At 69.7% G+C, this 54,820-nt stretch carries 52 protein-coding genes; 31 read left to right on the forward strand and 21 right to left on the reverse strand.

Features of this window, described 5'->3' with window-relative positions; translation table 11 throughout:
* Positions 1–140: 140 nt before the first annotated feature.
* From rpmH to CGR01S_RS02765, 7 genes are all read left to right on the forward strand, one after another.
* The gene (rpmH, locus tag CGR01S_RS02735) at positions 141–275 is read left to right on the forward strand and encodes a 50S ribosomal protein L34 (protein WP_005798102.1); all 135 of its coding nucleotides are present in this window, start codon (positions 141–143) and stop codon (positions 273–275) included.
* 58 nt (positions 276–333) lie between these two features.
* On the forward strand, positions 334–786 hold the full coding sequence (locus CGR01S_RS02740; RefSeq protein WP_042422134.1) for a ribonuclease P protein component: 453 nt from the start codon (positions 334–336) through the stop codon (positions 784–786).
* Complete coding sequence (gene yidD / locus CGR01S_RS02745) at positions 783–1,076, forward strand: membrane protein insertion efficiency factor YidD (protein WP_042422135.1); 294 nt, start codon at positions 783–785, stop codon at positions 1,074–1,076. The genes CGR01S_RS02740 and yidD overlap by 4 nt, the downstream gene beginning before the upstream one ends.
* Complete coding sequence (gene yidC, locus CGR01S_RS02750; RefSeq protein ID WP_042422137.1) at positions 1,073–2,767, forward strand: membrane protein insertase YidC; 1,695 nt, start codon at positions 1,073–1,075, stop codon at positions 2,765–2,767. The genes yidD and yidC overlap by 4 nt, the downstream gene beginning before the upstream one ends.
* 126 nt (positions 2,768–2,893) lie before the next feature.
* Positions 2,894–4,309 (forward strand): tRNA uridine-5-carboxymethylaminomethyl(34) synthesis GTPase MnmE, encoded by a 1,416-nt coding sequence (gene mnmE / locus CGR01S_RS02755; RefSeq protein WP_042422139.1) that lies wholly within the window; start codon positions 2,894–2,896, stop codon positions 4,307–4,309.
* Between the two features lie 88 nt (positions 4,310–4,397).
* Positions 4,398–4,889: a Crp/Fnr family transcriptional regulator gene (locus tag CGR01S_RS02760; protein WP_042422141.1), complete on the forward strand. Its 492-nt coding sequence runs from the start codon at positions 4,398–4,400 to the stop codon at positions 4,887–4,889.
* A gap of 143 nt (positions 4,890–5,032) precedes the next feature.
* Positions 5,033–5,806, forward strand: coding sequence for a hypothetical protein (locus tag CGR01S_RS02765; protein WP_042422338.1), 774 nt, complete (start codon positions 5,033–5,035; stop codon positions 5,804–5,806).
* A gap of 51 nt (positions 5,807–5,857) precedes the next feature.
* Here the strand turns inward: CGR01S_RS02765 and CGR01S_RS02770 are convergent, their stop codons facing one another.
* Positions 5,858–6,412 carry an adenine phosphoribosyltransferase gene (locus CGR01S_RS02770; RefSeq protein WP_042422143.1) on the reverse strand — a complete coding sequence of 185 codons (555 nt, stop codon included), beginning with the start codon at positions 6,410–6,412 and terminating at the stop codon, positions 5,858–5,860.
* Between the two features lie 103 nt (positions 6,413–6,515).
* Here CGR01S_RS02770 and CGR01S_RS02775 point away from each other — a divergent pair, with 103 nt between their 5' ends.
* Complete coding sequence (locus CGR01S_RS02775) at positions 6,516–8,564, forward strand: putative bifunctional diguanylate cyclase/phosphodiesterase (protein ID WP_052382485.1); 2,049 nt, start codon at positions 6,516–6,518, stop codon at positions 8,562–8,564.
* Positions 8,565–8,598: 34 nt separating this feature from the next.
* On the opposite strand, the gene CGR01S_RS02780 is transcribed toward CGR01S_RS02775, so the two are convergent.
* Positions 8,599–10,584 (reverse strand): monovalent cation:proton antiporter family protein, encoded by a 1,986-nt coding sequence (locus tag CGR01S_RS02780; protein WP_042422145.1) that lies wholly within the window; start codon positions 10,582–10,584, stop codon positions 8,599–8,601.
* Positions 10,585–10,644: 60 nt separating this feature from the next.
* On the opposite strand from CGR01S_RS02780, the gene CGR01S_RS02785 reads away from it, so the two are divergent.
* The 4 genes from CGR01S_RS02785 to CGR01S_RS02800 are packed head-to-tail and all read left to right on the forward strand — an operon-like array spanning position 10,645 to position 13,618.
* On the forward strand, positions 10,645–11,646 hold the full coding sequence (locus CGR01S_RS02785; RefSeq protein WP_042422147.1) for a KpsF/GutQ family sugar-phosphate isomerase: 1,002 nt from the start codon (positions 10,645–10,647) through the stop codon (positions 11,644–11,646).
* A 25-nt stretch (positions 11,647–11,671) separates the two neighbouring features.
* Positions 11,672–12,220: a KdsC family phosphatase gene (locus CGR01S_RS02790; protein WP_042422149.1), complete on the forward strand. Its 549-nt coding sequence runs from the start codon at positions 11,672–11,674 to the stop codon at positions 12,218–12,220.
* Positions 12,217–12,813, forward strand: a complete 597-nt coding sequence (gene lptC / locus CGR01S_RS02795) for an LPS export ABC transporter periplasmic protein LptC (protein ID WP_042422152.1) — start codon at positions 12,217–12,219, stop codon at positions 12,811–12,813. The genes CGR01S_RS02790 and lptC overlap by 4 nt, the downstream gene beginning before the upstream one ends.
* A 16-nt stretch (positions 12,814–12,829) precedes the next feature.
* Positions 12,830–13,618 (forward strand): SDR family oxidoreductase, encoded by a 789-nt coding sequence (locus CGR01S_RS02800; protein ID WP_042422154.1) that lies wholly within the window; start codon positions 12,830–12,832, stop codon positions 13,616–13,618.
* A gap of 43 nt (positions 13,619–13,661) precedes the next feature.
* On the opposite strand, the gene rbp (CGR01S_RS02805) is transcribed toward CGR01S_RS02800, so the two are convergent.
* On the reverse strand, positions 13,662–14,174 hold the full coding sequence (gene rbp, locus CGR01S_RS02805; RefSeq protein WP_042422156.1) for an RNA-binding regulator: 513 nt from the start codon (positions 14,172–14,174) through the stop codon (positions 13,662–13,664).
* Between the two features lie 253 nt (positions 14,175–14,427).
* Complete coding sequence (rbp, locus tag CGR01S_RS02810) at positions 14,428–14,784, reverse strand: RNA-binding regulator (RefSeq protein WP_042422158.1); 357 nt, start codon at positions 14,782–14,784, stop codon at positions 14,428–14,430.
* Between the two features lie 382 nt (positions 14,785–15,166).
* On the opposite strand from rbp (CGR01S_RS02810), the gene metX reads away from it, so the two are divergent.
* Genes metX through pyrF form a run of 3 tightly spaced genes read left to right on the forward strand, consistent with a single transcriptional unit; the run spans position 15,167 to position 17,718 of the window.
* Positions 15,167–16,294: a homoserine O-succinyltransferase MetX gene (metX, locus tag CGR01S_RS02815; protein ID WP_042422159.1), complete on the forward strand. Its 1,128-nt coding sequence runs from the start codon at positions 15,167–15,169 to the stop codon at positions 16,292–16,294.
* Entirely contained in the window at positions 16,291–16,878 is a 588-nt protein-coding gene (gene metW, locus CGR01S_RS02820; protein ID WP_042422161.1) for a methionine biosynthesis protein MetW, read from the forward strand. Before metX ends, metW begins: the two co-directional genes overlap by 4 nt.
* A gap of 9 nt (positions 16,879–16,887) precedes the next feature.
* Positions 16,888–17,718, forward strand: a complete 831-nt coding sequence (gene pyrF, locus CGR01S_RS02825; RefSeq protein WP_042422163.1) for an orotidine-5'-phosphate decarboxylase — start codon at positions 16,888–16,890, stop codon at positions 17,716–17,718.
* Positions 17,719–17,821: 103 nt separating this feature from the next.
* Here pyrF and CGR01S_RS02830 read toward each other — a convergent pair whose 3' ends face one another.
* The 5 genes from CGR01S_RS02830 to CGR01S_RS02850 form a co-directional block, all read right to left on the reverse strand.
* The gene (locus CGR01S_RS02830) at positions 17,822–18,949 is read right to left on the reverse strand and encodes an NAD(P)/FAD-dependent oxidoreductase (RefSeq protein ID WP_042422165.1); all 1,128 of its coding nucleotides are present in this window, start codon (positions 18,947–18,949) and stop codon (positions 17,822–17,824) included.
* Positions 18,950–18,967: 18 nt separating this feature from the next.
* Positions 18,968–20,302, reverse strand: coding sequence for a D-serine ammonia-lyase (dsdA, locus tag CGR01S_RS02835; protein WP_042422167.1), 1,335 nt, complete (start codon positions 20,300–20,302; stop codon positions 18,968–18,970).
* Positions 20,303–20,369: 67 nt separating this feature from the next.
* Complete coding sequence (locus CGR01S_RS02840) at positions 20,370–20,810, reverse strand: acyl-CoA thioesterase (RefSeq protein WP_042422169.1); 441 nt, start codon at positions 20,808–20,810, stop codon at positions 20,370–20,372.
* 64 nt (positions 20,811–20,874) lie between these two features.
* Entirely contained in the window at positions 20,875–22,164 is a 1,290-nt protein-coding gene (locus tag CGR01S_RS02845) for an acyl-CoA dehydrogenase family protein (protein ID WP_042422171.1), read from the reverse strand.
* Positions 22,165–22,195: 31 nt separating this feature from the next.
* Positions 22,196–23,149 (reverse strand): COX15/CtaA family protein, encoded by a 954-nt coding sequence (locus tag CGR01S_RS02850; RefSeq protein WP_245616743.1) that lies wholly within the window; start codon positions 23,147–23,149, stop codon positions 22,196–22,198.
* A gap of 252 nt (positions 23,150–23,401) precedes the next feature.
* On the opposite strand from CGR01S_RS02850, the gene CGR01S_RS16835 reads away from it, so the two are divergent.
* From CGR01S_RS16835 to CGR01S_RS02905, 12 genes are all read left to right on the forward strand, one after another.
* Positions 23,402–23,557, forward strand: coding sequence for a hypothetical protein (locus CGR01S_RS16835; RefSeq protein WP_169742445.1), 156 nt, complete (start codon positions 23,402–23,404; stop codon positions 23,555–23,557).
* Positions 23,558–23,573: 16 nt separating this feature from the next.
* The gene (locus tag CGR01S_RS02855) at positions 23,574–24,113 is read left to right on the forward strand and encodes a cupredoxin domain-containing protein (protein ID WP_042422174.1); all 540 of its coding nucleotides are present in this window, start codon (positions 23,574–23,576) and stop codon (positions 24,111–24,113) included.
* 13 nt (positions 24,114–24,126) lie between these two features.
* Positions 24,127–25,827, forward strand: a complete 1,701-nt coding sequence (locus CGR01S_RS02860) for a cbb3-type cytochrome c oxidase subunit I (protein WP_042422176.1) — start codon at positions 24,127–24,129, stop codon at positions 25,825–25,827.
* A gap of 15 nt (positions 25,828–25,842) precedes the next feature.
* On the forward strand, positions 25,843–26,742 hold the full coding sequence (gene cyoE / locus CGR01S_RS02865; RefSeq protein ID WP_084690533.1) for a heme o synthase: 900 nt from the start codon (positions 25,843–25,845) through the stop codon (positions 26,740–26,742).
* A gap of 10 nt (positions 26,743–26,752) precedes the next feature.
* Positions 26,753–27,616: an SCO family protein gene (locus CGR01S_RS02870; RefSeq protein WP_042422178.1), complete on the forward strand. Its 864-nt coding sequence runs from the start codon at positions 26,753–26,755 to the stop codon at positions 27,614–27,616.
* Between the two features lie 14 nt (positions 27,617–27,630).
* Complete coding sequence (locus tag CGR01S_RS02875) at positions 27,631–29,214, forward strand: hydrogenase iron-sulfur subunit (RefSeq protein WP_042422347.1); 1,584 nt, start codon at positions 27,631–27,633, stop codon at positions 29,212–29,214.
* Positions 29,214–29,717, forward strand: coding sequence for a hypothetical protein (locus CGR01S_RS02880; protein WP_042422181.1), 504 nt, complete (start codon positions 29,214–29,216; stop codon positions 29,715–29,717). The genes CGR01S_RS02875 and CGR01S_RS02880 overlap by 1 nt, the downstream gene beginning before the upstream one ends.
* The gene (locus CGR01S_RS02885) at positions 29,714–31,153 is read left to right on the forward strand and encodes a cbb3-type cytochrome c oxidase subunit I (RefSeq protein ID WP_042422182.1); all 1,440 of its coding nucleotides are present in this window, start codon (positions 29,714–29,716) and stop codon (positions 31,151–31,153) included. Before CGR01S_RS02880 ends, CGR01S_RS02885 begins: the two co-directional genes overlap by 4 nt.
* A 13-nt stretch (positions 31,154–31,166) precedes the next feature.
* Entirely contained in the window at positions 31,167–33,083 is a 1,917-nt protein-coding gene (locus tag CGR01S_RS17250; RefSeq protein ID WP_042422184.1) for an FAD-binding oxidoreductase, read from the forward strand.
* A 5-nt stretch (positions 33,084–33,088) separates the two neighbouring features.
* Complete coding sequence (locus tag CGR01S_RS02895) at positions 33,089–33,880, forward strand: exodeoxyribonuclease III (protein ID WP_042422348.1); 792 nt, start codon at positions 33,089–33,091, stop codon at positions 33,878–33,880.
* 95 nt (positions 33,881–33,975) lie between these two features.
* Positions 33,976–35,922 carry a GspE/PulE family protein gene (locus tag CGR01S_RS02900; RefSeq protein ID WP_042422186.1) on the forward strand — a complete coding sequence of 649 codons (1,947 nt, stop codon included), beginning with the start codon at positions 33,976–33,978 and terminating at the stop codon, positions 35,920–35,922.
* A gap of 28 nt (positions 35,923–35,950) precedes the next feature.
* Positions 35,951–36,589: an MBL fold metallo-hydrolase gene (locus tag CGR01S_RS02905; RefSeq protein WP_042422189.1), complete on the forward strand. Its 639-nt coding sequence runs from the start codon at positions 35,951–35,953 to the stop codon at positions 36,587–36,589.
* Positions 36,590–36,656: 67 nt separating this feature from the next.
* Here the strand turns inward: CGR01S_RS02905 and CGR01S_RS02910 are convergent, their stop codons facing one another.
* Positions 36,657–37,505: a M48 family metallopeptidase gene (locus tag CGR01S_RS02910; protein ID WP_042422191.1), complete on the reverse strand. Its 849-nt coding sequence runs from the start codon at positions 37,503–37,505 to the stop codon at positions 36,657–36,659.
* Between the two features lie 33 nt (positions 37,506–37,538).
* Here CGR01S_RS02910 and CGR01S_RS02915 point away from each other — a divergent pair, with 33 nt between their 5' ends.
* The 3 genes from CGR01S_RS02915 to CGR01S_RS02925 all read left to right on the forward strand — a co-directional run bounded on the left by CGR01S_RS02915 (position 37,539) and on the right by CGR01S_RS02925 (position 40,987).
* Positions 37,539–38,891 (forward strand): AmpG family muropeptide MFS transporter, encoded by a 1,353-nt coding sequence (locus tag CGR01S_RS02915; protein ID WP_042422192.1) that lies wholly within the window; start codon positions 37,539–37,541, stop codon positions 38,889–38,891.
* A gap of 140 nt (positions 38,892–39,031) precedes the next feature.
* The gene (locus CGR01S_RS02920) at positions 39,032–39,748 is read left to right on the forward strand and encodes a response regulator (RefSeq protein ID WP_042422194.1); all 717 of its coding nucleotides are present in this window, start codon (positions 39,032–39,034) and stop codon (positions 39,746–39,748) included.
* A 9-nt stretch (positions 39,749–39,757) separates the two neighbouring features.
* Positions 39,758–40,987, forward strand: a complete 1,230-nt coding sequence (locus CGR01S_RS02925; RefSeq protein ID WP_042422196.1) for an ATP-binding protein — start codon at positions 39,758–39,760, stop codon at positions 40,985–40,987.
* A 5-nt stretch (positions 40,988–40,992) separates the two neighbouring features.
* Here CGR01S_RS02925 and CGR01S_RS02930 read toward each other — a convergent pair whose 3' ends face one another.
* The 11 genes from CGR01S_RS02930 to aptA all read right to left on the reverse strand — a co-directional run bounded on the left by CGR01S_RS02930 (position 40,993) and on the right by aptA (position 53,689).
* Positions 40,993–42,291, reverse strand: a complete 1,299-nt coding sequence (locus CGR01S_RS02930; RefSeq protein WP_156967488.1) for an O-antigen ligase family protein — start codon at positions 42,289–42,291, stop codon at positions 40,993–40,995.
* 13 nt (positions 42,292–42,304) lie between these two features.
* The gene (locus CGR01S_RS16295; protein ID WP_084690534.1) at positions 42,305–44,230 is read right to left on the reverse strand and encodes an FkbM family methyltransferase; all 1,926 of its coding nucleotides are present in this window, start codon (positions 44,228–44,230) and stop codon (positions 42,305–42,307) included.
* Positions 44,227–44,433 (reverse strand): zinc-finger domain-containing protein, encoded by a 207-nt coding sequence (locus tag CGR01S_RS02940; protein ID WP_042422200.1) that lies wholly within the window; start codon positions 44,431–44,433, stop codon positions 44,227–44,229. The genes CGR01S_RS16295 and CGR01S_RS02940 overlap by 4 nt, the downstream gene beginning before the upstream one ends.
* Positions 44,434–44,435: 2 nt before the next feature.
* The gene (locus CGR01S_RS02945) at positions 44,436–45,374 is read right to left on the reverse strand and encodes a branched-chain amino acid transaminase (RefSeq protein ID WP_042422202.1); all 939 of its coding nucleotides are present in this window, start codon (positions 45,372–45,374) and stop codon (positions 44,436–44,438) included.
* A 68-nt stretch (positions 45,375–45,442) separates the two neighbouring features.
* A complete protein-coding gene (gene radA / locus CGR01S_RS02950; RefSeq protein WP_042422204.1) occupies positions 45,443–46,822 on the reverse strand; it encodes a DNA repair protein RadA in 1,380 nt (459 codons plus the stop codon).
* 84 nt (positions 46,823–46,906) lie between these two features.
* Entirely contained in the window at positions 46,907–47,035 is a 129-nt protein-coding gene (locus CGR01S_RS17170) for a hypothetical protein (RefSeq protein WP_281174250.1), read from the reverse strand.
* A 62-nt stretch (positions 47,036–47,097) separates the two neighbouring features.
* Positions 47,098–47,523, reverse strand: a complete 426-nt coding sequence (locus tag CGR01S_RS02955; protein WP_042422206.1) for a barstar family protein — start codon at positions 47,521–47,523, stop codon at positions 47,098–47,100.
* Between the two features lie 116 nt (positions 47,524–47,639).
* A complete protein-coding gene (locus CGR01S_RS02960; protein WP_042422208.1) occupies positions 47,640–48,047 on the reverse strand; it encodes a guanyl-specific ribonuclease in 408 nt (135 codons plus the stop codon).
* A gap of 155 nt (positions 48,048–48,202) precedes the next feature.
* On the reverse strand, positions 48,203–50,500 hold the full coding sequence (locus tag CGR01S_RS02965) for an NADP-dependent malic enzyme (RefSeq protein ID WP_042422211.1): 2,298 nt from the start codon (positions 50,498–50,500) through the stop codon (positions 48,203–48,205).
* Between the two features lie 238 nt (positions 50,501–50,738).
* On the reverse strand, positions 50,739–52,256 hold the full coding sequence (locus CGR01S_RS02970) for a CoA-acylating methylmalonate-semialdehyde dehydrogenase (RefSeq protein WP_042422352.1): 1,518 nt from the start codon (positions 52,254–52,256) through the stop codon (positions 50,739–50,741).
* 68 nt (positions 52,257–52,324) lie between these two features.
* On the reverse strand, positions 52,325–53,689 hold the full coding sequence (gene aptA, locus CGR01S_RS02975; protein WP_042422213.1) for an omega-aminotransferase AptA: 1,365 nt from the start codon (positions 53,687–53,689) through the stop codon (positions 52,325–52,327).
* A 92-nt stretch (positions 53,690–53,781) separates the two neighbouring features.
* Here aptA and CGR01S_RS02980 point away from each other — a divergent pair, with 92 nt between their 5' ends.
* A complete protein-coding gene (locus CGR01S_RS02980; protein WP_042422215.1) occupies positions 53,782–54,717 on the forward strand; it encodes a LysR family transcriptional regulator in 936 nt (311 codons plus the stop codon).
* Positions 54,718–54,820: the final 103 nt, after the last annotated feature.

Consider the following 54,820-nt stretch of genomic DNA (forward strand, 5'->3'; position numbering starts at 1 on the left):
CCAAGCCTGCGATAATCCGCCGTTTCCCTGAAACCATTTCAGGCGATCAACCCTGCGCGGCCCATCCTGCCGTGGCGCGGCGCCACTTTGTGCTGCTGCGCCGCCCGGGCGCGCAGACCCGAACCCCTGGAGAACTTCCCATGAAACGCACTTACCAGCCTTCCAAGACGCGCCGCGCCCGCACCCACGGTTTCCTGGTGCGCATGAAGACCCGCGGCGGCCGCGCCGTGATCAACGCCCGCCGCGCCAAGGGCCGCAAGCGCCTGGCCGTCTGAGGTCTGCCCGCCCCGCGTTGCTGCCTTGCATTCCGAGCCAGGGCAGAGGGCGTCATCGATGCAGCGGCTGAAAACCCGTCCGCAATTCCAGGCTGCACTGGCCGGGGAGACGGTGGCCCGCACCGCCCATTTTGCGCTGCACCGCCAGGTGCAGGAGGCGCAAGATGGCGCGTGCGTGGTGCCTGCGGACCGCGCGCACAAGCCCCTGTTCGCCGTCCAGGACGTCTGGCTGGGCGCCATGGTGCCCAAGCGCTGGGCGCGCCGGGCCGTCACGCGCAATGCGCTCAAGCGCCAGATCTACGGTATGGCGCAAGCCCATGCCGCCGGCCTGCCGGCCGTGGCGCATGTCGTGCGCCTGCGCGCCGCCTTTGACCGGCGGCAGTACCCGAGCGCCTGGTCCGATGCCCTGCGCTTGGCGGTGCGCGCCGAACTGGAGCAGTTGTTCGGGCGCGCCTGCCGCGCTGCGCCGCGCCAGGCCGCCACCGCCCCTGCCGAAGGCGCCCGCGCATGATGCAGCGCCTGCTCATCCTGCTGGTCAAGGCCTACCGCCTGCTGCTGAGCCCCTGGCTGGGGTCGAGCTGCCGCTTCGAGCCCACCTGCTCTGCCTACGCCCTGCAGGCGCTGGAGCAGCATGGCGCCGGGCGCGGCGCCTGGCTCACGGCCTGCCGGCTCGCGCGCTGCCACCCCTGGTGCGCGGGGGGGCTTGACCCGGTGCCGCCGCAGGCGCCGCGCTCCGCGCGGCTGTTTTCCCGCCTGCTGCCGCCCCCCACCCAACCATCCTCACCAAAGAAGACCCCATGAACGACATCCGTCGCACCATCCTGTGGGTGGTATTCGGCTTTTCCATGGTCCTGCTGTGGGACAAGTGGCAACTGCACAACGGCAAGCAGGCCACCTTCTTCCCCTCGCCGGCGCCGGTCACGGCCCAGGCCGATGCGCCTGCGCGCGCGCCCGCGGCGGCCGATGCCTCCGTTCCCGCGGCCTCGGCGGCCGCAGGCAGCGCGGCGCCGGGCGTGCCGGGGGCGGCGGCTGCGGCCCCGGCCGCACCGCGCGAGCGCTTCGAGGTGCGCACCGACGTGCTGCACCTGACCTTCGATACCGAGGGCGGCGCCCTGGTGGGTGCCGAGATGCTGCAGATGGCCGACCTGGTGGACAGCAAGAAGCATTTCGTGCTGCTGCAGGACGGCACGCCCAACGTCTACGTGGCGCAGACGGGCCTGATCGGCGGCGCCTTCCCCACCCACAAGACCGCCATGACGGCCGCGCCCGGCCCGCGGAGCCTGGCCGAGGGGCAGAATGAACTGACCGTGCGCTTCGAGTCGCCCGACCTGGGCGGCGTCAAGCTGGTCAAGACCTGGACGCTCAAGCGCGGCGCCTACGACATCGCCGTGCGGCACGAGATCGTCAACACCGGCACGGCCGCGGTCGAGCCCCGCCTGTACCTGCAGCTCGTGCGCGACGGGCACAAGCCCGCGGGCGAGTCCTCGTTCTATTCCACCTTCACCGGCCCGGCGGTCTACACGCAGGACAAGAAGTACCAGAAGATCGAGTTCAAGGCCATTGACGAGAACAAGGCCGAGTACGTCAAGGAGGCGAGCGATGGCTACGTCGCCATGGTGCAGCACTACTTCGCCAGCGCCTGGCTGCTGCCCGAGGGCGTGCGGCGCGAGTTCTTCGTGCGCAAGCTCGACGCCCAGCTCTATTCCGTGGGCATGATCGCCACGCTCGAACCCATCGCCGCAGGCGCCAGCAAGGCCGTGGACGCGCGCCTGTACGTCGGCCCGCAGGTCGAGACCACGCTGGAGAAACTCGCCCCCGGCCTGGAGCTGGTCAAGGACTACGGCTGGCTGACCATCCTGGCCAAGCCCCTGTACTGGCTGCTCGACCAGTTGCACAAGCTCATCGGCAACTGGGGCTGGTCCATCGTGGCGCTGGTGCTGCTGCTCAAGGTGGCGTTCTACTGGCTCAACGCCAAGGCCTACGCCAGCATGGCCAAGATGAAGGCCATCAACCCGCGCATCATGGAGATGCGTGAGCGCCTCAAGGACAACCCGCAGCAGATGCAGCAGGAGATGATGCGCATCTACCGCGAGGAAAAGGTCAACCCCATGGGCGGCTGCCTGCCCATCATGGTGCAGATCCCGGTGTTCATCGCGCTCTACTGGGTGCTGCTGTCCAGCGTGGAAATGCGCGGCGCCCCCTGGATCGGCTGGGTGCATGACCTCGCGGCGCCCGACCCGTTCTTCATCCTGCCCGTGCTGATGACGCTCTCCACCCTGCTGCAGACGGCGCTCAACCCCGCGCCGCCCGACCCCATGCAGGCCAAGATGATGTGGATCATGCCCCTGATGTTCAGCGTGATGTTCTTCTTCTTCCCGGCCGGCTTGGTGCTGTACTGGCTGACGAACAACCTGCTGTCCATCGCCCAGCAGTGGATCATCAACACCCGCATGGGCGTGCCGCCGCAGTTCAACCTGCCCAAGTTCAAGTGAGCACCCGCGCGGTGCTACTGAATCCATAGCTGATAGCGCTTGCATCCATTGGTTTCAAGGGTTGAAAACCCTTGAAACCGAGGAATGACAAGCGCCGGCAGCTCCTGAAACAAGAGCGCACTTTCCATGCTCCCGCGCCACCACGAACCCATTGCCGCCATTGCCACCGCGCCCGGGCGCGGTGCCGTGGGCATCGTGCGCGTGTCGGGCCGGGCGCTGGCGCCCTATGTGCAGGCCCTGCTGGGCCGCAGCCTGCAGCCGCGCCAGGCGCATTACCTGCCCTTCCCCGATGCCGCGGGCCAGCCCATCGACCAGGGGCTGGCACTGTACTTTCCCGCGCCGCACAGCTACACCGGCGAGGACGTGCTCGAGCTGCAGGCGCACGGCGGCCCCGTGGTGCTGCAACTGCTGCTGGCGCGCTGCCTGGAGGCCGCCGCCGCCACCGACCCGGCCACGGGCCGCGCCTGCCTGCCGGGTCTGCGCCTGGCCGGGCCGGGCGAGTTCTCCGAGCGCGCCTTCCTGAGCGGCAAGATCGACCTGGCCCAGGCCGAGGCCATCGCCGACCTCATCGACGCCACCACCAGCGCCGCCGCGCGCAGCGCCAGCCGCTCGCTCAGCGGCGCGTTCTCGCACGACATCCACGTGCTGCGCGACGCGCTCATCCACCTGCGCATGCTGGTCGAGGCCACGCTGGACTTCCCCGAGGAAGACATCGACTTCCTGCACCAGGCCGATGCGCGCGGCCAGCTCGCCGGGCTGCAGCAGCAGCTCGCCGCCGTGCTGCAGCGCACGCGCCAGGGCGCCCTGCTGCGCGAAGGCATCAAGGTCGTCATCGCGGGCCAGCCCAATGCGGGCAAGAGCTCCCTGCTCAACGCGCTGGCGGGTGCGGAGCTGGCCATCGTCACGCCCATTGCCGGCACCACGCGCGACAAGGTGCAGCAGACCATCCAGATCGAAGGCGTGCCGCTGCACGTGATCGACACCGCCGGCCTGCGCGAGAGCAGCGACGAGGTCGAGCGCATCGGCATCGCGCGCGCCTGGGACGAGATCGCGCAGGCCGACGCCGTGCTGTTCCTGCACGACCTCACGCGCCGCGCCGACCCCGCCTGCCGCGCGGCCGATGCGGCCATCGCCCAGACCATGGCCGCGCGCCTGCCCGCCGCCGTGCCCGTGATCGACGTCTGGAACAAGAGCGACTGCCTGGACACCCGCGCCGAGCCCCTGGAGCCGGGCGCGCTGCGCCTGTCGGCGCGCACGGGCGACGGCCTGGAGCTGCTGCGCCAGCGCCTGCTGGACATCGCCGGCTGGCAGGCCCTGCCCGAGGGCGTGTACATCGCGCGTGCGCGCCACGTCCAGGCCCTGCAGGCCGTACAGCAGCACCTGGACGCGGCGGCCGCGCAGCTCGCCACGCCCAGCCCGGCGCTGGACCTGCTGGCCGAGGAACTGCGCCTGGCGCAGAACGCCCTGGGGGCGATCACCGGCGAGTTCACCTCGGACGACCTGCTCGGGGTGATTTTTTCGCGCTTCTGCATCGGCAAGTGAGGCGCGTGCGGCTCCCCGGCTGCGCAGGTGTAAGCATGGGTAAACAATGCTTGTGCGCGGCTGCCGTTACAGGTAGCGTCAGCGGTCTATGAATCTCGCCATCACCCCCCCGACGAAGCACGACATGCAGGGGCTGATCCACGCCATCCTCCAGGCGACCGCGGAAGACAGCCTGAGCAACCCGCTCAACGCCGAGCAGTGGGAGGTCTTTTCGGCCTATCTGCAGCCCTGCCACCTGGCAGCGGGGCAGTTGCTCATCAACCAGGGGGCCAACGACCGCACGCTGTACTTTGTCGAGAGCGGCAGCCTGAGCGTGCACTACGAGGACGAGAAAGGCCGCCTGCGCCTGGCCATCGTCAACCCGGGCTCGGTCGTCGGCGAGGGGGCGTTCTTCTCCCAGCGCCCGCGCAGCGCCTCGGTGCAGGCCGCCGCGCCGAGCAAGCTGTGGAATCTGACGGCCCTGCGCTTCACGGAGCTGGGCAACCGCCAGCCCGCCATCGCCCTGGCCGTGGCCATGGCGGCCGGGGCCGTGCTCGCCAAGCGCCTGGGCAACCGCCGTCGCCGCGTCGCGGCCACCTGAGCGGCAGCGGCCTGAACCAGTGCAGCGCGCACGGCGAGCACGTGGTGTGGTGCGGATGACACGGAATGCCCCGGACGTAACGCAACATCACGTTACACTCCGTGCCCGTCTGGAATGGTTCCCTACCCCCAAGGAAAATGGCCATGTCACTGTTCAGTTGGTTCACGCGCAAGAGCGCGCCGGCCCGGCCCCGGCCCGCGGAGCCATCGGGAATGTTCAATGCCGAGGCCACCGTGCCCCTGGTGCCCGGGCGCAACGGCAAGCCCCAGCTTGACGCGCCGCCCCCCGAGCACGCCGCCAACCGCAAGAACGAGCGCATGGAGCGGCGCGAGCTGCTGTACGCCGTGGTGCGCGACGCCATGGTGCGTGCGGCCGTGCTGTCGGCCAGCTACAAGTTCAAGGTGCTGTCGCTCGACCAGCGCGGGCGGCAGTTCCTCATCATGATGGATATCGCGCGCGAGTACGGCGGCGACACGGCCCGCCTGTCCGAGATCGAGGCCCTGATCGCCCAGACGGCCAAGGCACGCCATGACATCGCCGTCAACGCCGTGTACTGGCGCCTCAACGACCATGTGGCCGTGGGCGTGCCCCAGAAGGCGCCGGCCGCACCGTCGCCGGCCGCCGCGGCCCGGGCGCCCGCCCCGGCGCCGGCACCCGCGGCCGCGCCCGTTGCCGCGCCTGTCGCTGCGCGCCCGGGCACGGCGGCGCCACAGTTCGACCCCATCGAGGCCGACGAGGTCGCAGCCTTCAAGCAGGCGCTGGCGGCCGCTGCGCGGCCCAGCGCGCAGGCCGTGCCCGGCGTGGCCGTGCGCTCCGGGCCCAGCCGCCCGGCGCCCGCGCGCCCCGATTTCGAGGACACCGAAATGCCCGACTCCCGTCCGCAGGGCCTGAGCGGCACGCAGTACGGCGATCTGTGAGCGCTGCGCGCCGCGGCCTGCAGGGCCGCGCGCGGCTGCCGGCCCGCCGGCTCAATGGCCGGCGAAATCCACCAGCGTGAACAGCTGGAGCCCGCTGGCCCGCAAACGCTCGGAGCCGCCGAGCTCGGGCAGGTCCACGATGGCCGCGCCCTCCATGACCTCGGCGCCCAGCTTTTCCAGCAGCTTCTTGCCGGCCATCATGGTGCCGCCGGTGGCGATCAAATCGTCGATGAGCAGCACCCGGTCGCCGGGGCGCACCGCGTCGGTGTGCAGTTCCACCGTGGCGCTGCCGTATTCGAGCTCGTAGGTCTCCTCCACGGTGGTGAACGGCAGCTTGCCCTTCTTGCGGATGGGCACGAAGCCGACCTGCAGCTCATAGGCGACGACGGCGCCCAGGATGAAACCGCGCGCGTCCAGCCCCGCCACCACGTCCGGGCGCATGTGCTTGTCCATGTAGCGGTGCACGAAGGCGTCGATCAGCACCCGGAACACCCGCGGGTCCTGCAGCAGCGGGGTGATGTCGCGGAACTGCACGCCGGGGGCCGGCCAGTCGGGCACGGTACGGATGCGCTGGCGCAGGTATTGCTGGACGTCGAAGGCGGACATGGGCGCGAGGAGTGAGGGGCGTTGAAGCGCTCGACAGTGTAATCAACCTGGGCGCGGCGCCCGGGCTTGACCCGCGGCCATGCGCCGGGTTACAAGGCTTGGCATGTCTGTCCGCATCCTGCTGCTCGACGACCGCAGCGCGCCTGCCCAGGCACTGCGCGAGGCCCTGGCGTGCCATGCCCCGGGCTGGCAATTGCAGGTGGCGCACCGCCTGGACGGCGCCAGCGCACGGGCTGCTGCCGGCCAGGCCGACGCCGTCCTGGCGGCGCTGGCCTTGCCGGAAGGCCTGCCTGCGGACCTGCCCGCGCGCTGGGAGCATGTGCCCGTGCTGCTGTGGGTGCCGCCCGGGCTGCCGGCGCACCAGGCCTTGCGCGCGGGCTATGCGCAGCATGTGCTGGAGGACTTCTCCGACGCCGGCCTGCGCGCCCTGGTCCAGTGTCTGCAGGCCAGCCTGCAGGGCCAGCGGGCGCAGGAGGCCTTGCGCCAGAGCGAGGCGCGCTGGCGCAGCATGACGCAGTTGTCCTCCGACTGGTTCTGGGAGCAGGACGCCGAGCTGCGCTTCGTGCGCATCGAGGGCAGCCCGCATTCCAGCCTTGCCGTGCCCTTGGAGGCGCACTACGGCCGCCGCCGCTGGGAGCTGCCCGATGCCCGGGCCAGCGCCGCCCAGTGGCAGGAACACCGGGCCGTGCTGCAGGCGCGCCAGCCCTTTCACGGCTTCGAGTTCCAGCGCCATGCGCCCGACGGCTCGGCTGTGTGGATCAGCATCAGCGGCGAACCCCTGTTCGATGCGGCGGGCCAGTTCACCGGCTACCGCGGCGTGGCGCGCAACATCACGCGCCAGAAGCAGGCCGAGGCGGAAATCCAGCGCCTGGCGCATTTCGACGAACTCACCGGCCTGCCCAACCGCCGCCTGCTGGCCCGGCACCTGCAGCAGGCGCTGGAGCGCTGCGCCTGCGGCGCCAGCCATGGGGCCGTGCTCTACCTGGACCTGAATGATTTCAAGCAGGTGAACGACGCGCTGGGGCATGGCTGGGGAGACGAACTGCTGCGCCAGGCGGCCGCGCGCCTGGGCACCTGCCTGCGCGCGGACGACACCGCCGCCCGCCTGGGAGGCGACGAGTTCGTCCTCGTGCTCCAGGGGCTGGACGCCGAGCCCGCCCAGGCCGCGGCGCAGGCCGGTGCCGTGGCGCAGAAGATCCAGGCCCGGCTCGGCGCGCCCTACGTCCTGGGCGGTGTGCAGGCGCATGCGCCGCCGAGCATCGGCATGGTGCTGTTCCAGGACGCGCGCGACGCGGTGCCCGAGCTGCTGCGCCGCGCCGACATGGCCATGTACCGCGCCAAGGCGCAGGGCGGGCATGCGCCGTGCTTTTTCGATCCCGCCATGCAGGCCCAGGCGGCGGCGCGCGCCACGCTCGAAGCCGAGCTGCGCCGCGGCCTGGAGCAGCGCGCATTCCTGCTGCACTACCAGCCCGTGGTCGATGCCGCCGGCCAGGTGCAGGGCGCCGAGGCCCTGGTGCGCTGGCAGCACCCGCAGCGCGGCTTGGTGCTGCCGGGCGAGTTCATCGGGCTGTGCGAGCACAGCGGCCTGATCTTTCCGCTCGGGCAGCAGGTGCTCCAGGCGGCGTGCGCGCAACTCGTGCGCTGGGCCGCCATGCCGGCCTGCGCGCACTGGACGCTGGCCATCAATGTGAGCGTGTGCGAGTTCCACCATCCCGATTTCGTGCACCTGGTGCTGCAGGCCTTGCAGCAGTCCGGGGCCGACCCGGGCCTGCTGCGCCTGGAGCTCACCGAGAGCATGCTGCTGTCGGATGTGGAGGACTCCATCGCCAAGATGCAGGCCCTGCGCCGCCAGGGCGTGGGCTTTTCCATCGACGACTTCGGCACCGGCTATTCCTCGCTCAGCTACCTCAAGCGCCTGCCGCTGGACCAGCTCAAGATCGACCAGGGCTTCGTGCGCGGCCTGCTCACCGACCCCAACGACGCGGCCATCGCCTGCACCGTGCTGGCCCTGGGGCGCAGCCTGGGCCTGGAAGTGGTGGCCGAGGGGGTGGAGTCGCACGCGCAGCGCAAGTTTCTGCTGCGCAACGGCTGCCAGCGCTTCCAGGGCTACCTGTTCGGGCGGCCGGCACCGGCGGCCGCGCTGCACGCCTGAAGCCCGGGGCGCCAGCGCTGCGCCGGGCTGCGCCTCAGCCGCGCAGCAGGCGGCTCTCGGCCAGGGCCAGCGCCGCGGGGTGGCCCGAGAGCACCAGCGTATCGCCCTCGGCGAGCACGCGTTCGTCCTCGGGCGGCGACATGCGGCCGTCGCTGTGGCGCAGGTTCACCACCTGCACCCCGATGGCGTGCAGCGCCAGGCTGCCCAGCGTCTGGCCCAGCGTGGCGGCGCCCGCAGGCAGGGTGAGGGTGGTCATGCGCGCCTGGTCCAGCTCGTTCACGGTGTCGTCGTCCGCGCCATGGAAGTAGCCGCGCAGCAACTGGTAGCGGGCGTCGCGCTGGTCACGCACCAGGCGCAGCACGCGGCGGATGGGCACGCCCACCAGGGCCAGGGTGTGGCTGGCCAGCATCAGCGAGCCCTCGATGGCCTCGGGCACCACCTCGGTCGCCCCGGCGTTGCGCAGGCGGTCCAGGTGCAGGTCGTCCTGCGTGCGCACCACCACCGGGATTTGCGGGGCGTGGGCGCGCGTGTTGGCCAGCACCTTGAGCGAGGACTGCACGTCCAGGTAGGTCACGGCCACGGTGCGCGCGCGCGCCAGGCCTGCGGCCATGAGGGCCTGCAGGCGCGCAGCGTCGCCATAGACCACCGAATGGCCGGCGGCGGCGGCCTGGCGCACGCGGTCGGGGTCCAGATCCAGCGCCATGTAGGGAATGCCCTCCTGCTCCAGCATGCGCGCCAGGTTCTGGCCGCAGCGGCCAAAGCCGCAGATGATCACGTGCCCGCTGGTGCCTATGGACTTGCGCGCGATCGTGGTCATCTGCAGCGACTGCTGCAGCCAGTCGCTGGACACCAGCTTCATGACGATGGCGTTGCTGTACTGGATGAGGAAAGGCGTGGCCAGCATGGACAGCACCATGGCGGCCAGGATGGGGTTCATCAGCGCCGGGCGCAGCAGGCCGTTGGCCTGCGTGAGCGACAGCAGCACGAAACCGAACTCCCCCGCCTGCGCCAGGTACAGGCCGGTGCGCAGGGCCGTGCCCGTGGTCGCGCCCATGCCGCGCGCCAGCAGCAGGATGACGCCCAGCTTGAGCAGCATGGGCAGCACCAGCATGCCCAGCACCAGCATCCACTGCTCGACCAGGATGTGCCAGTCCAGCATCATGCCCACGGTGATGAAGAACAGCCCCAGCAGCACGTCGTGGAAGGGGCGGATGTCCGTGCCCACCTGGTGGCGGTATTCCGTCTCGGACACCAGTACTCCGGCAATGAAGGCGCCCAGCGCCAGGGACAGGCCCGCCAGGTCGGTCAGCCAGGCCAGGCCCAGGGTGATGAGCAGCAGGTTGAGCATGAACAGCTCGTCGCTCTTGCGCCGCGCCACCAGCGTGAGCCACCAGCGCATGAAGCGCTGCCCGCCCGTGAGCAGCAGCCCCACGAGCACCCCGGCCTTGACCAGCGCCAGCCCCAGGGCCTTGAACAGCTCGTCGGGCGAGGAGCCCAGGGCCGGGATGAGCACCAGCAGCGGCACGACCGCCAGATCCTGGAACAGCAAAATGCCCATGATCTGCCGCCCGTGCTCGCTCTCGAGCTCGGCGCGTTCGGCCAGCAGCTTGCCCACGATGGCCGTGCTGCTCATGGCCAGCGTGCCCGCCAGGGCCAGCGCCGTCTGCCAGCCGATGTCCCACACGCCGCCCAGCACGCGGGCGAGCACCAGCGCCCCGGCAAAGGCGGTCACCATGGTCACCACCACCTGCAGCATGCCCAGGCCGAACACCTGGCGGCGCATGGCGCGCAGCTTGGGCAGGTTGAACTCCAGGCCGATGGCGAACATCAGGAACACCACGCCGAACTCGCCCAGGTGGCGTTCGCTCTCGGAGTTCTGCGCCAGGGCCAGCGCGTGCGGACCGATCAGAATGCCCGCCCCCAGGTAGCCCAGCATGGGCGGCAGCTTGAAGCTGCGGCAGGCGACCACGCCCAGCACGGCGGCCAGCAGGTACAGCAGGGTGAGCGCGAGCGAGGACATCGTGCGATGCTATCCGAGGCCGGACCGCCCTGACCGCCACCTGGTCGATAGAATCGCTGCATGTCCGTTTCCGCCGGCGTGCAGCGCCCCTTCGACCCCGCCCAGGCCCTGCGCCTGGCACGCGAGACCTTTGGCATCGAGGCTGCGGCCCTGCAGGCCCTGGGCCAGCGCGTGGACGAACACTTTGCCCAGGCCGTCCAGCGCATGCTGCGCGTGCCGGGTCGCGTGGTGGTCATGGGCATGGGCAAGAGCGGCCATGTGGGGCGCAAGATCGCCGCCACCCTGGCCTCCACCGGCACGCCGGCGTTCTTCGTGCACCCGGCCGAAGCCAGCCATGGCGACCTGGGCATGGTCACCCCCGGCGACGTGGTGCTGGCCCTGTCCAACAGCGGCGAGGTCGGCGAACTCACCGCCATCCTGCCCGTGATCAAACGCCTGGGCGTGCCCCTCATCGCCATGACGGGCGGCCTGGACTCCACGCTGGCGCGCCATGCCGACATCGTGCTCGATTGCGGCGTGGAGCGCGAAGCCTGCCCGCACAACCTCGCGCCCACCACCAGCACCACGGCGCAGATGGCCATGGGCGACGCGCTGGCCGTGGCCCTGCTCGACGCGCGCGGCTTTCGCCCCGAGGACTTCGCCCGCTCGCATCCGGGCGGCGCGCTCGGGCGCAAACTGCTCACCCTGGTGGAAGACGTGATGCGCAGCGGCGAACAGGTGCCGCGCGTGCCCCCCGAGGCCGGGTTCGGCGCACTGATGCGCGAAATGAGCGCCAAGGGCCTGGGCGCGGCCGCCATCGTCGATGCCCAGGGCCGTCCGGTGGGCATCTTCACCGACGGCGACCTGCGCCGCCGCATCGAGGCCGGGGCCGACCTGCGCAGCGCCAGCGCCGCCCAGGTCATGCACCCGGGGCCGCGCAGCATCGCGGCCGACGCCCTGGCCGCCGACGCCGCCGAGATGATGGAGACCCACGGCATCACCAGCGTGCTCGTGGTCGATGCCGCGGGCGTGCTCACGGGCATCGTGCACATTGGCGACCTGATGCGCGCCAAGGTCATATGAACACCGCCTGAGCGGCTGCGCGCCCATGGTTTTCCCCGTGCTGCAATTTCCCCCCGAGCTGCTGCTGGCCGCGCAGGACGTGCGCGTGGCGTTCTTCGACGTCGATGGCGTGCTCACCGACGGCGGCCTGTACTACAGCGAGGCGGGCGAGACGCTCAAGCGCTTCCACAGCCTGGACGGCCACGGCATCAAGTTGCTGCACGAGGCCGGCATCGTGCCGGCCGTGGTCACCGGGCGCGACTCCCCCGCCCTGCGCCTGCGCCTGCGCGCCCTGGGGGTGGAGCACGCCATTTACGGTACCGAGGACAAGCGCCCGGCGGCCGAGCAGATCCTGGCCGCGCTGGGCCTGTCCTGGGCGCAGGCCGCCGCCATCGGCGACGACTGGCCCGACCTGCCCGTGCTGCGCCGCTGCGCCCTGGCCTGCGCGCCGGCCCAGGCGCACGCCGAAGTGCGCGCGGCCGTGCACTACGTCACCGCCGCGCGCGGCGGCGACGGCGCGGCGCGCGAATTCTGCGATCTGCTGCTCGTGGCCAGCGGGCAGTACGCGCGCCTGCTGGAGCGCTACTGCACATGACCGCCGCCCTGCGCCGCGCCTGGGACCGGCTGTCGCTGTACCTGCCGGTGCTGCTCATGGGCCTGTTGGCGCTGGCCACCTGGTGGCTGGTGCGCAACGCGCCGCAGCCGCAGGAGCAGCGCGCCCCGGCGGCCCCGCGCCACGAGCCGGACTACCAGATGAACGGTTTTTCCGTGCGCAGCTTCGCGGCGGACGGCCGCCTGCAAAGCGAGGTGCAGGGCCAGACGGCGCGCCACTACCCGGACACGGACACGCTGGAGATCGACCAGGTGCGCATCCGCTCGGCCGGGCAGGCGGGCCGCGCCGTCCATGCCACGGCCGACCGCGCCCTCAGCAATGCCGACGGCTCCGAAGTGCAGCTGTTCGGCAACGCCGTCGTCGTGCGCGAGGCGGCGCCCGGGCAGCCGCGCCTGGAGTTCCGCGGCGAATTCCTCCATGCCTGGCCCAACGAGGAGCGCGTGCGCTCGCACCTGCCGGTCACCCTCACGCGCGGGAGCAGCCGCTTCACGGCCGACAGCATGGAATACGACAACCTGGCCCAGGTGCTGCAACTGCGCGGCCATGTGCGCGGCGTGCTCGCGCCCGGGCGCTGACGGAGGACGCATCCCCATGCCGGCTCCCCTGGTCTTCATCACTGGCGCCTCCAGCGGCCTGGGGCAGGCACTGGCCGCACGCTACCACCGCGCAGGCTGGCGCCTGGCGCTGGTCGCGCGCCGCGAATCCGAGATGAAAAACTGGGCTGACGCCCAGGGAATAAGCGCGGATAGCTATGAAATTTATAGTGCTGACGTGTCCGTGATCGACAGCATTGCCGCGGCTGGCCAGGCCTGCCTGCAGCGCCAGGGCGTGCCCGACGTGGTGATTGCCAACGCCGGCATCAGCGTGGGCGTGGACACCGCCGTGCGCGCGGACATTGACGTCTTCGCCCGCGTGCTCGCCACCAACACCGTGGGCATGGCAGCGACCTTTCAGCCCTTCATTGCGCCCATGGTGCAGCGCGGCAGCGGCCGCTTCGTGGGCATAGGCAGCGTGGCGGGCATCCGCGGCCTGCCGGGCCACGGCGCCTACTGCGCGAGCAAGGCCGCCGCCATCAGCTACTGCGAAAGCCTGCGCGGCGAACTGCGCGGCACCGGCGTGGGCGTGAGCACCATTTGCCCGGGCTACATCGACACGCCGCTGACGCGCCAGAACCGCTACCGCATGCCCTTCCTGATGCGCCCCGAGGATTTTGCCGAGCGTGCCTTCGCTGCCGAGCGCGCCGGGGTGAGCTATGGCGTGATTCCCTGGCAGATGGGCGTGGTGGCCAAGCTGCTGCGCCTGCTGCCCAACGGGCTCTTTGACCGCCTGCTCGCCGGGCGGCCGCGCAAGCACCGGCAGGCCGAGCCGCCGGCACCATGAAAAAAAGCTCCCGCAGGAGCTTGGTGTGGGGCGCGCGCAGCGCTCAGTAGCCGCCGCCGCCGTAACCGCCGCCGCCATTGCCGCGGCCACCACCGCCGCCGCCGCGCGGGCCCGAGCCGTAGGGGCTGCGGAAGCCGCCTTCGCTGCGGCCGCCGCCGCCATAGCCGCCTTCACGCCCGCCACCGTAGCCGCCGCCACCCGTGCGGCCGCCGCCGCCATAGCCGCCTTCACGCCCGCCACCGTAGCCGCCGCCACCCGTGCGGCCGCCGCCGCCGCCACCAAAGCCGCCCGAGCGCGGCGGGCGCGCTTCCATGGGACGTGCCTCGTTGACGACGATGGCGCGGCCGCCCAGAGGCTGGCCGTTCATGCCGTTGATGGCCGCCTGGGCCTCGGCGTCGCTGCCCATTTCGACGAAGCCAAAGCCTTTGGAACGGCCAGTGTCACGCTCCATCATCACCTTGGCGCTGGTGACGCTGCCGAAGGCGCTGAAGGCTTGCTCCAGGTCGTTGTCACGCACGCTGTAGGGCAGGTTGCCCACATACAGTTTGTTGCCCATCCAGGGACTCCTCAAATCAACACATGAAAAAAGCGATGGAGTCCCGAAAGCGCAAACAGCCTGGCTCAATGACGCGTGCTGCGTGAAACTGAAGGATCACCGCAAAACCCGAAAGCAGATTTCCCTGCAATCGCAGATTATGAGACTGCGCCTGTCAAGCAGACCCAGGGTTTTTACTGTCTGTGGTGTGCATGCCGCACCCGGACACAAAAAAGGGCCCGGATGGGCCCTTTGCACGGATGCGCAGCAATGATCAGTAGCTGCTGCGGCCGCCGTAGCCGCCACCGCCGCTGCGGCCGCCGCCGCCGCCGCCGTAGCCACCGCCACCGCCACCAAAGCCGCCGCTGCGCGGTGCGCGCGCTTCCATGGGGCGTGCCACGTTGACCACCAGGTCACGGCCGCCGAAGCTCTTGCCATTCACGCCGTTGATAGCGGCCTGCGCCTCGGCGGCGCTGCCCATCTCGACGAAGCCAAAGCCCTTGGAGCGGCCGGTGTCGCGCTCCATCATCACCTTGGCGCTGGACACGGCGCCGAAGGCGCTGAAAGTCTGTTCCAGATCGTTGTCGCGGAACGTGTAGGGCAGGTTGCCCACATAAAGTTTGTTGTCCATGATTGGGACTCCGGGGAAAAACTGAAAAACGCGATGGAGTCCTACGCAATCAACAAACCTGTGACGACTTCAAAGACGCGAAACTGACGATTCACCGCTAACTGGGATGCCTTTTTCAGGATGCAAAAAAGGCAGCGTCATTATCATCGAAAAACCATGTTCTGTGCCATGCTGCGCTGTGGTTTTTTTGCTGCATGTCCGCGACCCACCGGCCGGCGGTGGGCGCACCGGTGTCGTGGGTACTGGCGGCATGGGCCGGCGCCGGGTGCTATAGTTGCCACCTACGCGCCGATTTGCCACAGCTTGCGGGCGCTTAATAAATTCAGCTAAAGACCGTCCGACAGCCGACCCGGTACCGTTTTTAGCGTTACCGGGTTTTTTCATGTCGTTTCTTGCCACGCCCCAGTCGATGCATTTCCCGGATGCGTTGCCGCTGCAAAGCGGCGCCTGCATCCGCGACTACCACCTCGCCTACGAGACCTACGGCCAGCTCAACGCCGAGCGCTCCAACGCCGTGCTGGTGTGCCACGCGCTCAATGCCTCGCACCATGTGGCGGGGAGGTACGAGGGCCAGGACCGGAGCGAGGGCTGGTGGGACAACATGATCGGGCCGGGCAAGAGCGTGGACACCAACCGCTTCTTCGTCATCGGCATCAACAACCTGGGCTCGTGCTTCGGCTCCACCGGCCCCATGCATGTGAACCCCGATACCGGCCGGGTGTATGGCGCCGACTTCCCCGTGGTCACGGTGGAGGACTGGGTCCACGCCCAGGCGCGCCTGCTCGACCGCCTGGGCATCACGCAGTTGGCGGCCGTCATGGGCGGCAGCCTGGGCGGCATGCAGGCGCTCTCGTGGACGCTGCAGTACCCCGAGCGCGTGCGCCATGCCGTGGTGGTGGCCAGCGCGCCCAACCTCACGGCCGAGAACATCGCCTTCAACGAAGTGGCGCGCCGCGCCATCGTCACCGACCCCGACTTCCACGGCGGCCATTTCTACGAGCATGGCGTGGTCCCCAAGCGCGGCCTGCGCATCGCGCGCATGATCGGCCACATCACCTACCTGAGCGACGACGTGATGAACGAGAAGTTTGGGCGCCAGTTGCGGGGTGGCATCGACCTCAAGTACAGCACCCAGGACATCGAGTTCCAGATCGAGAGCTACCTGCGCTACCAGGGCGACAAGTTCAGCGAATACTTCGACGCCAACACCTATTTGCTGATCACGCGCGCGCTCGACTACTTCGACCCCGCGCGCGCCTTTGGCGGCAACCTCACCCAGGCCCTGGCGCGCGCCACGGCCAAGTTCCTGCTCGTGAGCTTCACCACCGACTGGCGCTTCTCGCCCCAGCGCTCGCGCGAGATCGTCAAGGCCCTGCTGGACAACCGACGCGACCTGAGCTACGCCGAGATCGACGCCCCCCACGGGCACGATGCCTTTTTGCTGGACGACGCCCGTTACATGAGCGTCGTCAGCTCTTATTTCGATAGCATTGCAAAGGAGCGGGCATGACCGAGAAAGCCACCATGCAGGCTCTGGCGCGCCTCGTGCCCGAAGGCTCGCGCGTGCTCGACCTGGGCTGCGGCGACGGCAGCATGCTGGCCTACCTGCAGCGCGAGCGCGCGTGCACCGGCTACGGCATCGAGATCGCCGACGCCAACGTGCTCGCCTGCGTGCGCCGGGGCGTGAACGTCATCCAGCTCAACCTCGACGAGGGCCTGGCCATGTTCGGCGACGCCTCGTTCGACGTGGTGCTGCAGATCGACACCCTGCAGCACCTGCGCAACGCCGAGGTCATGCTGCGCGAGACCGCGCGCGTGGGCCGCACCGGCATCGTCGCCTTCCCCAACTTCGCGCACTGGCCCAACCGGCTGTCCGTGCTGCGCGGGCGCATGCCCGTCACGCGCCGCCTGCCCTACCAGTGGTACGACACGCCCAACATCCGCGTCGGCACCTACAAGGACTTCGAGGTGCTGGCGCAGAAGAACCGGCTGCGCATCCTGGACTCCTTCGGCCTGCAGGACGGCGAGGTCGTGCGCTTTCTGCCCAATGCGCGCGCGGGGACGGCGGTGTTCCATTTCGAGCGCTCTGCATAAAATCCGCCCATGACCTTCCTCGACATGCTGCGCGACGCGGCCACGCGCAACCAGTCCATGCTCTGCGTGGGGCTGGACCCGGAACCCACGCGCTTTCCCGTGGGCATGCAGGGCGATGTGCGCCGCATCTATGACTTCTGCGCCGCCATCGTGGACGCCACGGCCGACCTGGTGTGCGCCTTCAAGCCGCAGATCGCCTACTTCGCCGCGCACGGCGCCGAGGACCAGCTCGAGCGCCTGATGCAGCACCTGCGCGCCAACGCGCCGCATGTGCCGGTGATCCTGGACGCCAAGCGCGGCGACATCGGCTCCACCGCCGAGCAGTATGCGCGCGAGGCCTTCGAGCGCTACGGCGCCGACGCGGTCACGCTCTCGCCCTTCATGGGCTTCGATTCGGTCGAGCCCTACCTGCGCTACCCCGGCAAGGGCGCTTTTCTGCTGTGCCGCACCTCCAACCCCGGCGGCGACGACTTCCAGAACCAGCGGCTGGCCAGCGAGGACGGCCAGCCGCTGCTCTACGAGCACATCGCGCGCCTGGCGCAGGGGCCGTGGAACAAGAACGGCCAGCTCGGCCTGGTGGTGGGCGCCACCTACCCGGCCGAGATCGAGCGCGTGCGCGCCATTGCGCCGCAGGTGCCGCTGCTCATTCCCGGTGTGGGCGCCCAGGGGGGCGACGCCGCCGCCACGGTGCGCGCGGGCTGGCGCCAGAACGGGCCCATCATCGTCAACTCCTCGCGCGCCATCCTCTACGCGAGCCATGGCGCGGACTTCGCCGCCGCCGCGCGCCACGAGGCGCAGCGCACGCGCAACCTGTTGCAGGCGGCGATCCCCTTGCCCTGACAAGTCATCAAAAATAGGAGCTGGTAGCGCTTGTAAATACTGGTTTTCAGCAACATTTGACGCTGAAAACCAATACTGACAAGCGCAGGATGCTCCTGATTTGCTAGCGCAAACGCTGGGGCGACAGCCCCTCGGCATCCACGCCTTCGGCCACGAGCGTCGCGTCCAGCGGCTCGCCGAGCAGCAGGTTGCGCGCCAGCAGGGCGTAGCCCGGCGCGCTCTGGATGCCATAGCCACCCTGCGCGGCCACCCAGAACAGGCCTTCGACCTGCCCGTCCCAGCCGATCACCATGTCGCCGTCGGGCACGAAGGAACGCAGCCCGGCCCAGGTGTGCGAGGGGCGGCGGATCTGCAGCGTGGTCATCTGCTCGATGTGCCAGATGCCCGTGGCCACGTCGATCTCCTCGGGCACCACGTCGTGCGGGTGCATGGGGTCGGCGTTGGCGGGCGAGCCCAGCAACTGGCGCGCGTCGGACTTGATGTAGAAGCTCTCGTCCACGGCGATGATGGCTGGCAGGCTGGGCAGGTCCAGCCCCGCGGGTGCGGGGAAGGTGAAGGCCGTGCGCCGGCAGGGCGTCAGGCCAATGGGCGCGGCGCCGGCCATCTGGCCCACCACGTCGGCCCAGGCGCCGGCGGCGTTGACCACGGTGCGCGCCTGCACGCTGCTGCCGTCCTGCAGCCGCACCGTCCACAGGCCGCCCGCGCGCGTGAGCGCCGTGACCTCGGCGTTCATGCGCACGCTGCCGCCGCGTTGGCGCAGGCCGTGCAGGTAGCCCTGGTGCAGGCCATGCACGTCGATGTCGGCCGCGCCCGATTCACTCAGGCCGCCGCCCAGCGCCTCCAGGCGCAGGCAGGGCGCGCGCTGCACCAGTTCGGCGGGGGTGAGGCGGCGCAGGCTGGGCGAATGCGGGTGCAGTTCCTGCCAGGTGGCCTCCAGCAGGTCCATCTGGTCCGGCCCGGCGACGTAGAGCACGCCGCGCGGCGAGAGGATGGGGCTGTCACAGAAGCCCGGCGGCGGCTGGTCGAGGAAGGCGCGGCTGGCGCGCGTGAGCGCGCGGATGCGCGGCGTGCCGTAGGTCTCCATATAGAGCGCGGCCGAGCGCCCTGTGGTGTGGTAGCCGGGCTGCGCCTCGCGCTCGAGCAGCAGCACGCGCGAGGTGGCGGCCAGCTGCCAGGCCACGCTGGCACCGGCGATGCCCGCGCCGACGACGACGAAATCCAAGGGTTCCATGGTGTGAGGCTCCTGAGTTCAAGCGCTGGCCGCTGGCGGCTGCGCGCGTCCGCGGTGCAAAAACCGCGCGTATTCGGATTCGGGCACGAACAGCCCGCCCGTGGTCCAGGCGATGTGCGTGGCGCGCGGCAGGTGGGCGTCGAGCCCCTGCGTGCGCAGCCAGGCGCGGCCCTGCGGCGTGCCGGTGAGCATGCCCGGGCCCGAGAAGCCGGCGGCGGCCGAGGGCTCGATGCGCAGGCCGGCCACATCGTGCGCCAGCGCCAGGTGCTGGAACAGGGTCTCGTCCTGCACCGTATAGACGCCCGCGAGCAGCGGGCGCATGAGCTCGGCGGCCAGCAGCGAGGCGCGCGGCACGGCCAGGCCGTCGGCCTCGGTCTGGTTGGTCAGGCCCCAGTCGCGCACCGAGGGGTGCGTGCCCGGCGCGGCCAGCATTTGCACGAGGAAGCAGGGCGCCTGCACCGGCTCGGCGAAAAAGCAGTGCACATAGGGGCCCAGCACCTGGCGCAGGCCCCAGGCGATGCCCGCCGGCGCGCCGCCCACGCCGCAGGGCAGGTAGACGAACAGCGGGTGCGTGGCGTCCACGGTGATGCCCGCCGCGGCCAGGCTGCGCGCCAGGGCCGGGGCTGCGGCGCTGTAGCCCTGCAGCAGCGAGAGCGAGCGCTCGTCGTCCACGAAGTGGCACATCGGGTCTTGCTGCGCCAGGGCGCGGCCTGCGGCCACGGCCTGCTCATAGTCGCCGGCATGCTCCACGACCTCGACGCCGCGCAGGCGCAGGCGCTCCTTCTTCCAGTCCTTGGCGTCGGCGGACATGTGCACCACGGCGCGAAAGCCCAGCGCCGCCGCCATGACGCCGATCGACAGGCCCAGGTTGCCCGTGGAGCCCACGGCCACCTGGTAGCGCCGCAGCACGGCGCGCGCCGCGGGCGTGGCGAGCGGGCGGTAGTCGCCGCCCGGGGCGATCAGGCCCCGCTCCAGCGCGCGTGTTTCGGCGTGTTCGAGCACCTCATGGATGCCGCCGCGCGCCTTGATCGACCCGGCCACGGGCAGCAGGTGGTCGCACTGTACCCACAGCGCGCCCTGCCCGGGGCCCAGGCCCAGCGCGGCGCCCAGGGCGTGGGCGGGCACCAGGGGGGCGGTGAGCTGGCCGCCGCTGGCCTGCAGTTCGGGGAACAGCTCGGCCAGCAGCGGGGCGAAGCGCTCAAACCGCGCGGCGGCCGCGTGCATGGCCGCCGCATCCACCACCGCCGCGGTGGCGGCCGGGGCCTCGGCCGGGTGGTGGGGGGATGTCCACAGGCAGGGCTGGGCGGCGCGCAGGGACGGGGCGACGCTGTCGCAAGAGGAGGCAGAAACCATGGTTGCTATCAAAAAAGTAGCTTTTTGCGCCCGCTGGGCGGGCGCAAAAGCCGTTTTTGGTTCAAATTCAGACGGCGCGCGCCGCCACCACATGGGCGCGTACCTGCTCGGCCAGGGCCATGTCGCCGGGGGTTTCGGGGTTCCAGGTATCGATGGGGCGCGGCTGGTTGGCGTCATCCACGGCCACGTACACGCAGGCGCATTGCAGCACCTGCTGCGGCTCGCCTGCGGGCAGGCTGGAGCGGTACACCTCCACGGCGATGCCCATGCTGGTCTGGCCGGTGTAGGCCAGGCGCGCCTGCACCTCGATCAGGTCGCCTGTGTGCACCGGATGCGCGAAGCGCGCGCCGCTGATGAGCGCCGTCACGCAATGGCCCTTGGCCCAACTGGTGGCGCAGGCCAGGCCCGCTTCGTCCACCCAGTGCAGCACGGTGCCGCCGTTGATGCGGGTGCCCACATGCAGGCCGGTGGTGTGGGAGGCCAGAAAGCGCAGGGTGAGGGAGTGCATGGTGTGTCAAGGGCACAGGCCCCGGGGTTCGTCCTGCCGGCCATTATCCCCATGCCCTGGCGCGTCAGCGTATGCGCGGCGGCGCGCGCATCTGCTCGGGCGTGGTGAACCAGGCGCTGCCCGCGCCCAGGCGCGTGCGGGCCTGCGCCAGCTCGTGGCGCGCCACGCTGCGCAGGTGCACTTCGTCCGGTCCGTCCATGAAGTGCAGCGCGCGGCCCCAGGTCCAGAACTGGGCGAGCGGCGTGTCGGGCGACAGGCCCATGGCGCCGAAGACCTGGATCGCGCGGTCGAGCACGCGGCTTTGCAGGCGCGCCGCCACCACCTTGATGGCCGCGACCTGGGCGCGCACGGCGGCTGCGGGCAGCGCCTCGCCCTGGTCCAGCATCCAGGCCGCCTGCAGCACCAGCAGGCGGGCCTGGTCGATCTCGATGCGCGATTCGGCCAGCCAGTCCTGCACATTGGCGTACTCGCTCAGGTACTTGCCGAAGCTGCGCCGCTCCAGGGCGCGCTCGGCCGCCAGTTGCAGGGCCAGCTCGCACTGGCCGATGGTGCGCATGCAGTGGTGCACGCGCCCCGGCCCCAGCCGCGCCTGCGCCATGGCAAAGCCCGCGCCCCAGGCGCCCAGCAGGTGGCTGGCGGGCACGCGCACGTCCTGCAGCAGGATTTCGCAATGCCCCTCGGGGGCGTGGTGGTGCAGCACGGCAATATTGCGCAGCACCTGCACGCCGGGCGCGTCCCGCGGCACCAGCACCATGCTGTGCTGCGCGTGGGGGCTGGCGCCGTCTTCGGCGGGGGTATTGCGGCACAGCACGATGAGCAGGCGGCAGTGCGGGTGCGCCGCGCCGGTGATGAACCATTTGCGGCCGTTGAGCACCAGCGCATCGCCCTCCCGGTGCACCGTGGTCTGCAGATTGGTGGGGTCGGAGGAGGCCACGTCGGGCTCGGACATGGCGAAGGCCGAGCGCATGCGCCCTTCGAGCAGCGGCTGCAGCCACTGCGCGCGCTGCGCCGGGCTGGCAAAGCGGTGCAGCAGCTCGATGTTGCCGGTGTCCGGCGCGCTGCAGTTGAAGACCTCGGCCGCCCAGGGCAGGCGCCCCATGGACTCGGCCAGCGGCGCGTATTCCAGGTGCGTCAGGCGCGTGCCGGGCTCGTCGGCGCGCAGGCCGGGCAGAAAGAGGTTCCACAGGCCTTCCTCGCGCGCCAGGGTCTTGAGGTCTTCCAGGAAGGGCGGCGGGTAGACGCCGTCCTGCACCGACTGGTGCCAGGCCGGGTTGTGCGGCAGCAGGTAGCGCTCGAGAAAGGCGTCCAGGCGCGCGCGCAGCGCCTGGGTGCGGGCAGAAGGGGCGAAGTCCATGGCGCATTCTGGGCGCCTGCGCCCCGCGCTGTCACAACGCAGGTGACAGCGTGCGCGCACGCGGCGGCAGCGTTAGGCCCAGCAGCAGGGCCAGCAGCAGCGCCGCCACCAGGTTGTGCGCCAGGGCCAGCGCCAGGGGCAGGCCCTGGCCCACCAGGCCCAGGCCCAGCGCTACCTGCGCCAGCGGCAGCAGCACGAGCAGCCGCGCCGCGCCGCGCTGCCCGGCGCGCCGGGCGCGCCAGGCCAGCACCAGCAGCAGCGCCACCAGCGCCAGGCCGCAGCTGCGGTGCAGCAGGTGCACCAGGGCGCCGCCCGCCTGCGTGGGCAGCAGCCCGGCGGCGGGCTCCACCCACGGGTGCAGCGCCTGCCAGGTGCCTGCGCTCAGGTCGCAGGCGCCCCAGGCCGGGCAGCTCAGGCCCGCATGGCCCGCGCTCACCAGGCCGCCCAGCGCCGCCTGGGCGAGCAGCAGCGCCGCCGCCAGCCAGGCCCAGGGCGCCAGCGGCGTGGTCCCGCCACCGGGCCGACCGGCGGCCAGGGCCAGACGCACGCTCACGGCCACCATGGCAAAGCCGCCCAGCAGGTTGCCCAGGGTGACGGCCGGCAGGCGCGACTGCGCCGTCCAGCGCCCGAGCACGGCCAGGAACAGCGCCAGCCCCAGCAGCACCAGCGCCATGCGGCCCTGCGCCCCCAGCGCCGGGCGGCTGCCCAGGGCGGTCAGCACCATCAGCAGCACCAGCACCAGCGCCGCCGAGGCGATCACGCGGTGGGCCAGGCGGGCGGCGGCCTCGGCGCCAGCGGCCTCGGCGGCCGGCGTCTGCAGGGCCTGGCCGTAGCACTGCGGCCAGGGCGTGCAGCCCAGGCCCGCCTTGGACAGGCGCAGGTAGGCACTCAGGCTGGTGATGCACAGCACCATCACGACGCACACCCAGGCCATGCGCTGCAGCAGGCGCTGGCGGCGCTCCAGGGGTGTTTCAGTCAAGGACATGGGAGGAATTCCAGGTATTTGTGGTTGAAAAGAGACAAAGTGCGCGACCCTGGCCAAGGCCATGGCACGGGGCGGGAGATTGCAGAAATATGCATTTCACGTGCATAAAATCAGATTTCCTGGCGAAGTTCCGTCTTGTCATGGGAGCGCTACAGGCGTACCCTCCGCGAAACATTGATGCAAATCATGTTTTGCCCGACAGCAAAGGTCAAGAATGCAAGGTGCTGAAAAGCTTACCTAGGAGAAGAGACCATGAACCACCATGACGACGAGAACGAAAAAGTTCCGTTCATGCAACAGTTGCTGGACAGCCCGTTCCTGCTGCTGTTTCTGGGCGTGATGTTCCCCATGATTATTTACAACCTGTGGGGCGTCATCGACATTCTGACCATCCCATTGGCCAAATAAGAAAAGGAACCCAGCCATGAGCGCAATACTCCCTCCCTCGGAGCGGCTGTGGTGGAAGCACCCGCTGGACCGTCTTGAAGCCGTGTGGATAGGCATCGCCTTCGTCTGGTGCATGGTCCTGTTCTTCATGATGGTGTTCTGGCACATCTACGGCAAACAGAACCTGGCCACGGAAACCTACAAGACCACGCCCGAGAAGTTCTCCGCCCAGGCCCAGGCCGTGGTGGACAAGTACACCGTGCGCACCGAGACCGAACAGAACGTGCCCGTGGTCGCCCCGCCCGAGGGCTCCGACGTGTACCTGATCGGCCGTCTGTGGAACTGGTGGCCCATTCTCGAACTGGAAAAGGGCAAGACCTACAAGCTGCACCTGACCTCCATGGACTACAACCATGGCTTCTCGCTGCAGCCGACCAACATCAACATCCAGGTGGTGCCAGGCTACGAGCACGTGATCAAGGTCACGCCGAACGAATCGGGCACCTTTTCCATCGTGTGCAACGAGTACTGCGGCATCGGCCACCACGAGATGGTGGGTCGCATCTACGTGAAGTAATGCGGGGAATACCATGACCGTTCAAACCACCTACCGTACCTGCCCGCGCTCGGGCCTGCAGTTCGAGGCCCAGGCCGAGAGCCTCATGAAGATCAACGCCGTCACCGCCGTGGTGGCACTGCTCGTCGGCGGCCTGCTGGCCATCGGCGTGGTGCTCACGCGCTGGCCCGCGGTGCACTGGCTCGCGGCCGACACCTTCTACATGGTGCTCACGGCCCACGGCATCGACATGCTGATCTTCTGGATCATCTTCTTCGAAGTCGCCGTCCTGTATTTCGCCTCATCCACGCTATTGCGCTGTCGCATCGCCACACCCAAGATCGCCTGGGCCGCCTACGTGCTCATGCTGGTCGGTGCCGTGATGAACAACGTGGCCGTGTTCCAGGGCGAGTCCAGCGTGATGATGACCTCCTACGTGCCCATGATGGCGCACTGGTCGTTCTACCTCGGCATCATCCTGTTCGCCGTGGGTGCGCTCATCGCCTGCGCGGTGTTCTTCGGCACCCTGGTCGTGGCCAAGCGCGAGAAGACCTATGAAGGCTCGGTACCCCTGGTGACCTTCGGCGCCACCACCGCGGCCATCATCGCCGTGTTCACGCTGCTGTCGGGCGCCATCATCCTGGTGCCCACCTTCTTCCAGTCCATCGGCCTGCTCGACCACGTCGATCCGCTGATCTACCGCACCATCTGGTGGGCCCTGGGCCACTCCTCGCAGCAGATCAACGTGGCGGCGCACATCTCCATCTGGTATGCCGTGGCGGCCATCGCCTTCGGTGCCAAGCCCATGTCCGAACGCGTGAGCCGCGGTGCCTTCCTGCTGTACATCCTGTTCCTGCAGCTTGCCAGTGCCCACCACCTGCTGGCCGACCCCGGCATCAGCACCGAGTGGAAGGTGGTGAACACCAGCTACTTCATGTACTTCGCCGTGCTGGCCTCGATGATCCACGCGCTGTCCATCCCGGGCGCCATGGAAGTCGCGCAGCGCGCCAAGGGCTACAACAAGGGCCTGTTCGAGTGGCTGCGCAAGGCGCCCTGGGGCAACCCGACGTTCTCCGGCGTGTTCATCGCGCTCGTGGGCTTCGGCTTCCTGGGTGGCATCTCCGGCGTGATGATGGGTACCGAACAGCTCAACCTGCTGATCCACAACACCATCTACGTGCCGGGCCACTTCCACGCCACCGTGGTGATCGGCACCACGCTGACCTTCATGGCGCTGACGTACTTCCTCATCCCCGTGCTCTTCAAGCGCGAGATGATCCTGCCCGGCCTGGCCAAGATCCAGCCCTACCTGTTCGGCTTCTCCATGTACTTCTTCTCGCTGGTGATGATGGGTGCCGGCACGCTGGGCGTCTCGCGCCGCCATTGGGACATGGCCTTCAGCGGCCACGCCCTGGCCTATGAGTGGCCCGGTGCCGCCTATCTGATGATGGGCCTGGTCGGCATCAGCGGCATCGTGGCCATCGTCGGGGGTGCGGCCTACGTGCTCATCACCGTGGGCTCGGTGTTCTTCGGCAAGAAGCTCGACGCCGGTGCCGTGAGCCCCAGGTTCACGCCCGTCTCGCGCGCTGCGCCCACGGCGGCCGCCCAGACCTACGGCTCCGCCGGTTTCGTGGCGCCGGGCACCTTCGTGCTGGCCATGTTCTTCCTCGTGTCCTTCGTGCTGTACTACTTCGTCAACTGGAAGTACCTCAGCCAGCTGTGGGGCCTGAGCTGATCGGAACCCTGGGCAATGCACACCACCACGCTCAAGCCCTCCGGGCGCAGCATGGCGCAGTTGGCGCGTGACGTCATCTCGCTGTTCAAGCTGCGCATCGGGGTGCTGATCATGATCACCGCGCTCGTGGGCATGGCCGTCACGCCCGGCCCGGCACTCGGCCTCGCGCAGGTGCTGGTGCTGGCGCTGTCGGTGCTGCTGGCGTCGGCCAGCGCGGGGGCGTTCAACCAGTATGTCGAATACCAGAGCGACCGCCTGATGGAGCGCACGAAAAAGCGCGCCTTCGTCACCGGCGCGCTGCCCCACCACCCCGCCTGGCTCGGCCTCATGGCCGTGCTGCTGGCGGCCGCGGTGGCGGCGGCCTGGCTGGCCCTCAACGGCGTGGCGGCGCTCCATGTGTTCCTGGGCGCCTTCTTCTACGGCGTGGTCTACACCCTGTGGCTCAAGCGCCGCACCCCGATGAACATCGTCATCGGGGGGCTGGCGGGCAGTTTTGCCGTGCTCGCGGGGGCGGCCGCCGTCGATCCGGCGCTCGGGCCGCTGCCCTGGCTGCTGGCCCTGGTGCTGTTCCTCTGGACGCCGCCGCATTTCTGGAGCCTGGCCATTGCCAACCGCGACGACTATGCGCAGGCAGGCGTGCCCATGCTGCCGGTGGTCGTCGGCCCCGAGAGTGCGGCCCGCACGGTGCTGGCCAGTACCGTGGCGCTGTTCATCGCCTCGCTGCTGCCCCTGGCCTATGGCGCAGGGCCGGTCTATGGTGTGGGCGCCCTCCTGGGCGGCCTGCACTTCGTCCGCAAATCCTGGCAACTGGCGCGCCAGCCTGCGCGCGCCACGGCCATGGGTTCGTTTTTTGCATCGCTGGTGCAACTGAGCGTCCTGCTGGTCGCTGCCTGCATCGACGCCGTGCTGCGTTGAGGGGCGGGCCGTGACGAGGTCGCTGCTCCCCCGCCTCTGCCGCACCATCGCGGCCTGCGGCCTGGCGCTGGCGCTGCTGCCCGCAGCGCTGGCCTCGGCGCCCGCGCAGCCATCCACCGATCTGGGCCTGGACCGTGAACAGGCGCTGCGCCTGAGCCAGGCGGCCATCGGGCGGCAGGTGGGCGAGCATATTCTTCTCAACCGCGAGGGCCGGCCCGTGGCCCTCTCCTCCTTCCGGGGCAAACCCCTGCTGGTGAGCTTCATCTACACCGGCTGCTTCCAGGTCTGCCCCACTACCACGCGTTCGCTGCAGGAGACCGTCGAGGGCCTGCAAAAGAGCGTGGGGCCGAACCAGTTCAATGTGGTGAGTATTGGCTTCAACCAGCCGGCCGACAGTCCCCAGGCGCTCAAGGCCTTTGCCACCCAGTACGGCATCAAGACCCCGAACTGGGATTTCCTGAGCCCGCCATCGGCCATCGTGCCTGCGCTGGCGACCGACTTCGGGTTCGTGTTCCAGGCTTCGCCCGCGGGTTTCGACCATGTGCTGCAGGTCTCCATCCTGGACGCCGAAGGGCGCATCGTGCGGCAGGTGTACGGCGAGTCCATCGCCCCCGCGGAGCTGGGTGAGCCGCTGAAGATGCTGCTGGCCGGCCAGCCCGTGCAAACCAATGAGCTGATCGACCAGCTCATGGACCGGGTGCGCATCCTGTGCACCGTGTACGACCCCAAGACCGGGGCCTACAAGGTCGACTACACCCTGCCGTTCCAGATCGCCGGCGGCGTGACCTTCTTTGTCCTGATGCTGGCCTTTTTCTTCAACGAATGGCGCTCGAGCCGGCAAAGCGCACGCAACAAAGGGGTGCGCAGCGCCTGACGCGCGCCAGATCCATGCTTTTGCCAGGTACGGCCTTCGCCCCCGAAGGCTCCCGCATTCCGGCCCCGCCGCCCCCGGTTTCCCGTTCCGCCGCTCTCTGGCGCCAGCTCGAACACGCCTTCGACGCCCCCTTCGGCGCCGCGCTCAACCCGCTCAAGCACCTGGGGGCGCTGGGCTTCATGCTGCTGTGGCTGCTGGTGGCCAGCGGCACCATCCTCTACATCGTCCTCGACACCTCGGCCGCCGGGGCCTACCGCTCCATCGCCGCGCTCGCCGACGTGCCCTGGATGCTGGGCACCGTCCTGCGCGGCGTGCACCGCTACGCCACCGACGCCTTCCTCGTGGTGATGCTGGCGCACATCGTGCGCGAATGGGCGCTGGGGCGCTACCGGCATTTCCGCAGGATCTCCTGGCTCACCGGCGTGCCGCTGGTGGCGCTGGCCTTCGTGAGCGGCGTGGGCGGCTTCTGGCTCAACTGGGACCGCCTGGGCCAGTATTCCGTGGTGGCCACGGCCGAGTGGATCGACGCCCTGCCCTTCCTGGCATCGCCGCTGGCGCGCAATTTCCTCGGCGCCGTGAGCCTCAACGACCGCCTGTTCACGCTGTTCGTCTTCATCCACATCGGGGTGCCGCTGCTGCTCATCTTCGGCCTGTGGTTCCACATCCAGCGCATCAGCCTGGCCCAGGTATTTCCGCCGCGCGCCCTCGCCGGGGGCAGCGTGCTCACGCTGGTGGCGCTGGCGCTGGCGCTGCCGGTGCACAGCCAGGGGCCGGCCGACCTGTCCACCGTGCCCACGGCGCTGGCGCTGGACTGGTTCGTGCTGTTCATCCACCCGCTCGCCGATGCCACCTCGGCCAACACGGTCTGGGGGCTGCTGGCCCTGGCCTTTGGCCTGCTCATCCTGCCGCCCCTGTGGCCGGCACCGGCGCGCCCGGCGGTGGCGGTGGTGCACCCGGAGCATTGCAGCGGCTGCGCGCGCTGCTTCGACGACTGCCCCTACTCGGCCATCACCATGGTGCCCCACCCCAACGGCAAGCGCGGCATGCGGCTGGCCGAGGTGCGCGCCGACCTGTGCGCGAGCTGCGGCATCTGCGCCGGGGCCTGTCCATCGTCCACGCCGTTTCGCAGCGCCGAGCATCTGGTGACGGGCATCGACATGCCGCAATGGCCGGTGAATGATCTGCGCCAGCAACTGGTGGCGCAACTGCGCGCCATGCCGGGGCCGCGCCGCCTGGTGGTTTTCGGCTGCGACCAGGGCGCGCGCGTGCGCACCGCGGCCGACGATGTGCTGCACTTCGGCCTGGTGTGCGCCGGCATGCTGCCGCCCTCGTTCGTCGAATACGCGCTGCGTGCCGGGGCCGACGGCGTGCTGATCAGCGGCTGCCGTGCGGGCGGCTGCGAGTTCCGCCTGGGCCAGCGCTGGACGGCCGAGCGCCTCACGGGCGCCAGAGAACCCCATTTGCGCCGCTCGGTCCCGGCCGAACGCTGGCGCACCGCCTGGTGCGATCCGGGCGACGAGCAGCAACTTGCCGCTGCCGTGGACGAATTGCGCCGCCAGTGCATGGCCGGCGCCCCCCTTGAAGAGGAGAAACAGTGATGAACCGCGCACTCAACTGGACCGGCCAGGCCCTGCTCTACGGCGGCTTTGCCGTGGCGCTCGGGGTGTTTTCGCGCTGGCCCGTGTACCACCCGCTGGCGCCGGACATGGCGCAGGTCAAGGTCAGCTTCATCCACCATGGCGCGCGCCTTGCCGACTGCCGCCCGTACACCGCCGAAGAGCAGGCCAAGATGGCCAAGAACATGCGCAAGGCGATGAAGTGCGAACGCGAGCGCTCGCCCGTGCACATCGAGGTGGACATCGACGGCAAGAACGTACTCAGCCACACCGCCCTGCCCTCGGGCCTGTCGCGCGACGGCGCATCCACGGTGTACCAGCGCATCGACATCCCCGCGGGCGAGCACCGCATCGCCGTGCGCTTCCAGGACAACAAGGCGGCCGAGGGCTTGACGGCCCAGCGCGAGGAAACCGTCACCCTGCGCAGCGCGCAGGTGCTGGTGATCGACTACAACCCGGACAAGGGAGGCATTGTTCTGCAATGAGCGCCAGTGCTTCTTCCATACCGGGGCGGGCGCCAGGGCGCGCCGCCACGCTGCCTCCCGCCGCTGCGGGTGCGGACTACCAGTTGAGCGTGCCCCAGGATGCGCGCCGTGCGCTGGCGCGCGGCTGGCTCTGGCTGGGGCTGGCCGCGCTCATCGGGTCGGGCATTTTTTCCGTGCTGCTCGTGGTCTCGCGCACGCCCTATGTGAACCAATGGCTGCCTGCGGCCAATTTCTTCCATATTTCGCTCGTGCTCCACGTGGATCTGTCGGTCCTCGTCTGGTTCGTGGCCCTGGCCGGCCTGCTCTGGAGCCTGCATGGCACGCGGCGCGCTGCCGGCATGGGCTGGCTGGCGCTGTGGGTGACGGGGGCCGGCACACTGGCCATGGCGCTGGCGCCGTTCCTCGATCCGGGCGAGCCCATCATGGCCAACTACATCCCGGTGCTGGAGTCGCCGCTGTTTCTCGCCGGGCTGGTGGTGTTCGGTGCGGGGGCCGCCTTGCTCACACTGCGCGGCATGCTGGCGGCACCGCGCATCGGCCTGGACTACGACGGCCGCGGCGCCCTGGACTTCGGTCTGAGCTCGGCGGCCGTCGCCACGGCCGTCGCACTGCTGTGCTTTGCCTGGTCCTGGGCCGTGCTGCCCACCGCCCTGGCGGGCAAGGCGTACTACGAAATCCTGTTCTGGGGCGGCGGCCATGCCCTGCAGTTCACCTGGACGCTGCTCATGCTCGTCTCCTGGCTGTGGCTGGCCAGCGCCTGCGGTGCGCGCGTGCTGGTGAGCCCGCGCGTCACGGTGCTGCTGTTCCTGCTGGCGCTGGCCGGTGTCTTCGTCACGCCCTATGCTTATCTGGCGTACGACGTCGCCTCCGTCGAGCACCGCAACCTGCTGACCTGGGCCATGCGCCTGGGCGGCGGGCCGGCCATCGTGCCCGTGGGCCTGGCCGTGGTCTTTGGCGTGCTGCTGTTGCGCGGCCTGGCGCCCGCCCTGCGCCCGCTGCGTGCGGCGCTGCTGTCCTCGGTGCTGCTGTTTGCCGCGGGCGGCATCATCGGCGTGTTCATCAATGGCAGCAATGTGCGCATTCCGGCGCATTACCACGGCTGCATCGTCGGCGTGACGCTGGCGCTCATGGGCGCGGTCTACCGCATCCTGCCCGCGCTGGGCTACCAGGCGCCGCAGGGGCGCCTGGCGACCTGGCAGCCCTGGCTCTACGGCATCGGCCAGCTCATGCACATCATCGGCCTGGTCTGGTCCGGCGGCTATGGCGTGCAGCGCAAGGTGGCGGGCGCCGACCAGGTGCTGCGCAGCACCGCCGAAGTGGCTGGCATGGGCCTCATGGGGCTGGGCGGCCTCATCGCCATCATCGGCGGCCTGTTGTTCGTGGTGGTGGTGATCCGCGCCATCCGCGCGCCGCTGGCTCCAGCGGCCCAAGCCTGAAGGGAATCCCGAAATGATCAAGAAATTCCAAGAACTGCTGCAGTGGCTGTTCCTGCGCGTCGAGGGGCTGTTCAACGCCGCCTTCGGCGACCGCATCAACCCCTTCTACCACCTCGGCGCCATCACCTTCTTCCTGTTCTGGGTGGTGGGGGCCAGCGGCCTGTACCTCTACGTGTTCTTCGAGACGGGCATTCCCGAGGCCTACACCTCGGTCGTGGCGCTGACGGACAAGCAATGGTGGCTCGGCGGCATCCTGCGCAGCGTGCACCGCTATGCCTCCGACGCCATGGTGCTCACCATGGTGCTGCACATGCTGCGCTACTTCGCCTTCGACCGCTACCACGGCTTCCGCTGGTTCTCGTGGGTCACGGGCGTGATGCTGATCTGGATGGTCTACGCCTCGGGCGTGAACGGCTACATGCTGCCCTGGGACCAATTGGCGCAGTACGTCACCGTGACCTCGTTCGAGTGGCTCGACTCGCTGCCCATCTTCAACGGCACGCTGATGCGCAACTTCCTCTATTCGGACCATGTCGGCAGCCGCTTCTTCACGCTGCTGTCGTTCATGCACCTGGGCATTCCGCTGGTGGTGCTGATGGTCATGTGGATCCACGTGCAGCGCGTGCCCAAGGCCCGTACCACGCCGCCCCGCCCCATCGTGGTCGGCCTGCTGCTGACCATGCTCGTGCTCTCGCTGGTCGCGCCGGTGCGCGTGCAAGGCGGCGTGAGCGACCTGGCCAAGGCCGTGACCAGCGTGGAGCTGGACTGGTTCTACATGGCCGTGTTCCCGCTGCTGACCGAGTGGCCGCTGGGCCGGGTGTGGGCGCTGGTGGTCGGCGCCTCGGTGCTGCTGGCCCTGCTGCCCTGGCTGCCGCCGCGCTGGGGGCGGGGGGCCAAGAACAAGTTCCAGATCGTGGTGCATGGCGAGCAGGGCGAGAGCGCGGAAATCACCGTGCGCAAGGGCGAGACCATCCTCGACGCCGGCCTGCGCGAAGGCCTGACCCTGGCCTACGACTGCCGCAACGGCGGCTGCGGCCTGTGCGTGTGCAGTGTGGCGCAGGGGGCCTATGAGCAGCGCCCCTACCAGGCGAGCGCCCTCTCCGGCGCCCAGAAGGCCCGGGGCCAGGCGCTCATGTGCTGCATGGAGCCCAGCGAGGACATGGCCATCGAGGTCGCCTACGACATCGGCGCCCAGCCCCAGGCGCCCGAGGTGCACAGCGCCACCGTGGTGCAGATGGAGCGTCTGGCCGAGGACGTGATGCTGGTGGTGCTGGAGCTGCCCGACGGCAAGAGCCTGGATTTCCTGGCGGGCCAGTACATCAACATCCTGCTCGACGACGGCCAGCGCCGCGCCTTCTCGTTTGCCAACCGGCCCCAGGCGGGGCGCCAGATCGAGCTGCATGTGCGCCTCGTGCCGGGCGGGCGCTTCACCACCTATGTGTTCGAGGGCATGAAGGTGGGCGACGTGCTGCGCTTCGAGGGGCCGCGCGGCCAGTTCACGCTGCGCGAGAGCGACCCGCCCATCCTGTTCGTCGCCGGAGCAACGGGGTTTGCGCCCATCAAGAGCATCGTGGAAGACGCCTTCGCCCGCGGCGTGCAGCGCACCATGCGCCTGTACTGGGGCGTGCGCCAGCCCCAGGACTTGTACATGCTGCAGCACTGCGAGGAATGGCAGCGCGCGCATGCCAACTTCACCGTGGTGCCGGTGGTGTCCGAGCCCGCGCCGGGCGACGGCTGGACGGGCCGCACGGGCCTGGTGCACGAGGCCATGCTCGCGGACTTTGCCGACCTGAGCGGCTATGAGGTCTACCTGTGCGGCTCGGTGCGCATGGTGGATGCCGCCGTGCCCGCGTTCATCGCCCAGGGCCTGCATGAGGATGCCTGCTTCTCGGACGCTTTTGTCCCGGCGGCGCCTGCTCCGGTAGCATAGTGCGCATGATGCGCATAGTGACCGCCAACCTCAACGGCATCCGCTCGGCAGCGGCCAAGGGTTTTTTCGACTGGATAGGCCAGCAGCAGGCCGACGCCGTCGGCGTGCAGGAGATCAAGGCCCAGCCGGGCCAGATCAGCGGCGCGTACGACCGCATCGGGGACATGCCCGGGCATTTCCACTGTGCGCAAAAGCCCGGCTATTCGGGCGTGGGCCTGTACCTGCGCGAGGAGCCCTCGGACGTGATCACCGGCCTGGGCGACGCCGGGTTCGACGCCGAGGGGCGCTGGGTCGAGGCGCGCTACGACCGGCCCGGGCGCCGGCTCAGCCTGGTCAGTTGCTACTTCCCGAGCGGCTCCTCGGGCGAGGAGCGCCAGCAGGCCAAGTTCCGCTTCCTGGACCTGATGTACCCCAAGCTCATGGCGCTGCGCGCCGAGCGCGAGTTCATCCTGGTGGGCGACGTGAACATCGCCCACCAGGCGATCGACCTGAAGAACTGGCGCAGCAACCAGAAGAACAGCGGCTTCCTGCCCGAGGAGCGGGCCTGGATGACGCAACTGCTGACCGAAGGCGGCCTGGTGGACGTCTACCGGCACCTGCACCCCGACACCACCGACACCTGCTACACATGGTGGAGCAACCGCGGCCAGGCCTACGCCAACAACGTGGGGTGGCGGCTGGACTACCAGATCGCGACCCCCGCCCTGGCCGCCCAGGCGCGCCGCGCCGCGATCTACAAGGACCAGAAGTTCAGCGACCACGCGCCCCTGTGCATCGACTACGAGCTGGCGCTGTGAGATCGCGCGGGCGCACGGACGGCGGGGCCGTGCCCACGGGCCGGCGTTGCATGTTGTAACCTCAGGGCCTTGTTCCACCCGCGCCCCCGTTCGCCATGACCGCCCCCAGCGCCTCGGATTCCACATCGACCCCGTACTTCGAGCCGCGCAGCGCCGATGCGCTGTGGTCCCTGGTGAGCTCCCCGCACCCCGTGGTCGGCAAGGCGCGGCACCTGGGCGAAGCGCTGATCCACGCCGGGCTGGTGCGCGCCCCGGACCTGCACCAGGGGCTGGCCATGCAGCAGGACGAGCGCGGGCGCGGGCGCCAGCGCCTGATCGGCCAGATCCTCGTGGACCAGGGCCACCTCTCGCAGGACCAGCTGCGCGAGGCCATCGCGGCCTGGCTGGGCTCCTACGTGGTGCACCCGGGCCAACTGCCGCCCGACCCGGCTGCCCTGGCGCTGATACCGCGCAGCGTGGCCGAGCGCGAGTCGGTGCTGCCCCTGCTGGTGCGCGAGGATGCGCTGGTGGTGCTCATGGCCGACCCCAGCGACCGCACGTTGCTCGACGAACTGCGCTTTCTGAGCCAGCGGCGCGTGCTGCCCCTGCAGGCCGCGCCGGGCTCGCTCATGCCGGCCATCGCCAAGGCCTACAGCGTGCAGGCGCAAGGCGCGCCCGCCCCGGCGGCGGGCGGCCGCGCACCGGCGGGTGGGGCGGCCCGGGGCAATGCGCGCCCCAGCGCGCAGGAGCTGCTTGGCAACCTCGACAGCCTGCCCGCGGAGTCCGATGCCGCTGCGGCCGACGTGGTCTCGGAGTCGGACAACACCCTGGTGCGCCTGATCAACTCCATCATCGACGAGGCCATTGCGCACCGCGCCTCGGACATCCACATCGAGACCGAGCCCGCGCCGCACAAGCTGCGCGTGCGCCTGCGCATCGACGGCGACCTCGTGCCCTACCTGGAGCTGCCGGCGCGCTTTCGCTACGCCATGGTCGCGCGCATCAAGATCATGGCGGGCATGGACATCTCCGAGCACCGCAAGCCGCAGGACGGCAAGATCGACTTCGCGCGCTTTGGCGGGCCCCCGGTGGAGCTGCGCGTGGTCACCATCCCCACGGCGCACGGCCTGCAGGACGTGGTGCTGCGCCTGCTCGCCGGCGCCAAGCCGCTGCCGCTGGAGCACATCGGCCTGTCGCCCGGCAACCTCGCGGCGCTGCGCCAGGCCGTGCAGAAACCCTATGGCCTGGTTCTGGTCGTCGGCCCCACGGGTTGCGGCAAGACGACCACGCTGCATTCCGTGATCCGCGACCTCAACACCCCCAACCGCAAGATCTGGACGGCCGAGGACCCGATCGAGATCACGCAGAGCGGCCTGCGCCAGGTGCAGGTGAACGCGCGCATCGGCTGGACCTTTGCCGCGGCCATGCGCAGCTTTCTGCGCGCCGACCCCGACGTCATCATGATCGGCGAGATGCGCGACGAGGAGACCGCGCGCATCGCCATCGAGGCCTCGCTCACCGGCCACCTGGTGCTCTCGACGCTGCACACCAACTCGGCGCCCGAGAGCATCGCGCGCCTGCTGGAGATCGGGCTCGACCCCTTCAACTTCTCCGATTCGCTGCTCGCCATCCTGGCGCAGCGCCTGGTGCGGCGCCTGTGCACGCAGTGCCGCGAGCCCGTCGCGGCCAGCGAGGAGCAGGTGCAGGCCCTGGCCGCGCAGTACCTGGACAGCAGCGCCGCCACGCACAGCCCCGGCGCGCGCGACGCCCTGGTGGCGCGCTGGCGCCAGGACTATGGCGGCGAGGGCGGCGCCCTCACCCTCTGGCGCGCGCGTGGCTGCAGCCAGTGCGAATCCCACGGCTACCATGGGCGGCTGGGCATCCACGAACTCATGCTCAGCGACGAAATCATCCGCCAGCACATCCGCCGCCGCGCCTCGGCCACGGACATCCGCCTCGCCGCCCTGGCTGCGGGCATGCGCACGCTGCGCCAGGACGGCATCGAGAAGGTCCTGCAGGGCCTGACGGACATGCCCCAGGTCGTCGCTGCCACCAACGTTTGAAACCCCCGCCTTTTCCCTCTCCGGCGCCATGCTCCACTACCTGACCCTGCCCGTCACCGCCTTCCAGCAGAACTGCTCGCTCCTGTGGTGCGATGCCACCGGCCAGGCGAGCGTGATCGACCCCGGCGGCGACATCGACCAGATCGTGCACGCGGCCCGCCAGCGCGGGCTGCAACTGGCCCAGATCTGGCTGACGCACGCGCACATCGACCATGCGGGCGGCGCGGGCGAACTGGCCGAGCGCCTGCAGATTCCCATCATCGGGCCGCACCCGGGCGACCAGTTCTGGATCGACGGCCTGCCGCAGCAGAGCGTGATGTTCGGCTTTCCGCCCGCGCAGCGCTTCACGCCCACGCGCTGGCTGCACGACGGCGATGCCGTGCAGCTCGGCCACGAGCAGCTTGCCGTGCGCCACTGCCCGGGCCACACGCCGGGCCATGTGGTGTTCCACGCGCCGCAGATCGAGCGCTGCTTCGTCGGCGACGTGCTGTTCGCCGGCAGCATCGGCCGCACCGACTTCCCGCAGGGCAACCACGAGCAGCTCATCGAGAGCATCACCCAGCGCCTGTGGCCCATGGGCGACCAGACGGTGTTCATCCCCGGGCACGGGCCCGAGAGCAGCTTCGGGCGCGAACGCCAGAGCAACCCCTACGTGGGTGGAACCTGATATTTCAAGGGTTTTGGGCCTCTAGCGCCCGTGGATCAAGCGCCAGCAGCTACCGATTCAATAGCATTCAGCCATTCTGCCGGGCCGCTTCGTACAGGCCCTGCACCTTGGGCACGTTCTGCTGCAGTTCGCGGATGCGCTCCGGGCCGCTGGGGTGGGTGGAGAGGAAGGCCAGCCCCTCCTTGCCGCCCGTGGCCTGGCCCATCTTGCGCCACAGGCTGACGGCGGCACGGGGGTCGTAGCCCGCGCGTGCGGCCAGTTCCAGGCCCACGAGGTCGGCGTCGCTCTCGTCGCTGCGGCTGAACTTGAGCGTGAGCAACTGCCCGCCCAGGCTGGCGGCCAGGTTGCCCAGGTCCCCCAGGCCCAGCAGTTGCGCGCCCAGGCGCAGGCCCAGGTTGGTCGCCTGCGTCTTGGCGATGCGCTCGCGCGCGTGCTCGCGCAGGGCATGCGCCATCTCGTGGCCCATGACCATGGCCACCTCGTCGTCGCTGAGCTGGAGCTGCTCCAGGATGCCGGTGAAGAAGGCGATCTTGCCGCCCGGCATGCAGAAGGCGTTGATCTGCTTGCTGGCGATGAGGTTGACCTCCCAGCGCCACTGGCGCGCGCGCTCGTTCCACGGCGTGGTGTGCGGGATGAGCCGCCGCGCAATGGCGTGCAGGCGCACGAGCTGCGGGTGGCCGGCCGGTGCCAGCGCGCGCTGCGCGCGCGCCTGCGCCAGCAACTGGCTGTACTGCTGCACGGCCGAGGTTTCCAGCGTCTCGGCCGGCACCAGGCGGCGCATGCCCGAGGCGGCGCCCACATCGACCTGGGCCAGCGCGGGCGCGGCCATGCCCGCACCAGCCGCGAGCAGAAACGCGCGGCGCGCCTGCCAGGGAGATGATGGCGCGGCGGCGGGGGCGGGGCAGAACAGGCACATGCAGGAATAATAGACAAAAACTCCCGCGCGCCCATGCCAGACCACGCCCCGACCCCCGCCGCCCCGGCACCCCGCGCCACCTGGCTGCAGACGCTGCGCGTCTACCTCGAGCCGGCCAGCCTGCGCATGCTCACACTGGGCTTCGCCGCCGGCCTGCCGCTGTTGCTGGTGCTGGGCACGCTGAGCTTTCGCCTGCGCGAGGCGGGCATCGACCGCGGCACCATCGGCTACCTGAGCTGGGTGGGCCTGGCCTACGGCTTCAAGTGGGCCTGGGCGCCGCTGGTGGACCGGCTGCCGCTGCCGCTGCTCACGCGCTGGCTGGGGCGGCGGCGCGGCTGGCTGCTGCTGGCGCAGGCGGCCATCGTCGCGGGGCTGGTGGGTATGGCGCTGGCCGATCCGCGCCAGGCGCTGGGCCCCATCGTCTGGTGCGCGCTGGCCGTGGCCTTCGGCTCGGCCACGCAGGACATCGCGCTCGACGCCTTCCGCATCGAGTCGGCCGACACCGGCCGCCAGGCCGCGCTGGCCGCCGCCTACCAGACGGGCTACCGGCTGGCCATGATCTGGGCCGGCGCGGGCGTGCTGTGGATCGCCGCGCGCGCCGAGGGCGCAGCAGCCCTGGCGCAAGGCACGGTCTACCAGAACGGCGCCTGGCAGACGGCCTACCTGGTGATGGCGGCCTCCATGGCCGTGGGCATCGTCACCGTGCTGTTCTCGCGCGAACCGCGCCCCGTGGCCCTGCCCCCGGCGAAGAACGCCGCCGCATGGCTGCGCGGCGCGGTGGTCGAGCCCTTCGCCGACTTCCTGCGCCGCTACGGCTGGCAGGCGGCGCTGATCCTGGCGCTCATCGCCGTCTACCGCATCAGCGACGTGGTCATGGGCATCATGGCCAACCCGTTCTACGTGGACATGGGCTACACCAAGGACGAGGTGGCCGCCGTGACCAAGGTGTACGGCGTGCTCATGACGCTGGCGGGCGCCTTCGTCGGCGGCGTGCTCTCCATGCGCCTGGGCGTGATGCGCATCCTCATGCTGGGCGCGCTGCTGAGCTGCGCCACCAACCTGCTGTTCGCCTGGCTGGCCGGGCACGGGCACGACGTGACGGCGCTCATCGCCGTGGTCTCGGCCGACAACCTGGCGGGCGGCATTGCCTCGGCGGCCTTCATCGCCTACCTGTCGAGCTTGACCAATGTGAGCTACTCGGCCACGCAGTACGCGCTGTTCAGCTCCATGATGCTGCTGGCGCCCAAGTTCGTGGCGGGCTTCTCGGGGGACTATGTCAATGCCTTCGGCTATGCGCATTTCTTCGTCTCCACGGCGCTGCTGGGCGTGCCGGTGCTCGCCCTGGTCTGGCTCGCGTCCAGGGTCAAATCGACCGATGGCGCTTGACTGGCAAGCGCTGGCAGCTATTGATTCAATAGCGGATTGGGATGACCGGGCCGCGCCCGTTTACCGGGGCTTTACCCCCAGGACAAGGCGCCGTGACACACTGGGCGCACCATGCCTGCCTAGGCACTGACTGTGGAGCCATGAGCATTTCCCTGTTGATGATCGAAGACGACCTGCGCCTGGCGCAGATGGTGGCCGAGTACCTGGGCCAGTCGGGCATGCAGGTCGCGCACTGCCCCGATGCCGCCAGCGGCCTGGCGCGCCTGCAGGGGGGCGAGGGCGCGGCCCTGCCCGAGCTGGTCATCCTCGACCTCATGCTGCCCGACATGGACGGCCTGGAAGTCTGCCGCCGCATCCGCGCCCTGCCCGGCGCCGCGGGCCAGATGCCGGTGCTCATGCTCACCGCCAAGGGCGACCCCATGGACCGCATCATCGGCCTGGAGATCGGTGCCGACGACTACCTGCCCAAGCCCTTCGAGCCGCGCGAGCTGCTCGCGCGCATCCGTGCCATCCTGCGCCGGCGCCACGCGGGCGCCGCCCCGGCGGCGCACACCATGCGCTTCGGTGCGCTGGAGATCGACCGCGACGCGCGCAGCGTCACCGTCGCCGGCCAGCCGGCGGAGCTGACCTCCTACCAGTTCGACCTGCTCGTGGCCCTGGCCGAGCGCGCCGGTCGCGTGCTCACGCGCGACCAGATCATGGAGGCCGTGCGCGGGCGCGAGCTCGAAGCCTTCGACCGCTCCATCGACGTGCACATGGGCCGCATTCGCGCCGCCATCGAGCAGGACGTGAAGAACCCGCGCCGCATCCTCACAGTGCGCGGCGTGGGCTACGTGTTCGCCAAGCAGCAGGACTGACGCGCCGCCATGTCCGCCACCAACCCCTTCGCGCGCCACCTGTACCTGCGCATCTGGCTGGCCGTGGTCGCCGGCGTGGCCGTGCTCACGCTGGCCGTGGGCTGGGCCTGGCGCGTCGCGGCCGAGCAGAACGCCCAGACCCTGGCGCCGCCCGCGCGCGAGATCGTGCTGCGCGACGAGCAGGGCCGCATCGTGCTGCAGGGCCTGGCGGCGCGCCAGCCCACGGCGCCGGCGCAGGGGCTGGAGTTCCTCGTCGCCACCGAGCAGGGTGGCAGCTATGTGCTGCAGATGGCGCCGCGCGCCGAGCGCGCCGAGCGTGCCGGCCGGCCCGGTGCCGGCCCGGCGCACCGCGCCATGATGTTCTGGACCCGGCCGCCGTTCGGCTTCGCATGGATGCTCGCCGTGGTCGGCATCGCCGTGGCGGTGGGGGTGTTCCCCATCATCCGGCGCCTGACGCAGCGGCTCGAGGCGCTGCAGCGCAGCGTGCAGCGCTTTGGCGAGGGCGACCTGTCGGTGCGCGTGCCCGCGCAGGGCCACGACGAGGTGGCCCACCTGGCGCGCCAGTTCAACGCCGCCGCCGAACGCGTGGAGGCCCTGGTGAAGGCGCACAAGTCGCTGCTCGCCAATGCCTCGCACGAGTTGCGCTCGCCCCTGGCGCGCATCCGCATGGGGCTGGAGCTCATGGGCGCGCAGCCGCCCTCGGCCGCACTGCGCGAGGAGCTGCAGCGCAACATCGCCGAGCTCGACCAGCTCGTGGAGGAAATCCTGCTCGCCAGCCGCCTGGATGTGCGCGAGGCCGACGTGGGTACCAGCGAGCACGTCGATCTCGTGGGCCTGGCCGCCGAGGAGTGCGCGCGCAGCGGCGCCGAGCTCGAGGTGCAGGCCGACGGCCTGGAAGTGCAGGCCGTCGCCCGGCTGCTGCGCCGCGCCCTGCGCAACCTGCTGGAGAACGCGCGCCGCTACAGCCACGGGCCGGTCAGCGTCACGCTCGTGCGGCATGCGGGCATGGCCGAGGTGCGCGTCTGCGACCAGGGCCCGGGCGTGCCCGCGGCGCTGCGCGAGCGCATCTTCGAGCCCTTCTACCGCCTGCCCGGCGCCAGCGAGCGCGCGGGCGGCGTGGGGCTGGGCCTGGCGCTGGTGCGCTCCATCGCCGGCCGCCACCAGGGCACGGTGCACTGCGAGAACAACCCGCGGGGCCCGGGCGCCTGCTTTGTGCTGCGCCTGCCGCTGGCGGCCTGAGCGGCCTACCCGGCGGTGCCCTGCGGCGCTTGTCTCGGCGCGTCCTGGGCCGCGCTCAGCAGCAGGACGAAGAACAGCGGGAAGAAATGCCGCTCCGTGAGCAATTGCAGCGGCGTGTCCACCATGGCGTACACCATCCAGACCACCCACAGGCTCGGGCCCATGGCCGCCGCCATGGTCTGCAGGCCGCGCTGGCGCCACAGCAGCCATCCCAGGGTGGCCACCCAGGCCGCATACGCGGCCAGGGCGGGCAGGCCCCCCTCGATGGCGGCGAACAGCCACTGGTTGTGCGGGTGCTTGCCCCCGCCGTAGAGGCACATGTCGGCGGGCTGTGCCGAGGCGCAGAACGCCTGCCGGTAGCTGCCGGTGCCATGGCCCAGCACCGGGCGCTGGCCTATGACCTGCAGCGCCTCGCGCCAGATCGCCAGGCGGTGGTCGGCCAGGTTCACGTCGCCGCGCTGCGCGCTGCCTGCCCCCTCGAAGGCCTGGATCTCGCGCCAGGTGCGGTCCAGGCGGTCCTGCACGCTGCCGGACATCCACAGCGCCGCCGCGCACAGCACGGCCATGCCCCCCAGCCAGTGCAGCAGCCAGCGCCGCGGGCAGCACACCAGCGCGAGCACGAACAGCCCGGCCAGCAGCGTGGCATAGCCCGTGCGCCCGGGCACCAGCCACAGGATGTCGAACACCGCCAGCGCCGCCAGCAGGCCGTGCGCGAGGCGCTGGCGCCATGCCAGCGCCCGGCCGGTGCACGCCCGGGCCAGCCAGGCCAGCGCGGCCACGGACATCAGCACGTTGTGCGTGATATGGACGTGGAAGATCGCGTCCCCGCCGCCCTTGTAGGGCAGGGGCCAGGGGCCGGCATCCAGGCGCACCCACAGCGCATGCGCCAGCGACAGCGCCAGCGTCAGGCCCATGGCCAGCAAAAAGGCCTGCAGGCAGCGCCGCGGCCAGGGCGTATGCCACAGCGCCACGGCGAACAGCGGCAGCAGCAGCAGCGCCGCGCTGCGCAGCAACTGGCCGAGCACGGCCTGCGGGGCGGCGGCGCTCCAGAGGGAGGCCAGCAGGGCGCTGCCGTACAGGGCCAGTGTCGCCAGGACGGCGGGGTGCCGGCCCACGGCATGCCAGCGCCCGCGCCAGCTCCCGGCTGCCTGGCCGGCCAGCATGGCGGCGGCGAACAGGGCCGTCAGCACGCTGGTCAGGGCGTTCGACAGCGGAATGGCAAAGGCCAGCGCCACGAGCAAGGCACCGGCGGTGTTCTGCAACCTGGCAGCCCAGGCCGATGGCGGGAGGAGCGAAGCGGCCACGGGCACAGCCTTCTCAGTAGCGGGCCGGGGCCTGCCAGAACCCGACCACGCGCCCCCAGGCGCGCGCCAGGTGGCGCGGCGAGGGCAGCAGCACGCGCACGGCCAGCACGGCCAGCGACTGCAGCCGGGCCTTGCGGCGCAGCCGCCGGGCGGCATCGGTGCCCGCGTGCTTGGCGGTGAACAGGATCTTGGAGCGCGCATGGTGCAGGCCGCGCAGGTATTCCACGCGCCAGGGGTGGCGGCCGCGCACCGAGCCGCGGTTGGCGTGGGCCACGCGCACGGCGGGCTCGAGCACCACCGCCCGGCGCATCTGCAGCAGGCGCAGGCACAGGTCTTCGTCCTCGTAGTAGAGGAAGAAGCGCGTGTCGAACCAGGTGCGTGTGGGCAGGGCGTCCAGGCGCAGCAGCATCACCGCGCCGCAGGCATAGCCCACGCACAGGGGGCCTTGCGCCGCCGGCCCGCGCGCCGTGCTGTGCAACCGCGGCCAGCCGTAGTTGAGCTGCGCGTGCCCCTGCAGATCGACGAGCTGCGGCACGACCACGGCGGCCTCGGGCCAGCGCTGCGCGGCCTGCAGCAGGGCCTGGGCGTCGGCGGTGTGCACCAGGCAGTCCGGGTTCAGCAGCAGGGCGTAGGGGGTGCGGACCTGGGCCAGGGCCAGGTTGTTGGCCGCGCCGAAACCCTGGTTGGTGTCCAGGCCGATCCACTGCGCCTGCGGCAGGAGCCGCCGTACCAGGGCCGGCGTTGCGTCGTGGCTGCCGTTGTCCACCACGATCACTTGCGGCCAGTCGGCGAGGGCGCGCGCCAGCGGCTCGAGGCAATGGGCGCTGTTGAAGGTCACCACCACGGCAGTCACGTCGGCCAAGGGGTGGCGCCTGGGCGCCGCCGCGCTGTCCGCCAGCGGCGCTGCGGCCGGGGTGGCAGGCGCCAGTACGGACGTTGCCGGCGCGTGGGGCGCGGGCCGCACGGGGAGGGGAAACAGGCTTTCCCAGTCGATGGCCAGCCGCTGCGGCACCAGCAGCACGCAGGGCAGGTGGCGGGCATTGGCCTGCGGGCCTGCCAGCCGCTGGAGGTACACGGGGTTGCCGCCATGGCGCAGAGCCGTCCACAGCCGCGCCAGCAGGCCCCGGCGCGCCGGGTTGCCGCGCACCACTTGCCAGGCCTCATAGGCCACGCCGGTCTGGCGCAGGCGCTCGAGCACGGTGGGCAGGTGGCCCTTGTCCACCTCGACCTGGATCACCGGGGCGTGTGCGCGTATGGTCTGCAAGGCCCCCTGCAGGGCCTCTATCTCGTGGCCCTCGATGTCGAACTTGATGAACGCCACGTCGGCAATGCCCAGGCGCTGCACCAGCGCGTCCAGGCTGACCGCGGGCACCACGGTGGTGCCGTCCGTGCCGTCCTGGCTCACGCGGGCGTGGCCCAGGTTGCCATGGCGCTCCATCTGCAGGCGCACCTGCCCTTCGCGGTCCGAAATGGCGGCGCAGACGACGGTGGACTTCTCCTCCAGCCCGTTCCAGGCAAGGTTGGCCCGCGCCACATGGGCGTAACTCTGCACCGCATCGACGGCGAGCACGCCGCCGAAGTCCGGCCCCAGCTCCACGCTGTAGTTGCCGATGTGGCAGCCCAGGTCGACCAGGGTGCTGCGCGCCAGGCGCTCGGCGCCCAGGCCCTGGCGGCAGACGTGGCGCGCCACGGCGATCTCCTCGGCTTCGAAGGCGCCGAACTTGGCCGTGTAGCCGCTGACATAGTCGCCCGGCATCACGAAATAGCGCCGGTGCTGCCGGCCCTGCAGGAAAAAGCGCCCGCCCCGCTGCAGCAGCGGGTGCAGGAGCTTGAACCAGTAGACCCGCGGGGAGATGCGCAGGCCGGTATCAATGGGGGCGGCACGGCCGGGCGGCTGCGCCGGTGCCTTGTCCAGGCCCACGGCCTCCGGGATGCTCAATGCGCGCCCCTGGCGACCTCTCCGGCCTTGAGCCGATAGTGCGTGCCGCAGTAGGGGCAACGTGCCTCGCCGGTGCGCGCCACGTCGAGGAACACCCGCGGGTGGTTGTTCCACAGCTTCATGTCGGCCTGGGGGCTGGGACAGAACACGCCGCCCTGGGGATTGAGATCCTTGGCCAGCAATTCAACGACGGCTTGGGACATGGTCAGACCTTGGTGAGCCAGTGGGCGTATTTCGGGTTGCGTCCGTTGACGATGTCGAAGAACGCGTTCTGGATTTTCTCGGTGATGGGGCCGCGGCTGCCCGCGCCGATCTCGATGCGGTCGAGTTCGCGGATGGGCGTGACCTCGGCGGCCGTGCCGGTGAAGAAGGCTTCGTCGGCGATGTACACCTCGTCGCGCGTGATGCGCTTTTGCACGATCTCCAGGCCCAGGTCCTGGGCGATGTGGAACACCGTGTTGCGCGTGATGCCGTTGAGCGCACCGGCCGAGAGGTCGGGCGTGTAGATCACGCCGCTCTTGATGACAAAGATGTTCTCGCCCGCACCTTCGGAGACGAAGCCGCTGCTGTCGAGCAGCAGCGCTTCGTCGTAGCCCTCGTCCGTGGCTTCCATGTTGGCCAGGATGGAGTTGGTGTAGTTGCTCACCGCCTTGGCCTGCGTCATGGTGATGTTGACGTGGTGGCGCGTGTAGCTGCTGGTCTTGACGCGGATGCCGCGCTTCATGCCCTCTTCGCCCAGGTAGGCGCCCCAGGCCCAGGCGGCGACCATCAGGTGGATGGTGTTGCCCTTGGGCGAGACACCCAGCTTCTTGTCGCCGATCCAGGTGAGCGGGCGCAGGTAGCAGGATTCCAGATTGTTGGCGCGCACCACGGCCTTTTGCGCCTCGTTGACCTGCTCCATGGTGAAGGGGATCTTCATGCGCAGGATCTTGGCGCTGTTGAACAGGCGCTCCGTGTGCTCCTGCAGGCGGAAGATGGCCGTGCCATTGACCGTGTTGTAGGCGCGCACGCCCTCGAAAGCGCCGCAGCCGTAGTGCAGCGTGTGGGTCAGCACGTGGATCTTGGCGTCGCGCCAATCGACCATCTGGCCGTCCATCCAGATCTTGCCGTCACGGTCGGCCATGGAGGGTACAACGGGGCTCATAGGGGTCCTTTGCTCAGGGTTCGCGAATCCTGCGATTCTACGGCGCGCAGTCCAGGCGCCGGGGGGCTTCAGGCCAAGGCGCGCACGGCGTCGAGCGCCTGCTCGATGCGTTCGACGGCATGGATTTCCAGCCCCGCAATCGGCTGGCGCGGGGCGTTGGCCTTGGGCACCACGGCCACGGTGAAGCCCAGCTTGGCCGCCTCGCGCAGCCGCTCCTGTCCGCGCGGCGCCGGGCGCACCTCACCCGCCAGGCCCACCTCGCCGAAGGCGATGAAGCCCTTGGGCAGGGCGCGGCTGCGCAGGCTCGATGCGATGGCCAGCATCACCGCCAGGTCGGCGGCGGGCTCGCTGATGCGCACGCCGCCCACGGCGTTGACGAACACGTCCTGGTCGGCGCAGGCCACGCCCGCATGCCGGTGCAGCACGGCCAGCAGCATGGCCAGGCGGTCGCGCTCCAGCCCCACGGACAGGCGCCGCGGATTGGGGCCGCCGCCATCGACCAGGGCCTGGATTTCGACCAGCAGCGGGCGCGTGCCTTCGAGCGTGACGAGCACGCAACTGCCGGGCACGGGTTCGCTATGCTGCGAGAGGAAGATGGCGCTGGGGTTGGAGACACCTTTCAGGCCGCGTTCGGTCATGGCGAACACGCCGATCTCGTTGACCGCGCCGAAGCGGTTCTTGATGGCGCGCACCAGGCGGAAGTTGGAGTGCGTGTCGCCCTCGAAGTACAGCACGGTATCGACCATGTGCTCGAGCACGCGCGGGCCGGCGAGCGCGCCCTCCTTGGTCACGTGGCCCACCAGCACCATGGCGATGCCCGTGGCCTTGGCCGCCCGCGTGAGGTGGGCGGCGCATTCGCGCACCTGCGCGACCGAGCCCGGCGCCGAGGTGAGCTGGTCGGAGAACACCGTCTGGATGGAGTCGATCACCGCCACGGCGGGCTGCACGGCCTCCGTGGTGGCGAGGATTTTTTCAAGCTGCGTCTCGGCCAGCACCTGCACCTGGCTGTGGTCCAGGCCCAGGCGGCGCGAGCGCAGCGCCACCTGGGCGCCGCTTTCCTCGCCCGTGACGTAGAGCGTGGGCAGACCCTTGCGCTGCAGGGCGTCCAGGGCCTGCAGCAGCAGCGTGGACTTTCCAATGCCGGGGTCGCCCCCGATCAGCACCACGCCGCCCTCGACGATGCCGCCGCCCAGCACGCGGTCGAGTTCGGCCAGGCCGCTTTCGGTGCGCGCCACCTCCTGGGCCTCGATGGCCGAGAGCGGGGTGACGGGCTGCGCCGCATTGAGCGCCAGGGCCCCCGCTTGGCTGTAGCGGTTGCGGGCCGCGCCGGCTTCGGCCAGGGTTTCGGTGAGGGTGTTCCAGGCCTGGCAGTGCGGGCACCGGCCCAGCCACTTGGGCGTGGTGCCGCCGCATTCAGAGCAGGTGTAGAGCGTCTTGTCGCGGGACATGGGCGGCGGGGTGGGGATGGAGGGCCCGCCACTGTAGCGCAGCCGCCCCGCCTGCGGCCTCCGGGGCCGCAGCAGGCGGGGCGCTCAGGCGGCCGTGAGCCAGTAGCCCGCGTTGAAAGGGCTGCTCATGCGTAGCGCCAGCGGGGAGATGTCCACGAGCTTGTCGGTGGGCATTTTTTCCTCGCACTCCTCGCCGAGGGGGATGCCCTGCACGCGTGCAGGGGCCTGCGGGGCCGGGTTCGCCCGTTCTGCCTGGCCGGTGGTCGCAGAACGGGCTACAGAAAAGAATAGAAACAGCGGAACGGGATCTTGCGGTCGCTCCAGTACTCGGCGGCGTCGCGGAAGACGTCGAGCAGCTGCTCGCGGGCTTCCTTGTCGAATTTGGCCGTGGCCGGGATCTGCTCCAGCACCACGACGAAGCCGGGCTGCGGGCCCGACTTGTGCAGGGGGTCGGTGAGGCAGTCGCACAGCGCATCGAAGTTCTTGCCAAAATGCGCCGGGAAGGTGAACTGCTGCGCGATCAGGTCCAGCACGTCCTGCTTGGTCTGGGCGTGGGCCAGGTTGGCATAGAGGAAGTGGTGCCCCAGGCGGGCGGCGGCCTCCTGCAGGTCATGCACGCGAAAGGCACGGATGGACTGCACGATGTTGGGGCGCACACCGCGCAGTGGTACTTCCGATTCCTTACGAAGTGGTGTGTCCATCTCCGCTTCTCTTTCTCTTCCAGTCAAAAACAAGTCCCGGGACCGTTGCTGCAGGTCTCCGGGAAGCCATCGGGCGGTCATGGACCCCGGCACGGCCAGGGTGCAGAGGTTGGGGTTCATTCGATAATTTCGCGAAAACTGGCGTAATGGTCGCTGGTGTAATAGCAAGCCTCTGGCGTGCGGGGCTGGTAGCCGCCGCACACGATGCGCCGGGCGCCACGGTGGCGTACGCCAGGTGTTCTGACGGTGTATTCGCGGTAGTAGCCGCGTTTGTGCTGGGGCAGCAGCCTTTCGCGATTGCCAAAGACCGTGCCGTCCTTCTCATAAGGAAAAGGCCCGCCCTGGCGGATCAGCGCATAGGTCTCACGACCCTGGGGGGGCAGTTGCGCGACAGGGATGCTCTCCTGGCTGCCACCGGCTGGCAGGCCGCGCGCCATGCCCGGCAGGGGCGCGAGCGCGCAAGCAAAAACCAACATCCATGCGGCGAATGCCCTGCTCGCCCTCCAGGCACCAGCCTTCAGCATCAATCCACACCTTTCAGAAACTACGGGTTTACCCGAAATTTCGAACCGCTAGTGTGACGGAAACCCCCTGAAAATGCAAGCATGTGCCTATTCTTTAGGCAGTTTTTGCCCGGGCCGGGGGCTTGGGAAGTCAGTGTTCGCTTTGGCGCCGGGCCTTATCGCTGCGCGTTGGCGTCCGCCACGGTGAGCGCCGTCATGTTGACGATGCGGCGCACCGTGGTGCTGGCCGTGAGGATGTGCACCGGCAGCCCCGCGCCCAGCAGCACCGGGCCGATGGCGATGTTGCCGCCCGCGGCGGTCTTGAGCAGGTTGTAGGAGATGTTGGCGGCGTCGATGTTGGGCATGACCAGCAGGTTGGCGTCGCCCGCCAGGCTGCTGTGCGGCATGAGGGCGGCGCGCGCCTTGCCGTCCAGGGCCACGTCACCGTGCATTTCCCCGTCCACCTCCAGCCAGGGGGCCTGCACGCGCAGCAGTTCCAGGGTCTGGCGCATCTTCACGGCGCTGGGCTGGTTGCTGTTGCCGAAGTTGGAGTGCGACAGCAGGGCGGCCTTGGGCTTGAAGCCAAAGCGCAGCATTTCCTCGGCGGCCATGATGGTGATTTCGGCAAGCTGCTCGGCCGTGGGGTCGTAGTTCACGTGCGTATCAACGACGAAGACCTGGCGCTCGGGCAGCATGAGCCCGTTCATGCAGGCGTAGGTCTGCACCCCGGTGCGCTTGCCGATGACCTGGTCGATGTACTGCAGGTGGTGCGCCGTGTGGCCCCAGGTGCCGCAGATCAGGCCATCGACCTCGCCCTTGTGCAGCATCATGGAGCCGATGAGCGTGAGGCGCCGGCGCATCTCGATCTTGGCGATGGGCACCGTCACGCCCTTGCGCTCGGTCATGCGGTGGTAGGTCTGCCAGAAGTCGCGGTAGCGGTGGTCGTTCTCGACGTTCACCACGTCGTAGTCGCGGCCCTCCTGCAGGCGCAGGCCGAATTTCTCGCAGCGCTGGGCGATCACGGCCGGGCGGCCGATGAGCGTGGGGCGGGCGATGTGCTCGTCCACGACGATCTGCGCGGCGCGCAGCACGCGCTCTTCCTCGCCTTCGGAGTAGGCCACGCGCTTTTTCGCGGCTTTCTTGGCGATGGTGAAGATCGGCTTCATCGTCGTGCCCGAGGCGTAGACGAAGGTCTGCAGGTGGTCGCGGTAGGCGTCCATGTCGGCAATGGGGCGCTGCGCGACGCCGGAGTCCGCTGCGGCCTGGGCCACGGCCGGCGCGATCTTCATCATCAGGCGCGGGTCGAAGGGCTTGGGAATCAGGTATTCCGGCCCGAAGGAGAGCTGCTCGCCCACGTAGGCAGCGGCCACGACCTCACTCTGCTCGGCCTGCGCGAGCTCGGCGATGGCGTGCACGGCGGCGATTTCCATCTCCGTGGTGATGGTGGTGGCGCCGCAGTCGAGCGCACCGCGGAAGATGTAGGGAAAGCACAGGACGTTGTTCACCTGGTTGGGGTAGTCCGTGCGGCCCGTGGCGATGATGGCGTCGTCGCGCACGGCCTTCACGTCTTCCGGCGCGATCTCGGGGTTGGGGTTGGCGAGCGCGAAGATCAGCGGGCGCGGCGCCATGTGCGCCACCATGTCCTTCTTGAGCACGCCCCCGGCGGACAGGCCCAGGAACACGTCGGCCCCGGCGATGACCTGCGAGAGCGTGCGCAGATCGGTTTTCTGCGCGAAGAAGGCCTTGTCGGCGTCCATGAGCTCGGTGCGCCCCTCGTAGACCACGCCGGCGATGTCGGTGACCCAGATGTGCTCGCGCGGCAGGCCCAGCTTGACCAGCAGGCCCAGGCAGGCCAACGCCGCCGCGCCTGCGCCCGAGGCAACCAGCTTGACCGTGCGGATGTCCTTGCCCGCGACCTTCAGGCCGTTGAGGATGGCGGCGCCCACCACGATGGCCGTGCCGTGCTGGTCGTCGTGGAAGACCGGGATCTTCATGCGCTCGCGCAGCTTGCGCTCGACGTAGAAGCAGTCGGGCGCCTTGATGTCCTCGAGGTTGATGCCGCCGAAGGTGGGCTCCATGGCGGCAATGATCTCGACCAGCTTGTCCGGGTCCTTCTCGTTGATCTCGATGTCGAACACGTCGATGCCCGAGAACTTCTTGAACAGCACGCCCTTGCCCTCCATCACGGGCTTGCCGGCGAGCGGGCCGATGTCGCCCAGGCCCAGCACGGCCGTGCCGTTGGTCACCACGCCCACGAGGTTGCCCCGGCTGGTGTAGCGGAAGGCGGCCGCCGGGTCCTTGACGATTTCCTCGCAGGGCGCGGCCACGCCGGGCGAATACGCCAGCGCCAGGTCGTGCTGGTTCACCATCTGCTTGGTGGCGGCGATGGCCACTTTGCCGGGCTTGGGGAACTCGTGGTATTCGAGGGCAGCCTTGCGCAGCAGGGCGCGTTTGTCCGGGGTGGTGTCGGGCATGGTGGGTCTCCGCGATGCAATCGGCTGCCGGCGCCTGGGCGTCCCGGCACCGGCAGGGCGGCTGCCCCGGTGTTCGGCGGGCAGCCAGGGAAGGGATTATGGGTCTTCGCCCGGGGGCCTTACCAGAAGCCCCTGGGGTCCATGCCATTGTGACGCAAATTCGTGAAATGAATTTTCACATCACAAAACAAATGACTTTTCGGCCCCTAGTCGCCCGCACCCCGGGCCCACCCCGCCTTCAGCGGCTGCTCGGAAAGCTGAACACCGCCCCCTCGCGCACGCCGGCCGAGGGCCAGCGCTGCGTGACGGTCTTGCGCTTGGTGTAAAAGCGCACGGCGTCCGGCCCGTAGGCGTGCAGGTCGCCGAACAGGCTGCGCTTCCAGCCGCCGAACGAGTGGTAGGCCACGGGCACGGGCAGGGGCACGTTCACGCCCACCATGCCGACCTGGATGTGGTCGGTGAAGTAGCGCGCGGCCTCGCCGTCGCGCGTGAAGATGCAGGTGCCGTTACCGTACTCGTGGTCGTTGATGAGCTGCATGGCTTCCTGCAGCGTCTGCACGCGCACCACGCCGAGCACGGGGCCGAAGATTTCCTCCTGGTAGATCTTCATGCCGGGCTTGACGTGGTCGAACAGGCAGGCGCCCAGGAAGTAGCCGTCCTCATGGCCTGCCACCTGCACGCCACGGCCATCGACCACCAGCGTGGCGCCGTCTGCGACACCGCTGTCCACATAGGCCTTCACCTTCTCGAAGTGCTGCCGGGTCACCAGCGGGCCCATGTCGTTGCTGTTGTCGGTGCCGGGGCCAACCTTCATCTTGGCAATCTCGGCCTTGAGGCCCGCGATCACGGCGTCACCCACCGCGTCGCCCACGGCCACCAGCAGCGGGATGGCCATGCAACGCTCGCCACACGATCCATAGGCCGCGCCCATCAAGGCGCTCACGGCGTTGCCCACGTCGGCATCGGGCATCAGCACCGCGTGGTTCTTGGCGCCGCCCAGGGCCTGCACGCGCTTGCCGTGCTTGCAGCCTTCGGCGTAGATGTATTCGGCGATCGGCGTGGAGCCCACGAAGCTCACGGCCTTGACGCGCGGGTCTTGCAGCAGCGTGTCCACGGCCAGCTTGTCGCCGTTGACCACGTTGAGCACGCCGGGGGGCAGGCCCGCCTCCAGCGCGAGCTGGGCAATGAACAGCGCGCTGCTGGGGTCGCGCTCCGAGGGCTTGAGCACGAAGGTGTTGCCGCAGGCCACGGCCATGGGCCACATCCACAGCGGCACCATGGCCGGGAAGTTGAACGGCGTGATGCCCGCCGTGACGCCCAGGGCCTGGAACTCGGACCACGAGTCGATGCCCGGGCCCACGTTGCGGCTGTGCTCGCCCTTGAGCAGCTCGGGCGCGTAGCTGGCGTATTCCACGTTCTCGATGCCGCGCTGCAGCTCGCCGTGCGCATCGGCCAGCACCTTGCCGTGCTCGGCGGTGATCAGGGCGGCGATCTTGTCGGCGTTCTCTTCGAGCAGCACCTTGAGCTTGGACATCACGCGCGCGCGCTTGAGCGGCGGCGTGTTGCGCCAGGCGGGGAAGGCTGCCTCGGCGGAGGCGATGGCGGCCTCCACCGTGGCCTTGCTGGCCAGGGCTACGCTGGTGGTCGACTGGCCCGTGGCCGGGTTGAAGACGGGCTGGGTGCGCTCGGTGTCGGCAACGATCCTGCCGTCGATGAGGTGGCCGATGGTGGAGGTGACGTTCTTGTCGTGGTACATGGTGATTTCAAGCAAAAAGCGCGTCCAGCGCTTGTCCATCAAGCGCCAGCAGCTATCAAAACAGGAATTCAGGCGGTTTCGTGCAGGGCGTCGCCCAGGGCGCTGACCAGGCGGTCGATCTCGGCCTCGGTGCTGATGAAGGGGGGCGCGAGCTGGATGGTGTCGCCGCCGTAGCGCACGTAAAAGCCCTTGTCCCAGCACTTCATGGCGATCTCGTAGGGGCGCTTGGCCGGCTCGCCAGGCAGCGCTTCAATGGTGAAGCCGGCGGCCAGGCCGTAGTTGCGGATGTCGGCCACATGCTTGGCCCCCTTGAGGCCGTGCACGGCGTTCTCGAAGTAGGGCGCCAGGGTCTTCACGCGGCCGGGCATGTCCTCTTTTTGCAGGATGTCCAGCACGGCATTGCCCGCCGCGCAGGCGACGGGGTGGGCCGAGTAGGTGTAGCCGTGGGCAAATTCCAGCATGTACTCGGGGCCGCCCGCGGCCATGAAGGTGTCGTAGATCTCCTTGCTGGCCACACAGCCGCCCAGCGGCTGGGCGCCGTTGGTCACCTGCTTGGCGAAGTTCAGGATGTCGGGCGTCACGCCGAACACCTCGGCCCCCGTCCAGCCGCCGCAGCGGCCGAAGCCCGTGATCACCTCGTCGAAGATCAGCAGGATGTGGTTCTGCGTGCAGATCTCGCGCAGGCGCTGCAGGTAGCCCGCAGGCGGGATGACCACGCCGGCCGAGCCGGAGAACGGCTCCACGATCACCGCGGCGATGTTGCTGGCATCGTGCAGGGCGATCAGGTCGAGCAGCTTGTCGGCCAGCGCCCGGCCGTCGGTGTCGGGCATGCCCCGGCAGAAGGAGCCGGCGGGCGGCTGGGTGTGGGGGAGGTGGTCGGCCTCGATGGTCTGGCCGAAGGTCTTGCGGTTGCCCACCATGCCGCCGACCGAGATGCCGCCGAAGTTCACGCCGTGGTAGCCCTTCTCGCGGCCGATCAGGCGCGTCTTGCTGCCCTGGCCTTTGGCGCGCCAGTAGGCGCGCGCCATCTTCAGCGAGGTGTCGGCCGCCTCCGAGCCCGAGCCGGTGAAGAACACATAGTCCAGGCCGGCGGGCGTCAGCTCCTTGAGCTTGTTGGCAAGCTCGAACGAGGCCGGGTGGCCGAACTGGAAGGCGGGCGCGTAGTCGAGCTGGGCGGCGGCCTTGCCAATGGCCTCGGCCACCTCGCGGCGCCCATGGCCCAGGCCCGAGCACCACAGGCCCGAGAGGCCGTCGAAGATCTTGCGCCCGTCGGCGTCGGTGTAGTACGCGCCCAGGCCGCTCACGATCATGCGCGGCTGGGCCTTGAAGCTGCGGTTACCGGTGAAGGGCATCCAGTGCGCGTCCAGCCAGGCGGCGTCCGTGTTCGGGGCCGCCGCATGCGCGGAGGTATCGTCGACGAGGGCAAATGACATGGCGCTCTCCAGAAAAAAGGGGGAATGCGCGCATTGTGGGTAACGGCGATAATTCGTTGGATAGACAAATATCCACGTTCACTTGCCGATTTATGCAAGCAAGCACCGCCATCCGTCCGCGCGCCGTACTGGGCCAGGTCAGCGACATGGACCTGCGCCTGCTGCAGGTCTTCAAGGCCGTGGTCGAGTGCGGCGGCATGGCTGCGGCGGAGTTGGAGCTCAACATCGGCACGAGCACCGTGAGCCGCCACGTGAAGGATCTGGAGACCCGCCTGGGGCTCACCCTGTGCCGCCGGGGCCGCGCAGGCTTTGCGCTCACCCCTGAGGGCCAGCGCGTGTACGACGAAACCCTGCGCCTGCTGGCCGCGGTGCGTGGGTTTCGCGATGGCATTGACGACATCCACGAGCGCATGGGCGGCACGCTGTCCCTGGCCGTGTTCGACAAGACGGCGAGCAATCCCGCCGCGCGCATCCACGCTGCCCTGGCTGCGTTCGCGCAGCAGGCGCCCGATGTGCACCTGCAATTGCACGTGGGCAGCATCAATGCCATCGAGCGCGGCGTGATCGACGGCAGCTTTCAGGTCGGCATCATCCCGACGCACCGCAGTTCGCAAAGCCTGGTCTACACGCCGCTTTTTGACGAAACCATGCTGCTGTACTGCGGCCAGGGCCATCCCCTGTTCGGCGCGCAACACGCCGCGCTGGACTGGGAGGCCCTGCGCGCCCACCCCTTTGCCGGCCTGGGCTACCACTCACCCAATATGGCGCTGAGCCACCAGGCGGGTTTGCTGCGCAGTGCCACGGGGTTTGACCAGGAGTCCATTGCGACGCTGGTGCTCTCGGGCCGCTACCTGGGTTTTTTGCCCGACCATTACGCGCAGGCATTCGTGCAGCATGGGCGCATGCAGGCCGTGCGGCCCGACCGCTTCAACTACCACTGCGCGTTTGTGGCACTGGTGCGGCGCTCGCCCGCGCCCTCGCGCGCCGCGCAGTGCCTGCAACGCTGCCTGGTGCAGGCCCACGCCTGAACCTGCGCTGCGGAGCCCGGCGTTCCTCTGCGCCAGAGGGTGGCCCAGCGCAGTCCGGTGCACGGCGGAAAACGCTTTACTCTCCCGGCGCAATGCCGATACC

This window comes from Comamonas granuli NBRC 101663 (assembly GCF_000739995.1).
Taxonomy (GTDB): domain Bacteria; phylum Pseudomonadota; class Gammaproteobacteria; order Burkholderiales; family Burkholderiaceae_C; genus Simplicispira; species Simplicispira granuli.

Bases quoted from the DNA above. Each gene is read 5' to 3' on its own strand.
- CGR01S_RS02955 (WP_042422206.1), bottom strand. From the start codon at position 47,523: ATGGACACACCACTTCGTAAGGAATCGGAAGTACCACTGCGCGGTGTG.
- CGR01S_RS02925 (WP_042422196.1), top strand. From the start codon at position 39,758: ATGTCCGCCACCAACCCCTTCGCGCGCCACCTGTACCTGCGCATCTGG.
- CGR01S_RS02850 (WP_245616743.1), bottom strand. From the start codon at position 23,149: ATGTCCTTGACTGAAACACCCCTGGAGCGCCGCCAGCGCCTGCTGCAG.
- CGR01S_RS02830 (WP_042422165.1), bottom strand. From the start codon at position 18,949: ATGGAACCCTTGGATTTCGTCGTCGTCGGCGCGGGCATCGCCGGTGCC.
- CGR01S_RS02915 (WP_042422192.1), top strand. From the start codon at position 37,539: ATGCCAGACCACGCCCCGACCCCCGCCGCCCCGGCACCCCGCGCCACC.
- CGR01S_RS16835 (WP_169742445.1), top strand. From the start codon at position 23,402: ATGAACCACCATGACGACGAGAACGAAAAAGTTCCGTTCATGCAACAG.
- CGR01S_RS17250 (WP_042422184.1), top strand. From the start codon at position 31,167: ATGATCAAGAAATTCCAAGAACTGCTGCAGTGGCTGTTCCTGCGCGTC.
- CGR01S_RS02770 (WP_042422143.1), bottom strand. From the start codon at position 6,412: ATGTCCGCCTTCGACGTCCAGCAATACCTGCGCCAGCGCATCCGTACC.
- CGR01S_RS02905 (WP_042422189.1), top strand. From the start codon at position 35,951: ATGCTCCACTACCTGACCCTGCCCGTCACCGCCTTCCAGCAGAACTGC.
- CGR01S_RS02885 (WP_042422182.1), top strand. From the start codon at position 29,714: ATGAGCGCCAGTGCTTCTTCCATACCGGGGCGGGCGCCAGGGCGCGCC.
- CGR01S_RS02965 (WP_042422211.1), bottom strand. From the start codon at position 50,500: ATGCCCGACACCACCCCGGACAAACGCGCCCTGCTGCGCAAGGCTGCC.
- CGR01S_RS02855 (WP_042422174.1), top strand. From the start codon at position 23,574: ATGAGCGCAATACTCCCTCCCTCGGAGCGGCTGTGGTGGAAGCACCCG.
- CGR01S_RS02900 (WP_042422186.1), top strand. From the start codon at position 33,976: ATGACCGCCCCCAGCGCCTCGGATTCCACATCGACCCCGTACTTCGAG.
- CGR01S_RS02980 (WP_042422215.1), top strand. From the start codon at position 53,782: ATGCAAGCAAGCACCGCCATCCGTCCGCGCGCCGTACTGGGCCAGGTC.
- dsdA (WP_042422167.1), bottom strand. From the start codon at position 20,302: ATGGTTTCTGCCTCCTCTTGCGACAGCGTCGCCCCGTCCCTGCGCGCC.
- aptA (WP_042422213.1), bottom strand. From the start codon at position 53,689: ATGTCATTTGCCCTCGTCGACGATACCTCCGCGCATGCGGCGGCCCCG.
- CGR01S_RS02970 (WP_042422352.1), bottom strand. From the start codon at position 52,256: ATGTACCACGACAAGAACGTCACCTCCACCATCGGCCACCTCATCGAC.
- CGR01S_RS02780 (WP_042422145.1), bottom strand. From the start codon at position 10,584: ATGTCCTCGCTCGCGCTCACCCTGCTGTACCTGCTGGCCGCCGTGCTG.
- CGR01S_RS02760 (WP_042422141.1), top strand. From the start codon at position 4,398: ATGAATCTCGCCATCACCCCCCCGACGAAGCACGACATGCAGGGGCTG.
- rpmH (WP_005798102.1), top strand. From the start codon at position 141: ATGAAACGCACTTACCAGCCTTCCAAGACGCGCCGCGCCCGCACCCAC.
- CGR01S_RS02880 (WP_042422181.1), top strand. From the start codon at position 29,214: ATGAACCGCGCACTCAACTGGACCGGCCAGGCCCTGCTCTACGGCGGC.
- yidD (WP_042422135.1), top strand. From the start codon at position 783: ATGATGCAGCGCCTGCTCATCCTGCTGGTCAAGGCCTACCGCCTGCTG.
- pyrF (WP_042422163.1), top strand. From the start codon at position 16,888: ATGACCTTCCTCGACATGCTGCGCGACGCGGCCACGCGCAACCAGTCC.
- yidC (WP_042422137.1), top strand. From the start codon at position 1,073: ATGAACGACATCCGTCGCACCATCCTGTGGGTGGTATTCGGCTTTTCC.
- metX (WP_042422159.1), top strand. From the start codon at position 15,167: ATGTCGTTTCTTGCCACGCCCCAGTCGATGCATTTCCCGGATGCGTTG.
- CGR01S_RS02945 (WP_042422202.1), bottom strand. From the start codon at position 45,374: ATGAGCCCCGTTGTACCCTCCATGGCCGACCGTGACGGCAAGATCTGG.
- CGR01S_RS02875 (WP_042422347.1), top strand. From the start codon at position 27,631: ATGCTTTTGCCAGGTACGGCCTTCGCCCCCGAAGGCTCCCGCATTCCG.
- CGR01S_RS02790 (WP_042422149.1), top strand. From the start codon at position 11,672: ATGGTTTTCCCCGTGCTGCAATTTCCCCCCGAGCTGCTGCTGGCCGCG.
- radA (WP_042422204.1), bottom strand. From the start codon at position 46,822: ATGTCCCGCGACAAGACGCTCTACACCTGCTCTGAATGCGGCGGCACC.
- CGR01S_RS02860 (WP_042422176.1), top strand. From the start codon at position 24,127: ATGACCGTTCAAACCACCTACCGTACCTGCCCGCGCTCGGGCCTGCAG.
- CGR01S_RS02845 (WP_042422171.1), bottom strand. From the start codon at position 22,164: ATGGACTTCGCCCCTTCTGCCCGCACCCAGGCGCTGCGCGCGCGCCTG.
- CGR01S_RS02960 (WP_042422208.1), bottom strand. From the start codon at position 48,047: ATGCTGAAGGCTGGTGCCTGGAGGGCGAGCAGGGCATTCGCCGCATGG.
- lptC (WP_042422152.1), top strand. From the start codon at position 12,217: ATGACCGCCGCCCTGCGCCGCGCCTGGGACCGGCTGTCGCTGTACCTG.
- CGR01S_RS02920 (WP_042422194.1), top strand. From the start codon at position 39,032: ATGAGCATTTCCCTGTTGATGATCGAAGACGACCTGCGCCTGGCGCAG.
- CGR01S_RS02740 (WP_042422134.1), top strand. From the start codon at position 334: ATGCAGCGGCTGAAAACCCGTCCGCAATTCCAGGCTGCACTGGCCGGG.
- CGR01S_RS02895 (WP_042422348.1), top strand. From the start codon at position 33,089: ATGATGCGCATAGTGACCGCCAACCTCAACGGCATCCGCTCGGCAGCG.
- CGR01S_RS02800 (WP_042422154.1), top strand. From the start codon at position 12,830: ATGCCGGCTCCCCTGGTCTTCATCACTGGCGCCTCCAGCGGCCTGGGG.
- rbp (WP_042422158.1), bottom strand. From the start codon at position 14,784: ATGGACAACAAACTTTATGTGGGCAACCTGCCCTACACGTTCCGCGAC.
- CGR01S_RS02940 (WP_042422200.1), bottom strand. From the start codon at position 44,433: ATGTCCCAAGCCGTCGTTGAATTGCTGGCCAAGGATCTCAATCCCCAG.
- CGR01S_RS02785 (WP_042422147.1), top strand. From the start codon at position 10,645: ATGTCCGTTTCCGCCGGCGTGCAGCGCCCCTTCGACCCCGCCCAGGCC.
- CGR01S_RS02775 (WP_052382485.1), top strand. From the start codon at position 6,516: ATGTCTGTCCGCATCCTGCTGCTCGACGACCGCAGCGCGCCTGCCCAG.
- cyoE (WP_084690533.1), top strand. From the start codon at position 25,843: ATGCACACCACCACGCTCAAGCCCTCCGGGCGCAGCATGGCGCAGTTG.
- CGR01S_RS02910 (WP_042422191.1), bottom strand. From the start codon at position 37,505: ATGTGCCTGTTCTGCCCCGCCCCCGCCGCCGCGCCATCATCTCCCTGG.
- metW (WP_042422161.1), top strand. From the start codon at position 16,291: ATGACCGAGAAAGCCACCATGCAGGCTCTGGCGCGCCTCGTGCCCGAA.
- rbp (WP_042422156.1), bottom strand. From the start codon at position 14,174: ATGGGCAACAAACTGTATGTGGGCAACCTGCCCTACAGCGTGCGTGAC.
- mnmE (WP_042422139.1), top strand. From the start codon at position 2,894: ATGCTCCCGCGCCACCACGAACCCATTGCCGCCATTGCCACCGCGCCC.
- CGR01S_RS02765 (WP_042422338.1), top strand. From the start codon at position 5,033: ATGTCACTGTTCAGTTGGTTCACGCGCAAGAGCGCGCCGGCCCGGCCC.
- CGR01S_RS02840 (WP_042422169.1), bottom strand. From the start codon at position 20,810: ATGCACTCCCTCACCCTGCGCTTTCTGGCCTCCCACACCACCGGCCTG.